A 57671-nucleotide genomic window follows, 5' to 3' on the forward strand; every position below is an offset into this window, starting at 1 on the left:
TACCGATTCGCGGCTGACGGCACCGGGTACGGGCAACAAAATCAAGAACCTGAGCATGATGCTCCTGCCGTTTATTACATCTTGTATTGTACTGGTACCACGCCTGTCTGCTGTGCCCCAGGAACTGGCATGCACGCGTAACTGTTATTTTGGGGGCCTGACTTTGCGTGAGGACTTGCCGGGCCGCTTTTTTACAACACTTACCCCGTAATCATTTTTCAGGACGTTGATAACGGACTCAAAAAACTCAGCTTTCTGGTTTGCCAGCTCAAGCTGCTCTTCAAGTTCCCTGATTCTTTGCTCGGGTGTCAGCGGGATAGTTGTCTGAGCCACAGGCAGTTTCCTCTTCACCAGGTCAGGAAGTCCGGGTCTCCAGTCAAGCCGGCCATATTTACGCAGCCAGACAAGTACGGTGGAGCGCCCCTGAATGCCATATCGCTGCTGGGCCTGTTTATAGGTCATCTCGCCTTTTTCGACCTGCTCAACGACGGCTATTTTAAAGGATAGAGGATAATCGCGTTGGGTGCGTTTGAACTCAGTCATCATCACGTTCTCCGGATTTAAGTCTGGAACGTGTCAACGCTATTCAGGACGGGTCATATGTGAAAAAAAAGCCCGTACTTTCGTACGAGCTCTTTCTTAAATATGGCGGTGAGGGGGGGATTCGAACCCCCGATACGTTGCCGTATACACACTTTCCAGGCGTGCTCCTTCAGCCACTCGGACACCTCACCATATTGTATTGCTGCCTGACCACTTGGGGGGCAACGGGGCGCTACTATAGGGAGTTGCGCTAAAACGGTCAAGCAGAATTTACAGATTCACTGTCGTTTGCTCATGCAATAGACATAATCCCCGCCCAAACTGGCGCGGGGAGGCAAATTAGCGCTGTGAATCCAACATTTCGTTGTTTTTCACCACATCCTGCGCTTTGCTGTAGCTTTCGATCAGCAGTTGATAGGCCGGGAATACCTGAGTATAAACGTCGGCCCACGCGGCGGCGTCTTCACGGTTCCAGGTGCCTTGCAGCTCAGAGGCGACTGCGGCAGTATCCATCGGTACGACGCCAGCCTGTACGATACGCGCCAGGGTGATCTCCTGCGCCATCTTACTGTAGGTACCGGATGCGTCGATCACGGCAAATACCTTATAACCTTCCGCTACCGCGCTAATGGCCGGAAATGCCATGCACACGCTGGTAATCGTCCCGGCAATGATCAGCGTCTTACGACCCGTCGCTTTTACCGCCTTAACGAAATCTTCGTTATCCCAGGCGTTAATTTCACCTTTGCGCGCAATGTACTGCGCATGTGGCGCATTAGCGTGGATCTCCGGGATCAGCGGGCCGTTCGGACCTTGCGGTACGGATGCCGTGGTAATGACCGGCATTTTCGCTAACGTCGCCATCTTCGCCAACGCCGCGGCGCGAGCGCGTAATTCCGGCATTGGCATATCGCCTACGGTCTGGAAAAGACCGCTTTGATGATCGATTAAAAGCATCACGGAATCGTTAACATCAATTACCGGGCGCAAACCATTAAAATTAGCAGGACTTGACATCGTGTTCTCCTTCATGTTTTCAGATTTGGCCAAAACGGCCGGAGTTGAAATCGCGGACTGCTTCTGCGATCTCTTGTTTCGTGTTCATAACAAATGGGCCGTAACCCACAATCGGTTCATTCAGCGGCTCGCCTGATAACAGCAATACGCTGGCGTCGCTGCTGGCCTCAAGGTGCAGCGTTTTCCCTTGCTGGCTCAATACCACCAGTTGCGCTTCGTTGACCGGCGTCGTGCCGTTCACCGTGATATTGCCTTTCAGTACCACCAGCGCGGTGCTCCATCCTTCCGGCTGTGCCAATGTAAGCTGGCGATTGCGTTGCAGGCGCATATCCCAGACATTGAGCGGCGAGAAAGTGTGCGCTGGGCCTTTTGTCTCTTCATAACGCCCTGCGATGACCCGCACGACTCCGGCGTCATCCGGCAACGTAACGGTCGGGATAACATCGTGGGTAATGCTTTGATAACCCGGGGTGGTCATTTTGTCCTTCATGGGAAGGTTAACCCACAACTGCACCATTTCCAGTTCGCCGCCCCGACGGGTAAACGCGTCGGAATGGAACTCTTCATGCAAAATGCCTGCGCCTGCGGTCATCCACTGAACGTCGCCCGGGCCGATAACGCCGCCGCGACCGGTAGAGTCCCGATGCTCGACTTCGCCACTATAAACAATCGTCACGGTCTCGAAACCGCGGTGTGGATGCTCCCCAACGCCGCGTTTTTCATTACCCGGCGTAAATGTGTGCGGCCCGGCATAATCCAGCAGCAGGAAGGGACTCAACTGCTGCGCATGTGACTGATAAGAAAAGAGTGAACGAACCGGAAATCCATCGCCAACCCAGTGCGGGCGAGGTGCGGTATAGACGCCTGTAATCTGTTTCATGGTGTTCTCCTCAGTGGCGTTGTCTTGATGTGAATAAGCTTATATTCATGACAAAAGGTTCGGTAGTGGCTAAAATGGCTCATACCGTTCCATTAATAGGACAATGTAATGATAAAAACGGATCTCAATGATTTTGCGTGGTTTGTGCATGTGGTCGAAGAGGGTGGGTTTGCCGCGGCGGGGCGTGCGCTTGATGAACCAAAATCAAAACTGAGCCGGCGTATTGCGCAACTGGAGGAACGGCTGGGCGTGCGATTGATTCAGCGAACTACCCGGCAGTTTAACGTTACCGAAGTGGGACAAACATTCTATGAGCACTGTAAAGCGATGCTGGTGGAAGCTCAGGCGGCGCAGGATGCCATTGCCGCATTGCAGGTAGAGCCTCGCGGTATCGTGAAGCTGACCTGCCCGGTGACGCTGCTGCATGTACACATCGGCCCAATGCTGGCGAAATTTATGGCGCGTTATCCTGATGTTTCGCTACAGCTTGAAGCGACCAATCGTCGGGTGGACGTCGTAGGGGAGGGGGTGGATGTGGCGATTCGCGTCAGGCCGCGCCCGTTTGAAGATAGCGACTTGGTGATGCGCGTCCTGGCTGACAGAGGGCATCGCCTGTTTGCCAGCCCGGATCTTATCGCACGGATGGGAATCCCTTCCGCGCCGGCGGAGTTGAGTCATTGGCCAGGGCTAAGTCTTGCATCCGGCAAGCATATCCACCGCTGGGAACTTTATGGCCCGCAGGGCGCACGTGCGGAAGTCCATTTTACCCCGCGTATGATTACTACAGACATGTTGGCGCTACGCGAGGCGGCGATGGCGGGCGTGGGGCTTGTGCAGTTACCTGTCTTAATGGTGAAAGAACAACTGGCCGCCGGTGAACTGGTCGCGGTGCTGGAAGAGTGGGAGCCCCGGCGGGAGGTTATTCATGCTGTGTTCCCATCCCGGCGAGGATTATTACCTTCCGTACGCGCGTTGGTCGATTTTTTGACGGAAGAGTATGCGCGGATGGTGGAAGAGTAACGTGCTCGTCATTCATCGACTTAATGGACGCAAAAAAGGCCGGTTAAACCGACCTTTTATCCAGCCGCCCTTCAGGGCGTGAGGAGACAATTAGCGACTACGGAAGACAATGCGGCCTTTGCTCAGGTCGTACGGGGTCAGCTCAACGGTCACTTTGTCGCCCGTCAGGATGCGGATGTAGTTCTTACGCATTTTACCGGAGATGTGTGCAGTAACCACGTGACCGTTTTCTAACTCTACGCGGAACATGGTATTAGGTAACGTTTCGAGAACGGTACCTTGCATTTCAATATTGTCTTCTTTGGCCATCTAATCCTCTGGGGTATCACTACCATAATTTGAACCGGCAAGATAATGCCGAACTTCTTTTGATAAGTAAAGATTTGTGCGTTTAAAACACAGCAAACCAGGTTTAGCACATGATTCCGCGACACACGACAACGCCGCGTTATACACCCTTTCCCTGATACTACCGCCTGATGTATCGACATAAGCGCAACATATAAGGGAACGGTGAAATAAACGATGGGCGTTACCTGACAACGGGCTGCGGGATAATATGCTAAACCAATTCTGCGGCAGCAATTATAACACCCCAATAAAAAATGTGCCGAAAACATTCACTTCCGGGGCAAAAATAATGTCCGCGGCACCCAAAAACGGGAGGCCAGCGGCTGTTGGCGTAAGGCCGCGAGGTGATCGAGGTAGTCACGACGTGGAATTTCAATGGCGCCGAGCGAGGCGGTATGACTATTAAGTACCTGACAATCAATAAGTTTACCGCCGTGACGGGTAAATTCAGCGCAAAAAACCAGCAGTGCGGTTTTGGAGGCATTCTCCTGGCGGCTAAACATCGATTCGCCGCAAAACAGCGCCCCCTGCGAGACGCCATACATCCCGCCGACCAGTTCCCGATCGCGCCACACTTCAATGGAGTGCGCGTGGCCCAATTCATGTAATCGGCGATAGGCTTCCTCAATACCACGCGTTATCCAGGTGCCTTCGTCACGGTGATTGGCGCATCCATCAATGACCTGATCGAAAGCGTAATTGAGCGTCACGCGGTAAGGGGATGCGTTGTGAAAGCGCTTCATGCTGCGACTGAGGTGAAACTTTTCAGGCCACAGCACGGCGCGCGGATCGGGCGACCACCACAGAATCGGGTCGCCCGGCGAAAACCACGGGAAAATCCCGTGCTGGTAGGCCATTAACAACCGGGCAGGGCTGAGATCGCCGCCCAGCGCCAGTAAACCGTTAGGCTCGCGTAAAGCGCCTTCCGGCGAAGGGAAGGCGATAGAATGTCGGGAAAGCTGAACCAGACGCATGACGGCGAAACTCCAGTACGCAAGTCGGATCGTTCAATAATAGCTTACAGACGTTGTTTAAACTGATAATAGCGCCCTTGTCCGGCTAACAATTCTGCATGAGTGCCTCGCTCAATGATGCGCCCGTCGTCCATTACGATGATTTGATCAAAACGGGCCAGGCCGCGCAAACGGTGAGTCACCATCAGGACGGTTTTCTCGCGCATCACATCGGCAAGTAATTCCAGCATTTCGCTCTCGGTGGTCGCATCCAGCCCCTCAGTGGGCTCATCCAACAGCATTAACGGGGCATCGTGCAACAGCGCGCGGGCGATGGCCAGGCGACGAAGTTCGCCGCCGGATAGCAGACGACCGCCTTCGCCAAGCCAGCTATTAAGCCCACTATCTTCGAGCAGATTTTCGAGGCCGACGCGACGCAGCATGTCGGAAAGGGCTTCGTCGCTGGCATTGGGTGCCGCCAGTAATAAATTATCACGCAGCGTGGCGCTGAACAGGTGGACACGCTGCGGCACCACGCTGATAGTCCGGCGTAAGGCGGATTCGCTCAGCGAGGATAGCGGAAGATCGTTGAGCAGAATTTCGCCTTGTTGCGGGTCCCAGGCGCGGGTGAGTAGCTGCAACAGCGTTGATTTTCCGCAGCCGGTACGCCCCAGAATAGCGACATGCTCGCCAGGATTAGCCTGTAATGAGAGGGCATTGAGCGCATTAATCGGCTGGTCGGGATAACGAAACGAAACGTCCCGCAGGGTGAGTGTGACCTTTTCCGGCGCGGGAGTTTCTGCCTGCGGAAAGGTCACCTCCGGTTTTTGCTCCGTTAATTCAGTGATACGAAGCGCAGAGGCGATAACCTGCCCCAGATGCTGGAATGCGCCGGTAACGGGCGCAAGCGCCTCGAAAGCCGCCAGCGCGCAGAAGACAAACAGCGCGATGAGCGCGCCGGGCTGCGTATTGCCGCCAACGCCGCCGGAGGCCATCCACAACATTAACATCACCGCCAGCGCGCCAATCAGCAGCATTAACGCCTGCGATAAGGCGGTTAGTTCAGACTGTCGGCGTTGGGCCTCATGCCATTGTAATTCGGTGGCTTCCATTTGCGCCCGATAGCGTTTGCTGGCGCCAAAAATGGTGAGTTCCGCCTGGCCCTGTAACCATGACGTGAGCTGTTGGCGATACTGACCTCGTAGATGCGTCAGATTTTGGCCGGTATTTTTGCCGGCGCGATAAAACACCGGCGGCATAATAAACAGCGTCAACAGCATAATGCCGCCCATCGTGATCGCCAGCGTCACGTCGAGAACGCTAAGCCCCAGGGTGACAATCATAATCACTACAAAAGCGCCGACCAGCGGGGAGATGACGCGCAAATAGAGATGATCCAGCGTGTCGACGTCGGCAACGATGCGATTCAGCAGTTCACCTTGCTGATATCGCGCCAGACCCGCGGGGGAGAGCGGTAGAAGTTTGCTGAAGGTGTAAATACGCAGATGTTGCAGCACGCGGAACGTGGCGTCATGACTTACCAGACGTTCAAAATAACGACCGGCGGTACGGGTAATGGCCGCGCCGCGCACGCCGGCTGCCGGGAGCATATAGTTAAAACTGTAAATTCCCGCGAAGCCTGCGATAGCGGACGCGGACAGGAACCAGCCGGAAAGCGTCAGCAGCCCGATACTGGCAAGCAGGGTCAGGATTGCCAGCGCAATTCCCAGCGTTAGCATCCATTTGTGGCGTTTATAAAGCGTCAGATAAGGGAGTAGCGCGCGCATTTAAATATCCTCCTGACGGTGAGCCAATAACGTCGCAAAAGCGCCGTTGGCGGCGCTGAGTTCAGCATAACTGCCTTGTTCGACAATCGCGCCATCTTGCATAACCCAGATAGCGTCCCAGTCGGCGAGATCTTCCAACTGATGCGTCACCATTAATGTGGTCTGGCGTTTTGACGCCGCTTTTAACGCCTGCATGACGCGTTGCTCGCTGTGAGCGTCCAGGCTTGCCGCCGGTTCATCCAGCAGTAGCAGTTGACAGGGATTAAGTAGCGCACGGGCGACCGCTACACGCTGTGCCTGGCCGACGGAAAGTCTGCTGGCATGATTGCCGAGCGGGGTGTCTACTCCCTGCGGCAGCAGCGGTAAAAACTCGCTTACCCATGCGGCGTCAAGCGCGGCATAAAGTTCCTGCTCGCTGGCGTCCGGGCGCGCCAGTAATATATTTTCGCGTAGCGTCGCCGCAGGTAATTGCGGGTTTTGTCCAACCCAGGAGAGATGCTGGCGCCAGGATTCCGGCGAGAGATCGCGAAGCTCGACACCGTTAATACGCAAAGAGCCCTGATAGGAGAGAAAACCGGATAATACATTCAACAGGGAGCTTTTACCGGAACCGCTGCGTCCTACCAGGACGGCGCGTTCTCCTGCCGCTAATGAGAAATTCAGCGGCCCGGCAAGCGTTTTGCCTTCTGGCGAGGTGATAATAAGATTGACTGCGTCAATGGTTACAGGTTCGTTTTCCGCCAGCTCAACTTCGCCGCGCGCCGGGTGGGCGAGGGGCGTTTCCAGAAACGTCTTCAGACTATCCGCCGCGCCAACCGCCTGCGCCTTAGCATGATAAAACGTGCCGAGGTCGCGTAATGGCTGGAAAAACTCCGGCGCGAGGATCAAGGCGAGGAACCCGGCGGCGAGCGTCACACCGGTACCGTAATGACCAAAGTTCAGCTCGCCCAGGTAAGAGAAGCCAAAATAAACGGCGACCAGCGCAATAGAAAGCGAGGTGAAAAACTCCAGCACGCCGGAAGATAAAAAGGCGAGGCGCAGAACTTCCATCGTGCGCTGACGAAAATCCTGCGATGCTGCGCGAATGTTCTCGGTTTCCGCTTCTCCACGACCGAAAATTCGCAGCGTTTCCATCCCGCGCAGACGGTCAAGAAAATGGCCGCTTAGCCGGGCAAGCGCCAGGAAATTGCGGCGGTTGGCGTCAGCCGCGCCCATCCCCACCATCGCCATAAATAGGGGAATGAGCGGGGCAGTGCCCAGCAGAATCAGCGCCGCCGCCCAATTTGACGGGAAAATCGCCGCCACGATTAAGAGCGGTACGCAAACGGCAAGCGCCATTTGCGGCAGATAGCGCGCATAATAGTCATGCATATCGTCAATCTGTTCCAACACCAGCGTCGCCCAGCTACCGGCGGGCTTGCCCTGAATCCAGGCTGGGCCGGCTTGCTGCAGACGATCCAACACCTGACGGCGGATCTCAAAGCGAATATGTTGTCCGGCATGAAAACCGACGCGCTCACGCAACCACACCACCCAGGCGCGGAGGACAAAGATCAGTATCAGCAGGATAAAAGGGAGCAACAGCGCTTCCCGTGGAATGTTCTCCATGATCATATGTTGCAGGATACGCGCCATGATCCAGGCCTGAGCGACAATTAATACGCCACTCATGAATCCCAACAGGCGGGAAATATTCAACCACCGTTGGGAGATTACGCTTTGCTGTTTTAACCAGCGGGTCAGCTCTTTTTGACGGGTTTTATTCATTGCACGCTTAGCAGGTGAGTTATTAGAATTTCAGGCAGGGGCAATGTTACAACGACGCAAAAATAAAGGCGACTTATAGTCGCCTTTTTTACTTTTGTTACTGATTTGTAAAAACTATTTGCTCGCGTCGGCCAGACCATCGAGATAGCGTTCAGCATCCAGCGCCGCCATACAGCCCGTACCTGCAGAGGTGATCGCCTGACGGTAAATATGATCCATAACGTCACCCGCCGCGAATACGCCAGGGATGCTGGTTTGTGTGGCGTTGCCATGGGTGCCGGACTGAACTTTGATATAACCATTTTCCAGCTCAAGCTGGCCTTCGAAGAGCGCCGTGTTTGGGCTATGACCGATGGCTACGAAAAGTCCGGCGATATCCAGCGTCTCGATATTATCGCTCTGCTGCGTGTCGCGAAGACGCAGACCGGTGACGCCCATCTGATCGCCGGTCACTTCTTCCAGCGTCCGGTTGGTGTGCAGAATGATATTGCCATTTTCAACTTTATCCATCAGGCGCTTAATGAGGATTTTTTCAGCGCGGAAACCGTCACGGCGATGGACAAGGTGTACTTCCGAAGCGATGTTGGACAGATAAAGCGCTTCTTCAACTGCGGTGTTGCCGCCGCCGATCACCGCCACTTTCTGGTTGCGGTAGAAGAAACCGTCGCAGGTTGCGCAGGCGGAAACGCCGCGCCCTTTAAAGGCTTCTTCCGATGGCAGCCCCAGATAGCGCGCGGAAGCGCCGGTCGCAATGATCAACGCATCGCAAGTGTACTCTGCGCTGTCACCTGTCAGACGGAACGGACGATTTTGCAGATCCACTTTGTTGATGTGATCAAAAATTATCTCGGTTTCAAATTTTGCCGCATGTTCATGCATGCGTTCCATCAGCAGCGGGCCGGTCAAATCGTTTGGATCGCCGGGCCAGTTTTCCACTTCCGTCGTGGTAGTCAGTTGACCGCCTTTTTCCATACCGGTAATAAGTACTGGCTGTAAATTTGCGCGCGCGGCATACACCGCCGCGGTATATCCCGCCGGTCCTGAGCCCAGAATAAGCAGCTTACTGTGTTTGGTCGTGCCCATGAGATCCCCATAGTTGTTGGCAGACAATGAGCAGAATTGTAGGGAATTTACAGACGTAAAAAAAGAGCATAACGATTTTGTTAACAATATGTGTAATAGCATGAACCGATGAACGACCGGGACAGCGACGTTATCATCACAAATTTTACTTGAAATCGGTAACTTATAAGGTGACGAAATGACAGTTTACCGCCCTCTCTAATGAATAACTGGCATGTTGTACTAAAAATCGATGTTTTGCTTTGACAATCACCTGCTGTTTTGCGAAAACATTCGAGGAAGAAAAAAACTGTGTTATGTATGTGCTGCATAATCATGCATGTAAATACCATGTTTACCGGGCTAGTGAAATCTACGCATGGCGTGGACAGACGCCATTCGTGATGTCGATAGCTGCCGCGAGGCAACGGTCTTCTCACCATAGACCAGGCATTGCGCGCCGTTAATCCCTCTGGGTTTCGGTCTATTGTGATGGGCAGCGACTCTGAACAGTGATGTGAGTAGAGTCAGGCAGGAGTAGGGAAGGAATACAGAGAGACAATAATAATGGTAGATAGCAAGAAGCGCCCTGGCAAAGATCTCGACCGTATCGATCGTAACATTCTTAATGAACTGCAAAAGGATGGGCGTATTTCCAACGTCGAGCTTTCTAAACGAGTAGGGCTTTCGCCGACACCTTGCCTTGAGCGTGTGCGTCGGCTGGAGCGACAGGGGTTTATCCAGGGCTATACGGCGCTGTTGAACCCGCATTATCTGGATGCGTCACTTCTGGTATTCGTTGAGATTACCTTAAATCGCGGCGCGCCGGATGTGTTTGAACAGTTTAATGCTGCCGTGCAAAAGCTTGAAGAGATTCAGGAGTGTCATTTGGTTTCCGGCGATTTCGACTACCTGTTGAAAACCCGTGTACCGGATATGTCAGCGTATCGAAAACTATTGGGAGAGACGTTGCTGCGCTTGCCAGGTGTGAACGACACCCGAACTTACGTAGTGATGGAAGAGGTAAAACAGAGTAATCGTCTGGTTATTAAGACACGCTAACACGGAACAGGTGCAAAATCGCCGTAGTTTGATTACACTCCTGTTAATCCATACAGCAACAGTGCCGGGGTAACCCGGTGCTGTTGTCCGTTTTAGCATCGGGCGGGAAAAGCCTGGAACCTGGAGAGCCTTTTTTGAGCCAGGAATATACTGAAGACAAAGACGTCACATTGACGAAGTTAAGCAGCGGGCGCCGACTTCTGGAAGCGTTGTTGATACTTATTGCCCTTTTTGCCGTCTGGCTGATGGCGGCCTTGTTGAGCTTTAACCCTTCGGACCCCAGTTGGTCGCAAACCGCCTGGCATGAACCCATCCATAATTTAGGCGGCGCGCCGGGCGCGTGGCTGGCCGATACACTGTTCTTTATTTTTGGCGTAATGGCCTACACCATCCCTGTCATTATTGTCGGCGGGTGTTGGTTTGCGTGGCGTCATCAGTCTACGGATGATTACATCGACTATTTTGCTGTGTCGCTACGCCTTATCGGCGTGCTGGCGCTGATTCTCACTTCCTGCGGTCTGGCGGCCATTAATGCCGACGATATCTGGTATTTCGCCTCCGGCGGCGTAATTGGCAGCCTGTTAAGCACCACGCTGCAGCCGTTGTTGCATAGTAGCGGCGGAACGATAATGCTTCTCTGTATTTGGGCTGCCGGGCTGACGCTCTTTACCGGTTGGTCCTGGGTTAGTATCGCCGAAAAATTAGGCGGCTGGTTGCTTAATATACTGACCTTCGCCAGCAACCGTACCCGGCGTGATGATACGTGGGTTGACGACGAAGAGTATGATGACGAATACGATGAAGAAACCGACGGCGTGCAGCGTGAATCTCGCCGGGCGCGTATTTTGCGCGGCGCGTTGGCGCGTCGTAAGCGACTGGCTGAAAAATTCAGCAATCCACGGGGCCGTCAGACCGATGCCGCGCTCTTTTCCGGCAAACGGATGGATGATGACGAGGACATTCAGTATAGCGCGCGCGGCGTCGCTGCCGATCCCGACGACGTTCTGTTTTCGGGCAACCGTGCGACGCAGCCGGAATATGATGAATATGATCCGCTGTTAAACGGCCATTCTGTCACCGAACCGGTTGCCGCCGCTGCGGCCGCAACTGCCGTCACCCAGACGTGGGCAGCGTCCGCCGATCCCATAATGCAAACGCCGCCCATGCCGGGGGCTGAGCCGGTTGTCGCGCAACCGACCGTGGAGTGGCAGCCCGTACCGGGGCCGCAAACCGGCGAGCCGGTTATCGCGCCTGCGCCGGAGGGGTATCAGCCGCATCCGCAATATGCTCAACCGCAGGAGGCGCAAAGTGCGCCGTGGCAGCAACCTGTGCCTGTCGCTTCCGCGCCGCAATACGCCGCGACGCCAGCGACCGCAGCAGAGTATGACTCTCTTGCGCCGCAGGAAACACAGCCGCAATGGCAGGCGCCGGATGCCGAACAACACTGGCAGCCGGAGCCGACCCATCAGCCGACGCCGGTTTATCAGCCGGAGCCGATAGCGGCTGAACCTTCCCACATGCCGCCGCCGGTTATCGAACAGCCGGTTGCCACCGAGCCTGAACCTGTCATAGAAGAGACCAGACCCGCCCGTCCTCCGCTTTACTATTTTGAAGAGGTGGAAGAGAAACGCGCCCGTGAGCGCGAACAACTGGCGGCATGGTATCAACCGATTCCGGAGCCGGTAAAAGAGAACGTGCCGGTCAAACCTACGGTATCTGTCGCGCCATCCATACCGCCAGTGGAAGCGGTAGCCGCCGCCGCGTCGCTTGACGCAGGTATTAAGAGTGGCGCTCTGGCAGCAGGCGCCGCGGCCGCTGCGCCTGCATTTGGTCTGGCTACCGGCGGCGCGCCGCGTCCGCAGGTGAAAGAGGGGATTGGTCCGCAACTGCCGCGTCCGAACCGCGTTCGCGTGCCGACCCGACGGGAACTGGCGTCGTACGGTATTAAGCTGCCGTCACAGAGGATTGCAGAAGAAAAAGCCCGCGAGGCGGAGCGCAATCAGTACGAGACGGGCGCGCAGCTAACCGATGAAGAAATAGATGCAATGCATCAGGACGAGTTAGCCCGTCAGTTTGCGCAGTCGCAGCAGCATCGTTATGGTGAGACGTATCAGCATGATACTCAACAGGCAGAAGATGACGATACCGCTGCGGAAGCTGAATTAGCCCGCCAGTTTGCCGCTTCGCAACAGCAGCGATATTCCGGCGAGCAACCCGCTGGCGCGCAGCCGTTCTCACTGGACGATCTGGATTTCTCGCCAATGAAAGTATTGGTTGATGAAGGTCCGCACGAACCGCTGTTCACGCCGAGTGTCATGCCCGAATCAACGCCTGTTCAGCAGCCGGTAGCACCGCAGCCGCAGTATCAACAGCCGCAACAGCCGGTAGCGCCGCAGCCGCAGTATCAGCAGCCGCAACAGCCGGTAGCGCCGCAGCCACAGTACCAGCAGCCGCAGCAGCCGATAGCACCGCAACCGCAGTATCAGCAGCCGCAACAGCCGGTAGCGCCGCAGCCACAGTATCAGCAGCCGCAGCAGCCGGTAGCGCCGCAGCCACAGTATCAGCAGCCGCAGCAACCGACAGCGCCGCAGCCGCAGTATCAGCAGCCGCAACAGCCGGTAGCGCCGCAACCGCAGTATCAGCAGCCGCAACAGCCGACAGCGCCGCAAGACAGCCTGATTCACCCGCTGTTGATGCGTAACGGCGACAGTCGTCCATTACAGCGTCCGACGACGCCGCTGCCTTCGTTAGATCTTCTGACGCCGCCGCCGAGCGAAGTTGAACCGGTAGATACCTTTGCGCTGGAGCAAATGGCGCGTCTGGTTGAAGCGCGTCTGGCGGATTTCCGCATTAAAGCTGATGTGGTGAACTATTCGCCAGGCCCGGTCATTACTCGCTTTGAACTGAATCTGGCCCCGGGCGTTAAAGCGGCGCGTATCTCCAACCTTTCCCGGGATCTGGCGCGCTCATTGTCAACGGTAGCCGTACGCGTTGTGGAGGTCATTCCAGGCAAACCTTACGTAGGGTTGGAATTGCCGAACAAGAAACGGCAAACCGTTTATCTGCGCGAAGTGTTGGATAACGCCAAATTCCGCGAGAATCCGTCGCCGCTTACCGTGGTGTTAGGTAAGGATATCGCGGGCGATCCGGTAGTGGCGGATCTGGCGAAAATGCCTCACCTGCTGGTGGCCGGTACGACCGGTTCCGGTAAGTCGGTCGGAGTTAACGCCATGATCCTCAGTATGCTGTATAAAGCGCAGCCGGAAGACGTTCGCTTTATCATGATCGACCCGAAAATGTTAGAACTCTCGGTCTATGAGGGTATACCGCATCTGCTGACAGAAGTTGTTACCGACATGAAAGACGCGGCTAACGCGTTACGCTGGAGCGTCAATGAGATGGAGCGTCGCTATAAGCTGATGTCCGCGCTCGGCGTGCGTAATCTGGCTGGGTATAACGAGAAAATCGCCGAAGCGGCCCGCATGGGGCGTCCGATTCCGGACCCGTACTGGAAGCCGGGCGACAGTATGGATGTTCAGCATCCGGTTCTGGAAAAACTGCCGTATATCGTGGTACTGGTTGATGAATTTGCCGACCTGATGATGACCGTCGGTAAAAAAGTTGAAGAGCTGATCGCGCGTCTGGCGCAGAAAGCGCGCGCCGCGGGGATTCACCTGGTACTGGCGACGCAGCGTCCGTCGGTCGATGTGATTACTGGTTTAATTAAAGCCAACATTCCAACCCGTATTGCTTTTACCGTATCCAGCAAGATCGACTCCCGCACCATTCTTGATCAGGGTGGCGCTGAGTCGTTATTGGGAATGGGGGACATGCTCTACTCCGGACCAAACTCCACCATGCCGGTACGTGTCCATGGGGCGTTTGTGCGTGACCAGGAAGTCCATGCGGTGGTGCAGGACTGGAAAGCGCGCGGTCGTCCGCAATATGTGGATGGCATTACCTCCGACAGCGAAAGCGAAGGTGGCGGTGGCGGTTTTGACGGCGGCGAAGAATTAGATGCGCTATTCGATCAGGCCGTTAATTTCGTCACCCAGAAGCGTAAAGCGTCCATTTCCGGCGTTCAGCGTCAGTTCCGCATCGGCTATAACCGTGCGGCGCGTATTATCGAACAGATGGAAGCGCAGGGTATTGTCAGCGCTCAGGGGCATAACGGTAATCGTGAAGTGCTGGCTCCGCCGCCTTTTGAGTAAACCTGTAAGCCGGATGGCGCTGTGCAGGCTGCCATCCGGCAACAAAATTCAGTATTTTCTTCTTTCCTCATGCTGATTTTTGGCCTGGAATAGAAAGCAAAAGGAGCTCCTGGTCGGGAGTGTCGAAACCTGAGGAATAATGATGAAAAAAATGGCAATCGCCTGTGCATTACTTTCAAGCGTTGTAGCCAGCAGCGTATGGGCTGACGCCGCCAGCTCTCTGAAAAGCCGTCTGGATAAAGTGAGCAGCTTTCATGCCACCTTTACTCAAAAAGTCACCGATGGCAGCGGTGCCGCGGTGCAGGAGGGACAGGGTGATTTATGGGTTAAGCGGCCAAATCTATTCAACTGGCATATGACGCAACCTGACGAGAGTATTCTGGTTTCTGACGGCAAAACGTTATGGTTCTATAACCCGTTTGTAGAACAGGCTACCGCCACGTGGTTGAAAGATGCCACCGGAAATACACCGTTTATGCTGATTGCCCGCAACCAGGCCAGCGACTGGCAGCAGTATAATATTAAGCAGGATGGCGATAATTTTGTGCTGACGCCGAAAGCCAGCAACGGCAATCTGAAACAGTTCACCATCAATGTGGGACGCGACGGGACTATCCACCAGTTTAGCGCCGTAGAACAAGACGATCAGCGTAGCGCCTATCAGCTAAAATCCCAGCAAAACGGCGCTGTTGATCCGTCAAAATTTACGTTTACTCCGCCGCAAGGGGTAACGATAGACGACCAACGTAAGTAGAGGCGATGAGTGAGCAATCTGTCGCTCGATTTTTCTGATAATACGTTTCAACCGCTGGCCGCGCGGATGCGGCCGGAAAATTTAGCGCAGTATATCGGCCAGCAGCATTTGCTGGCCGCAGGTAAGCCGTTGCCTCGCGCTATTGAGGCCGGGCATCTGCACTCCATGATTTTATGGGGGCCGCCAGGGACGGGGAAAACCACGCTCGCTGAAGTGATCGCCCGCTACGCCAGCGCCGATGTCGAGCGTATTTCCGCCGTCACTTCTGGGGTAAAAGAGATTCGCGAAGCTATCGAGCGCGCCCGCCAGAATCGTAATGCCGGTCGCCGTACCATCCTGTTTGTCGATGAAGTGCATCGCTTTAACAAAAGCCAGCAGGACGCCTTTTTACCGCATATCGAAGATGGCACTATCACCTTTATCGGCGCGACCACGGAAAATCCCTCTTTTGAGCTGAACTCGGCGCTATTGTCGCGAGCGCGGGTCTATCTGCTGAAATCGTTGACCACTGACGATATTGAGCAAGTACTGGACCAGGCGATGCAGGACAAAACGCGTGGTTACGGCGATCAGGATATCGTGTTACCGGATGAGACACGGCGAGCGATTGCTGAGCTGGTCAATGGCGACGCGCGGCGCGCCTTAAATACGCTGGAAATGATGGCCGATATGGCGGAGGCGGATGATAGCGGCAAACGCGTTTTATTGCCCTCCTTGTTGACCGAGATCGCCGGCGAGCGCAGCGCGCGTTTTGATAACAAAGGCGATCGCTTCTACGATCTTATTTCCGCCTTACATAAATCAGTGCGCGGCAGCGCGCCGGATGCCGCCCTCTATTGGTATGCCCGTATCATTACCGCGGGAGGCGATCCGCTGTACGTGGCGCGTCGCTGCCTGGCGATTGCCTCGGAAGATGTGGGTAATGCCGATCCGCGCGCGATGCAGGTCGCTATTGCCGCGTGGGATTGTTTCACCCGCGTTGGTCCGGCTGAAGGCGAAAGGGCGATCGCGCAGGCTATCGTTTATCTCGCCTGCGCGCCGAAGAGCAACGCCGTCTATACCGCCTTTAAGGCTGCGCTGGCCGACGCGCGCGAACGTCCTGATTATGACGTTCCTGTCCATCTGCGTAATGCGCCAACCAAACTGATGAAAGAGATGGGTTATGGCCAGGAGTACCGCTATGCCCACGATGAGCCCAATGCCTATGCTGCGGGTGAAGTGTACTTCCCGCCGGAAATCGCGCAAACGCGCTATTATCATCCGACAAATCGTGGTCTGGAAGGCAAGATTGGCGAAAAGCTCGCCTGGCTGGCTGAACAGGATCAAAATAGCCCCACAAAACGCTACCGCTAGTGTAAACGTTGCGGTAAGGTTATCTCTAAATATGATGCTCCAGGTATCATGGCGTTGATGATGAATCTCGTTATGCCTGATAGCACGTTGCTTATGAGGTCCGCAGGTATAGCGCAATGGATGCGTTGTTGCTGTCGTCGGTCAGGTAAGGCGAAAACGTCGCTATTACGTAAACGTGGTTTACGTTCATCAATACAATCAGAGGCGATCATCAATTGATCGCGTTTCCTTTTATTATTCGATAAGCACAGGATAAGCATGCTCGATCCCAATCTGCTGCGTAATGAGCCAGACGCAGTCGCTGAAAAACTGGCACGCCGGGGCTTTAAGCTGGATGTAGATAAGCTGCGCGCTCTTGAAGAGCGTCGTAAAGTTTTGCAGGTCAACACGGAAAACCTGCAGGCGGAGCGTAATTCTCGATCGAAATCCATCGGCCAGGCGAAAGCGCGCGGGGAAGATATCGAGCCTTTACGCCTGGAAGTGAATAAACTGGGCGAAGAGCTGGATGCGGCGAAAGCCGAGCTGGATACCTTGCTGGCGGAGATCCGCAATATCGCGCTGACCATCCCAAACCTGCCTGCGGATGAAGTGCCGGTAGGTAAAGATGAAAACGACAACGTTGAAGTCAGCCGCTGGGGTACCCCGCGTGAGTTTGATTTTGAAATCCGCGATCACGTCACCTTAGGGGAAATGCACTCCGGCCTCGACTTTGCCGCCGCGGTTAAGCTGACCGGCTCCCGTTTTGTAGTGATGAAAGGACAGATTGCGCGTATGCATCGCGCATTGTCGCAGTTCATGTTGGATCTGCATACGGAACAGCACGGCTATAGCGAAAACTACGTGCCGTATCTGGTTAACCACGACACGCTGTATGGCACCGGTCAACTGCCGAAATTCGCAGGCGACTTGTTCCATACCCGTCCGCTGGAAGAAGAAGCAGACAGCAGCAACTATGCTTTGATCCCGACGGCGGAGGTTCCGCTGACCAATCTGGTACGCGATGAAATCATCGACGAAGATCAGCTGCCAATTAAAATGACGGCGCATACGCCTTGTTTCCGTTCTGAAGCAGGTTCTTATGGTCGTGATACCCGTGGCCTGATTCGTATGCATCAGTTTGACAAAGTGGAAATGGTGCAGATCGTTCGCCCGGAAGATTCTATGGCTGCGTTGGAAGAGATGACCGGTCACGCGGAAAAAGTGCTCCAGCTACTGGGACTGCCGTACCGTAAAATTATTCTGTGCACTGGTGATATGGGCTTCGGCGCCTGCAAAACCTATGACCTCGAAGTCTGGGTTCCGGCGCAGAATACCTACCGCGAGATCTCTTCCTGCTCTAACGTCTGGGACTTCCAGGCGCGTCGTATGCAGGCACGCTGTCGCAGCAAGTCCGACAAAAAGACCCGTCTGGTCCATACCCTGAATGGTTCTGGTCTGGCGGTAGGTCGTACCCTGGTGGCCGTGATGGAAAACTATCAGCAGGCTGATGGTCGCATTGAAGTGCCGGAAGTATTACGTCCGTACATGAACGGACTGGAATATATCGGCTAATCCTCGCTTTCTCTTCTTCTAAAAAGCGCCTTCGGGCGCTTTTTTTATGCCAGTTTGATACCGGACAATAATCCCTACCCTATTAGGGGTAATACTGATTTCGAATGAAGGTCAGTTTTTAACGCTATTTTTCTATTTTTTCGATATATATCAGACTTTATAGCGACGTTATCGCTATATAAAATTCTATACATCGTTTTATTGTTTTTTTTATTGTGAGCAGCAGAGTGAGCCCTTATGAAAACTAAGATCCCTGATGCCGTGCTGGCAGCCGAGGTGAGCCGTCGTGGTTTAGTCAAAACCACCGCGATAGGCGGCCTGGCGATGGCCAGTAGCGCATTTACCCTGCCATTTACCCGCATCGCTAACGCCGCAGAGGCGATAAGCCCGGCGAAAACCGGCGAGAAAGTCGTCTGGAGCGCCTGTACGGTAAACTGTGGCAGCCGTTGTCCGCTACGTATGCATGTTGTGGATGGCGAAATCAAATATGTAGAAACGGATAATACCGGAAACGATGATTACGATGGCCTGCACCAGGTTCGCGCCTGCCTGCGCGGTCGTTCTATGCGTCGTCGCGTCTATAACCCGGATCGGCTCAAGTATCCGATGAAGCGCGTCGGCACGCGCGGCGAAGGTAAATTTGAGCGTATTAGCTGGGACGAAGCCTACGATATCATTGCTACCAATATGCAGCGTCTTATCAAAGAGTATGGCAACGAGTCCATTTATCTGAACTATGGCACGGGTACGCTGGGCGGCACTTTGACACGTTCATGGCCGCCAGGAAAAACGCTGGTCGCCCGTCTGATGAACTGCTGCGGCGGTTATCTTAATCACTACGGTGATTACTCTTCCGCGCAAATCGCAGCGGGTCTGAATTACACCTATGGCGGCTGGGCGGATGGCAATAGTCCATCCGACATTGAAAACAGTAAGCTGGTGGTGTTGTTTGGTAATAACCCTGGCGAAACCCGCATGAGCGGGGGCGGTGTAACGTATTATCTTGAACAGGCGCGGCAGAAATCAAACGCGCGGATGATCATTATCGATCCTCGTTACACCGACACCGGCGCCGGTCGCGAAGATGAGTGGATTCCGATTCGTCCAGGTACCGATGCGGCGCTGGTCAATGGTCTGGCATATGTCTTAATCACCGAGAACATGGTCGATCAGCCGTTCCTGGATAAATATTGCGTCGGTTATGACGAAAAAACCTTGCCTGCCAGCGCGCCGAAAAACGGTCACTACAAAGCCTATATTCTGGGCCAGGGTAAAGACGGTATTGCGAAGACGCCGGAGTGGGCGGCGCAAATTACCGGTATTCCGGCGGATCGCATTATTAAGCTGGCGCGAGAAATCGGCAGTGCTAAACCCGCCTATATTTGCCAGGGGTGGGGGCCACAGCGTCATGCTAATGGAGAAATCGCCACGCGCGCCATCTCAATGCTGGCGATCCTGACGGGTAATGTTGGGATTAACGGCGGTAACAGCGGCGCGCGCGAAGGGTCTTATGCCCTGCCATTTGAACGTATGCCCACGTTAGAAAACCCGGTTGAAACCAGCATCTCCATGTTTATGTGGACCGATGCCATTGAACGCGGCCCGGAAATGACGGCGCTGCGTGATGGCGTGCGGGGGAAAGATAAGCTGGACGTGCCGATCAAAATGATCTGGAACTATGCTGGCAACTGTTTGATTAACCAGCACTCTGAGATTAACCGCACCCACGAAATCCTGCAGGATGACAAGAAATGCGAAATGATCGTCGTTATCGACTGTCATATGACATCGTCGGCAAAATACGCCGATATTCTGTTGCCTGATTGCACTGCTTCTGAGCAGATGGACTTTGCGCTGGATGCCTCCTGCGGAAACATGTCTTACGTTATCTTCACTGACCAGGCGATTAAACCACGCTTCGAGTGTAAGACGATTTATGAGATGACCAGCGAACTGGCGAAACGTCTTGGCGTGGAACAACAGTTTACCGAAGGACGGACGCAAGAAGAGTGGATGCGTCATCTGTACGAACAGTCGCGTAAATCCATTCCGAATCTGCCCAACTTTGAGGAGTTCCGTAAGCAAGGCATCTTCAAACAGCGTGACCCCGAAGGCCACCATGTCGCCTATAAAGACTTCCGCGAAGATCCGCAAGCGAATCCACTTACAACGCCATCGGGCAAGATTGAAATCTATTCACAGGCGTTGGCGGATATCGCCGCCACCTGGGAGCTGCCGGAAGGCGACGTGATCGATCCATTACCGATCTACACGCCAGGTTTTGAAAACTATAACGATCCGCTAACGGATAAATTCCCGCTGCAGTTGACGGGTTTCCACTATAAAGCGCGTGTACATTCCACTTATGGCAACGTAGACGTACTGAAAGCCGCCTGTCGCCAGGAAATGTGGATTAACCCAATGGATGCGCAGAAACGCGGTATCAACAATGGCGATAAAGTCCGCATCTTCAACGATCGCGGCGAAGTACATATCGAGGCTAAAGTGACGCCGCGCATGATGCCGGGCGTGGTCGCCCTGGGAGAAGGCGCATGGTATGACCCGGATGCAAAACGCGTGGATCAGGGCGGATGTATTAACGTACTGACGACCCAACGTCCTTCTCCGCTGGCGAAGGGGAACCCGTCACATACGAACCTCGTTCAGGTTGAAAAGGCGTAAGGAGTAACCGATGACAACCCAGTATGGATTTTTTATTGATTCCAGCCGTTGCACCGGTTGCAAAACCTGCGAACTGGCCTGCAAGGACTACAAAGATTTGACCCCGGATGTCAGCTTCCGCCGCATTTATGAGTATGCAGGCGGTGACTGGCAGGAAGATAACGGCGTCTGGCACCAGAACGTCTTTGCCTATTATCTCTCTATTTCATGCAACCACTGCGAAGACCCGGCCTGTACCAAAGTCTGCCCGAGCGGCGCGATGCACAAGCGCGATGACGGTTTTGTGGTGGTGAACGAAGAGGTCTGTATCGGTTGCCGCTACTGCCACATGGCCTGCCCGTACGGCGCGCCGCAATACAACGCGGCCAAAGGTCATATGACCAAGTGCGACGGCTGTTATGACCGGGTGGCGGAAGGCAAGAAACCGATCTGCGTCGAATCCTGTCCGCTGCGGGCGCTGGATTTCGGCCCGATAGACGAACTGCGCAAAAAACACGGTGAGCTGGCTGCCGTCGCGCCGTTGCCGCGCGCGCATTTCACGAAGCCGAATATTGTGATTAAACCCAACGCCAACAGCCGCCCGACCGGGGACATCACCGGTTATCTGGCCAATCCGAAGGAGGTATAAGATGGGAAGTGGATGGCATGAATGGCCGTTGATGATCTTCACGGTCTTTGGTCAGTGCGTGGCCGGTGGTTTTATTGTTCTGGCTCTGGCGCTGATGAAGGGCGACCTGCGCGCGGAAACGCAGCAGCGGGTGATCGCCTGTATGTTTGGTCTGTGGGTGCTGATGGGGATTGGCTTTATCGCCTCGATGCTGCATCTGGGCTCGCCGATGCGCGCGTTTAACTCGCTTAACCGCGTAGGTGCTTCCGCACTGAGCAATGAAATTGCCAGCGGCTCGGTGTTTTTTGCGGTCGGCGGGATTGGCTGGCTGCTGGCGGTACTGAAAAAGCTGCCGCCGGCACTGCGCACACTCTGGCTGATTATCACGATGGTACTGGGCGTCGTCTTCGTCTGGATGATGGTACGCGTCTATAACAGCATCGATACAGTACCGACCTGGTATAGCGTCTGGACGCCGCTGGGCTTCTTCCTGACGCTCTTTATGGGGGGGCCGCTACTGGGTTATCTGCTGCTGCGCATCGCGGGCGTGAACGGTTGGGCGATGCGTTTGTTACCTGCGGTGTCGGTGCTGGCGCTGGTGGTTATTGCCATTATGGTGGCCATGCAGGGCGCGGAACTGGCGACGATTCACAGTTCCATTCAGCAGGCGTCTGCTCTGGTACCGGATTATGGTTCGCTGATGGCCTGGCGTATGGTGCTGCTTGCGGCGGCGTTGTGCTGCTGGATTGTGCCACAGTTAAAAGGGTATCAACCTGCGGTACCGTTGCTCTCTGTCGCCTTCATTCTGATGCTGGCGGGGGAATTGATTGGCCGCGGCGTATTCTATGGGCTGCATATGACCGTGGGCATGGCGGTAGCCAGCTAACGCGTTGACGCGTATTCGGCCTGCAGAACGTGCAGGCCGAATACGCCTTTAGCCGCCATCAATTTAAGGGATATAACCGGGGCGGAGAAGGTGCATATAAATCCATAGAGAAGAAAACGAAGCTAAAGGAACCATGAAATTTTTCGACTGAACAAAACGCCGATTTTGCGGGTTAGATCAATAAAAACAAGGGGATGAATTTTTAGCCTTTTAATATATTCACGTACAGAATAAGTAAATCAAATCGATAGTCTCAAAACTTGCGGATCGCCCATGCGGAGCCGATTGACAATGTTTTTGGCGATGGCATGATGCGCATGAAATTTGAACTTCCTCACGGTTTTTATTCATGTCCACCTATACCCGTCCCGTCATGCTTTTGCTGTGCGGGCTACTTTTGTTGACCCTGGCCATTGCGGTACTGAATACGCTTGTGCCGCTGTGGCTTGCTCAGGCAAACCTTCCGACCTGGCAGGTGGGGATGGTCAGCTCGTCTTATTTTACCGGCAATCTGGTCGGGACGTTATTTACCGGGTATTTAATTAAACGCATTGGGTTTAACCGTAGCTATTATCTTGCCTCGCTGATCTTCGCCGCGGGTTGTGTCGGGTTGGGGGTGATGGTGGGGTTCTGGAGCTGGATGAGCTGGCGTTTTATTGCCGGTATCGGCTGCGCTATGATTTGGGTGGTTGTCGAAAGCGCGTTGATGTGCAGCGGAACCTCGCATAATCGCGGGCGCCTGCTGGCTGCCTATATGATGGTCTATTACATGGGGACCTTCCTTGGACAATTATTGGTCAGTAAAGTGTCTGGTGAATTGCTGCACGTCCTTCCCTGGGTGACCGGAATGATTCTGGCGGGAATTCTGCCGCTACTCTTTACCCGGATTGTAAATCAGCAAACACAGGCACGTCATTCCTCTTCTATTAGCGCCATGCTGAAGCTACGCCAGGCGCGTCTTGGCGTGAATGGTTGTATTATTTCCGGCATTGTTCTTGGTTCATTATATGGTCTGATGCCGTTATATCTGAAGCATCAGGGGATGGCTAACGCCAGCATCGGTTTCTGGATGGCGGTACTGGTGAGCGCCGGTATTTTGGGGCAATGGCCAATGGGACGTCTGGCGGACAAATTTGGTCGCTTGCTGGTATTACGCGTACAGGTATTCGTTGTCATACTCGGTAGTATTGCCATGTTAACCCAGGCGGCGATGGCGCCAGCTCTGTTTATTCTGGGGGCGGCGGGTTTTACGCTTTATCCCGTCGCAATGGCCTGGGCCTGTGAAAAAGTCGAACATCACCAGCTTGTGGCAATGAACCAGGCGCTGTTGTTAAGTTATACAGTAGGGAGCCTGTTGGGGCCGTCTTTTGCTGCGATGTTAATGCAGAATTATTCAGATAATCTGCTGTTTATTATGATCGCCAGCGTATCGTTTATTTATCTGCTGATGCTGTTACGTAACGCCGGCCAGACGCCTAATCCTGTCGCCCACATCTAACTGTTCTCTGAATCGTATGCAGGACGTGAGTCTTGCATACTCTTTGTTTATGTTTTACGTAAAATAATTGACCTGCATAATTTTCTTGCTTTACTGAAAAATAAAATGTGCCGAAGGTTATAATTTTGCGCTCCTCTATTTTCTCTCTTCGTCTTTACCGCGCATAATTCCCCGCTTCATTTATAGTAATAGCATTGTGTTCACGAAGGATCACGTTATGCCGAATGTGCAGGAAAAACAGTTGCGATGGTACAACATCGCCCTGATGTCGTTTATTACCGTTTGGGGATTCGGCAATGTTGTCAATAATTATGCTAACCAGGGGTTAGTGGTTGTCTTCTCCTGGGTGTTTATTTTTGCGCTCTATTTTATTCCTTATGCCTTAATCGTGGGGCAACTGGGCTCAACCTTCAAAGAGGGAAAAGGGGGCGTCAGTACCTGGATTAAGCATACGATGGGGCCGGGGTTGGCTTACCTTGCGGCATGGACTTATTGGGTCGTGCATATTCCCTACCTGGCGCAAAAGCCGCAGGCGATACTCATTGCATTGGGATGGGCTTTAAAAGGCGACGGCTCGTTGATAAAAGAATATACCGTCGTTGCCTTGCAGGGGCTGACGCTGGCATTGTTTGTTTTCTTTATGTGGGTTGCTTCCAGGGGGATGAAATCGCTAAAGGTTGTTGGGTCTGTGGCCGGGATTGCCATGTTTATCATGTCAATTTTATATGTTGTGATGGCAGTGACCGCGCCAGCAATTACAAACGTTGAAATTGCGACCACTAACATCACCTGGCAGTCATTTATTCCTCATATCGATTTTACCTATATCACCACCATCTCTATGTTGGTTTTTGCGGTTGGTGGGGCAGAGAAGATCTCGCCTTACGTTAACCAGACGCGGAATCCAGGAAAAGAATTTCCGAAGGGGATGCTCTTTTTAGCCGTCATGGTTGCGGTCTGCGCTATCCTCGGTTCGTTGGCGATGGGAATGATGTTTGATTCCCGGCATATACCTGACGATTTAATGACCAATGGGCAATATTATGCATTCCAGAAATTGGGTGAGTATTACCATATGGGTAATTCATTAATGGTGATTTATGCCATTGCCAATACTCTGGGGCAAATCGCCGCGCTGGTGTTTTCTATTGATGCGCCACTAAAAGTATTGCTGGGTGATGCAGACAGTAAATATATCCCGCAGCGCTTATGTCGTACTAACGCTTCAGGTACGCCAGTTAACGGTTATTTGCTGACATTGGTGTTGGTCGCTATCTTGATTATGTTGCCAACGCTTGGCATCGGCGATATGAACAACCTGTACAAATGGCTGCTTAATCTCAACTCAGTTGTTATGCCGCTGCGCTATCTGTGGGTATTTGTCGCCTTTATTGCTGTCATTCGACTGGCGCAAAAGTACAAACCCGAATATGTGTTTATTCGCAACCGGGCGTTGGCGTTAACTGTGGGAATATGGTGTTTTGCCTTCACCGCGTTTGCCTGCCTTACCGGTATTTTCCCCAAAATGGAGGCGTTCACACCGGAGTGGACATTCCAGCTGACGTTGAACATCGTGACGCCTTTTGTCCTGGTCGGGTTGGGATTAATTTTCCCACTGCTGGCGCGTAGAAACACATAACGACGCTCTTTTCCACGGCGCTCCTGTCAGGCGAGCGCCTTTTAAGGTCACAGGTGCCTGGGTTCCAGGCGGAGACCATGGTATTAACAGGCACCGGGTCAGCAATAGTTGTCAGACCTTCAACCCAGCAGCAGATAAGCGACTCTGTATTTAATACCTGGTAAGCGCAATATTGTTAACCAGGCCTGTCTGACGGCGGAGTCGGGTATTTTAGCGGTAAGAGCGTTATCCAGACAGCAAAACGGCTACCGTCACGGGTAGCCGTTTAAAAGCGGATAAGATAGCAGGCGATTAATACATCACTTTATGACCATACTGCTCAAGAATGCCCTTCACACGCTCCATGGTCTCTTTTTTAGGCGGCTTCACGCCATCCAGTTTATATTCTTCGCCCATTGCCACCCATTTATGTTTGCCCAGCTCATGATAGGGCAGCAGTTCGATTTTTTCGACATTCCCCATATCGCGGGTAAACTCACCCAGGCGATGCGCGGAATCATCGTCGTCAGACCAGCCGGGAACGACAACGTAACGGATCCAGACCTTCACATTTTTCTTTGATAAATACTGAGCGAATTCCAGCGTCCGGTGATTAGAGACACCGACCAGATTCTGGTGGATCTCATCATTCATCTGCTTGAGATCGAGCATCACCAGATCGGTAACGTCCAGCAGTTCATCAATCACTGGGTCATAACGGCGCACAAAGCCGTTGGTGTCGAGACAGGTGTGGATACCTTCTTTTTTACAGGCGCGAAACCAGTCGCGTACAAATTCTGCCTGCAAAATGGCCTCGCCGCCGGATGCCGTCACGCCGCCGCCAGAAGCATTCATAAAATGCCGATAGGTCACCACCTCTTTCATTAAGTCTTCAACGGTGATTTCTTTACCGCCATGCGTATCCCATGTGTCGCGGTTATGGCAATACAGGCAGCGCATCAGGCAGCCCTGGAAAAAGGTAATAAAGCGGATGCCTGGGCCATCAACGGTGCCACAGGATTCAAAGGAGTGAATGCGACCAATAACCGGCTTTTTATCAGCAGTTACTGCAACACTTTCATTTGTAATACAATCGGTTAAGTTACTCATATCGCTTCGGCTAGCTCTAAATAACATGGGGTTTATGGACACATTCCGGGCATGTTGAGCACCCTGGTAAGGGGGTTGCATCCTGTAAAAAAGCGGTACTGCGAGCGTAAATTTTGGACTACAGAATGTGTGGCTGTTCCAGAATGTGCTGCAATGGAGCTATTTTACCTCTATTCAGTATAAAATATACGGCAAATCTATGCTGTATAACTTGCACCACCAGAAATTCTGGCTCATTCATCAGCTCGTAACGCCCGAACCGCAATACATACTGCAAGTGTATCATCCATAGCGCCCTGGTTTTGCTGTTTATGATCCGCCTCTTTTTTCAAATGGTTGGCGCCGTTTTGTTGTGGTCAGAACGAAAATAATTCTCAACATAATTCAGATGTGTCCAAAGAACGTTATGCGCTGTCCAGCGCCTGGCGCCGCATTCAACATGCAATCAGGTCTAAATCTGATGTTATTTCTAAAGCCGGACTGATTCAATCTCTTAAATAGAGTGTGGCTTTAATCAAAAAATGAGAGCAACGGATTGAATTTTGCTTTCGCGGTAAATAATCAAAGGAGTTATTATGCCAGTTACGTTAAGTTTTGGTAATCGTCATAACTATGAAGTTAATGCTTCACGGCTAGTCCGTTTGATGAGTTCTGACAAAGAAGAAGCGCTATACATGGGGGTATGGGATAGATTTAAGGACTGCTTCAGAACACACAAAAAAAGAGAGGTGCTGGAGGTATTATATACACTCATCCATGGATGTGAACGTGAAAATCAAGCTGACCTTAATGTTGATACAGTCGGCATGGAGAAGATATATGCCTTTGCACAATTAAAACAATATGCTAATCCATCTCAACAAGACCGCTTTGTTATGCGTTTTGATGTGAGTCAGACACAAGTTTCATTTGAGATTGATGGCAAGGTTATTGATAAATGTAATTTGCATCGTATCCTCAATGTTTCAGAAAACTGTATTTTTAAAGTGATGGAAGAAGATGAAGAAGAGTTGTTTTTTAAAGTATGTATTAAGTATGGAGAAAAAATTGCTTGCTATCCAGAATTATTAGAAAACTTTGCTTTTAAACTTAGGCAGGAAGTTAATGAAGATGATGAAATTAAGGATGAAGTTTATAAGCTTATGCGATCTGGAGAAGATCGAAAAATGGCATGTGTTGAATGGAATGGTACGCTTACTGAGGATGAGATGGATAAACTACGCTGTCTCCAAATGGGGTCTTTTGAGATTTCTACCCAATTTTGTAAAATAGGTTACTGGGAATTAGAGGGAGAAGTCCTGTTTGATATGTTTCATCCAACACTTATCTATCTGCTACATGGATATATGCCGTCATTGTCATGTGATTTTACAGAAGCTAACACCATGCTGTTTTCTGATGTATTAAATAAGGATTATGATGATTATCAAAATAATAAAAGAGAAATTGATGCTATTCTGAGAAGAATATATAGATCACATAATAACACTTTATTTATAAGTAAAAATTCTGGTTGTCGAAATATGCTTTTATAAAAATTAAAAAGGCCCCACTGACATGGAGCCTTTTTTGTACGCTTTTTATAGCGTAATTTCAGTCAAACCCATTACATGGTCTGCGTGAAGGTACGAGTAATAACGTCCTGCTGCTGTTCTTTCGTCAGGGAGTTAAAACGTACTGCGTAACCAGATACACGGATGGTCAGCTGCGGATATTTTTCCGGATGTTCCATCGCGTCCAGCAGCATTTCACGGTTCATGACGTTGACGTTCAGGTGCTGACCGCCTTCGATGGACGCTTCGTGGTGGAAGTAACCATCCATCAGACCTGCCAGGTTAGTCTTACGAACTTCGTCGTCTTTACCCAGTGCGTTCGGAACGATAGAGAAGGTATAAGAAATACCATCTTTCGCGTAAGCAAACGGCAGTTTAGCAACGGAGGTCAGAGAAGCGACAGCGCCTTTCTGGTCACGACCGTGCATCGGGTTAGCACCTGGTCCGAACGGCGCGCCAGCACGACGACCATCCGGGGTGTTACCAGTTTTCTTACCATACACAACGTTAGAAGTGATGGTCAGAACAGACTGCGTCGGGATAGCGCCACGGTAGGTGGTCAGTTTCTGAATTTTCTTCATGAAACGTTCTACCAGGTCAACCGCCATGTCATCTACACGAGCGTCGTTGTTACCAAACTGCGGGTATTCGCCTTCGATTTCGAAGTCGATAGCCAGACCATCTTCGTCACGAATCGGTTTAACTTTCGCATATTTGATGGCAGACAGGGAGTCAGCCGCAACGGACAGGCCTGCGATACCACACGCCATGGTGCGGATAACGTCACGGTCGTGCAACGCCATCAGAGAGGCTTCGTAGCTGTACTTGTCGTGCATGTAGTGGATAACGTTCAGCGCGGTGACATACTGTTTAGCCAGCCAGTCCATGAAGTGATCCATGCGATCCATCACTTCGTCGAAGTTCAGAACATCGCCTTTGATCGGTTCGGATTTCGGACCAACCTGCATTTTCAGTTTTTCATCAACGCCGCCGTTGATTGCGTACAGCATGGTTTTCGCCAGGTTTGCACGCGCACCGAAGAACTGCATTTGTTTACCAACGATCATCGGGCTTACGCAGCATGCGATAGCGTAGTCATCGTTGTTGAAGTCCGGACGCATCAGGTCATCGTTCTCGTACTGCAGAGAAGAGGTGTCGATGGAGACTTTAGCGGCGAATTTCTTGAAGTTCAGCGGCAGTTTTTCAGACCACAGAACGGTGATGTTCGGTTCCGGAGACGGCCCCATGGTGTACAGGGTGTTCAGGAAGCGGAAGCTGTTTTTGGTAACCAGAGTACGGCCATCAACGCCCATACCACCGATAGATTCAGTTGCCCAAATCGGGTCGCCGGAGAACAGTTCATCATATTCAGGAGTACGCAGGAAGCGAACCATACGCAGTTTCATGACCAGGTGGTCAATCATTTCCTGTGCGTCTTGCTCGGTGATTTTGCCTGCTTTCAGGTCACGTTCGATGTACGCATCCAGGAAGGTGGATACACGACCGAAGGACATTGCTGCGCCGTTCTGAGATTTAACCGCAGCCAGGTAACCGAAGTAAGTCCACTGGATTGCTTCCTGAGCGTTAGTCGCCGGGCCAGAGATATCGCAGCCGTATTTAGCCGCCATTTCTTTGATCTGACCCAGAGCGCGGTGCTGTTCAGCGATTTCTTCACGCAGACGGATAGTCGCTTCCAGATTTACGCCGTTTTCCAGATCGGATTGCAGAGACGTAAACTGCGCGAATTTGTCTTTCATCAGGTAGTCGATACCGTACAGCGCTACGCGACGGTAGTCACCGATGATACGGCCACGGCCATACGCATCCGGCAGACCGGTCAGAACGCCAGATTTACGGCAACGCAGGATGTCCGGAGTATAAACGTCGAATACGCCCTGGTTGTGGGTCTTACGGTATTCGGTGAAGATTTTTTTGAGCATTGGGTCCAGCTCGCGATTGTACGCTTTGCAGGAACCTTCAACCATTTTGATGCCGCCGAACGGGATAATCGCACGCTTCAGCGGAGCTTCAGTCTGCAGACCAACAATTTTCTCAAGCGCTTTGTTGATGTAGCCAGCGTCGTGAGAAGTGATGGTGGAAGCAACGGAGGTGTCAAAGTCAACAGGCGCGTGAGTGCGGTTTTCCTGTTTAACGCCTTCCATTACGCTGTCCCACAGCTTGGTGGTCGCGTCAGTAGCGCCAGCCAGGAAGGACTCGTCACCCTCATACGGAGTGTAGTTTTTCTGAATGAAGTCACGGACGTTTACTTCATTCTGCCAGTCACCTTTGGTAAAACCTTCCCAGGCTGTGGCTAACTTTTCATTAAGCTCGGACATGTAACACCTACCTTCTTAAGTGGATTTTTTATTTACTGCGTGTAATGGGCATCAACAGATTAATGATGCTCGTTACCACGCAGGTAAATGACCCAGTATGTCAACCCGACCAACAAACCACCGCCGATAATATTACCGATCGTGACCGGAATCAGGTTATCAGTGATGAAGCTCATCACGGTCAGGTGAGAAAAACTTTCCGGAGACGAACCGACTGCGGTCCAAAACTCCGGTGTAGCGAAATCGCGTATTACAATACCCATAGGAATCATAAACATGTTTGCGATACTGTGCTCAAAACCGCTGGCGACAAACATGGCGACGGGCAGTACCATGATGAACGCTTTGTCCATCAGGCTACGACCTGAATAGCTCATCCACACGGCCAGACAAACCATCAGGTTCGCCAGAATACCGAGGCAGACAGCTTCAATAAAAGTGTGGTGCATTTTGTGGTCGGCGGTTTGCAGGACGTTAAGTCCCCATTGACCGTTGGCAGTCATATACTCGCCGGAAAGCCACATCAGTAACACGAAAAGCAGAGCGCCAATCAGGTTACCAAAATAGACGTTTAACCAGTTTTTAGCCAGTTGCCCCCAGGTGATGCGACCGCTAGCTTTAGCTACAACGATCAGAACAGTAGAGGTGAAAAGATCAGCGCCGCAAATAACACAGAGAATCAGTCCCAAAGAGAAACAGATACCCCCGATAAGTTTCGCCATGCCATAAGGCATCGCGCCAGTACCGGTTGTCGCAGTAATATAAAAAACAAAGGCAATTGAAATGAATACGCCGGCGGTAATCGCCAGATAGAAAGTCTTAAGCGGATGTTTCGTTGCTTTATAGACGCCTGCTTCTTCAGCCACTTTGGCCATTGCTGCAGGGAGTAAAAGGTCAAAAGGGTTGTCAGCTTTCACACTAACTCTCTCTTTATTAAGTCGGCGACGAGATACTAACAAAGCATTATAGATGAGAATTTGATATAGATCATATCTCGCCTGGCTTATAGGCCCGTAAGTCGCATGGCTTTTATGCAATTACGGTGTAACTTTTTGATTATCCTAATAAAAATAAATTTTAAAAATTATAAATAGAGTTGAATTTTTTCCTGACTCCTCCTGCTGCACGGTTAATTAATATGGAGTAATCAACAAATAAAGTAACATCACTATGTCAATTAATTTAATATCAACAACCAATATTTAACCTTGTTATTACATTTTTCGCCGTTTAGTGAAAATAAATAAAACGGGGCCGCAAAGGCGCCCCGTAATATAACGCAGCCGAGAGGGTAAACCTACCCTAAGTCACTCATATGGCCTTATTTTGACCAGTATGCCGCTTTCGCGCGCTGTAATTTATCATACGCTTTTAACAAGGACTGATGCGCCGGGAACGCTTGTAGATCGTGGTCGACAGCCGGTAGTCCATAAAAAGCCGCTTCACCGCTAAGCGCGGCGCTGGCGGCTTCTACAGCCTCTGCGCCATACATTTTTATAAAAGCATTGAGATATTGCAGCGGCTGACGCGCATCTTCTTGCGACAGGAGCAGCAGCGTTTGCAGGCAACGGTAATAGTTTGCGCGTGCCGGACTAAAGACCGACGAATTGAACTCCATCGTCCATTCTGTCCAGATTAGCGCCTGCTCCAAATCGCCGCCCGCTAACGCTAGCATTGCTTTTAATTCGCCGACGCGCAGTGTATACCAACCATTGTCCGCTCCGGTCGCCAGACCCAACAGTTCACGCACGCGGGTGAAATCGTCAAAACCTTCTTCATCCAATTGTTCAATCAGATTGAGATAGTCTTCTTTATTCCAGGCGCTACCGGGCAGCGAAAGCAGAGTCTCACGAAGATGGCTACCCATATTGTTGTTGGCCAGCCACAGATCTTCGGCAGGATAAATATCAGACATTCCCGGTACGATAATACGACAGGCGTATACGCCGAGATGCTCGTAATCGGCAATGTAAACTTCTTTATCTTCAGCAGCAAAGATGGCCATCAGCGTGGCGAATTCTTCTTCGGTAGTGCCGGAGAAACTCCAGTCCGTGAACGGGTAATCGGCGTCCTGTTTGAACAGATCCCAGGAAATCAGGCCGCTGGAGTCGATGAAGTGGGTCTCCAGATTAGTATGCTCCGCGACTTCTTCATCATCGAACGTTGGCGGGGTGAAGACATCAAGATCTTTCAGACCGCGTCCCTGGAGTAGTTCGGTCACTGTACGTTCCAACGCAACGCCAAAGTCAGGATGGGCGCCAAAAGAAGCAAAGCAGGTACCGTTAGCCGGGTTGAACAGCACGACGCAGATAACCGGATACTTACCGCCCAGCGAGCCGTCATAGGCGAAAATCGGGAAACCCTCGGCTTCCAGCGTGGCGATTGACTCCATTACCGCCGGATAACGCGCCATCACCTCTGCGGGAATCTCCGGCAGACTAATACTTTCCGCAATGATGCGATTTTTCACATAACGCTCGAAGACTTCCGACAGTCCCTGAACGCGGGCTTCATTACGCGTATTGCCGGCGGACATTCCGTTAGAGACGTACAGGTTGCCAATGATATTCATCGGAATATACACGGTCTGGTTATCGGACTGGCGGGTAAATGGCAGGCCGCAGACGCCGCGTGCTTCATTGCCGGACTGAAGATCAATTAACTGGCTTCCGGTGAGTTCATTTTCCGGATCGTAAAACGCGCGCAGACGGGCATCAAGCAAGCCTTCCGGTACGTCGTCGTCTTCCGTCAGCGGGAACCATTTTTCGTTCGGATAATGCACGAACGGGCTGTTGGCGATGGTTTCACCCAGCCAGAAATCAGCAAAAAAGTAGTTGGTTGACAGACGCTCGAAGTATTCGCCCAGCGCCGAGGCCAGCGCCGCTTTTTTGGTCGCGCCTTTTCCGTTGGTAAAGCATAACGCGCACTCTTTATCGCGAATATGCACTGACCAGACGTTTGGCACCGGGTTCAGCCAGGAGGCCTCTTCGATGTGAAAGCCGAGGTCGAGTAACTTTTGCTGGAAGCGGGCGATGGAGTCTTCCAGCGCGGCGTCTTTGCCGGGAATAAATGTTTGCGTCATGAAAATCACTTTTGTCGTACGGAAAGCGCGCAATGATACGGGTTTTATGTGACGGGCGCTATCTCGCCGGGACGTCGGCGGAAATAAAAGTATTGGCTATGCTTTTACACTGGAATTCACAGGAAGAGCATAAAAAATGAAAGCATTTGATTTGCAACGAATGGCGCTGGATAACGTGCCGGTAGCGTTTTTGGGGGAAGTGGCGCTGCGTAGCTTTTACACCTTTGTTCTGGTGTTTCTTTTCTTAAAGGTGACAGGACGACGCGGCGTACGGCAAATGTCGCTTTTTGAAGTGCTGATCATTTTGACATTGGGGTCGGCGGCAGGCGACGTCGCGTTTTATGATGACGTTCCGATGCTCCCTGTTCTGGTGGTATTCATCACCCTGGCGCTGCTCTATCGCCTGGTCATGTGGCTGATGGCGCATAGTGAAAAGTTGGAAGATCTGCTGGAAGGCAAGTCGGTGGTCATTGTTGAAGACGGCGAACTGGCGTGGGAAAAACTGCAGCGCTCAAACATGACGGAGTTTGAGTTTTTTATGGAGCTTCGCTTGAATGGCGTTGAGCAACTGGGGCAGGTCAGACTGGCCATCCTGGAGACAAACGGACAAATCAGCGTCTATTTCTTTGAAAATAAAGACGTTAAGCCGGGGTTAAGCATTCTTCCTGAGCACTGTACGCCACGCTTTATCGTGGCGCCGGAGGCTGGCGACTATGCCTGCGTACGTTGCAGTGAAGTGATACGCATGAACGTCGGGGAAAAGCAATTATGTCCGCGCTGCGCAAATCCAGAATGGACGAAGGCAAGCCGGGCTAAACGCGTTGTTTAACAGCGAAAATATCGGATTTATACGGTTAATCCGGAAGATTCTGTTGCGTGACGCATGCCGCATTTTCTCCTCGCATTGTTTTACCCATTGCGGCGCGTGTCACTGAATGATAAAACCGATATTCACATGAATAACGTTTGCCTGATGTCTGTCAGGCAGGAAACAATGCAGCGTGGTGAGGGGAAATGGCTCAGGTCTTTAATTTTAGTTCAGGTCCGGCGATGCTACCGGCGGAAGTACTTAAACTGGCGCAACAGGAACTGCGTGACTGGCACGGTCTTGGTACGTCGGTAATGGAAATTAGCCATCGAGGCAAAGAGTTTATCCAGGTCGCTGAAGAGGCGGAGCAGGATTTTCGCGATCTCCTTAATATCCCCTCCAACTATAAAGTCTTATTTTGTCACGGCGGCGGTCGCGGGCAGTTTGCTGGCGTGCCGCTCAATCTGCTGGGCGATAAAACCACGGCGGATTATGTCGATGCTGGTTACTGGGCGGCGAGCGCCATCAAAGAAGCCAAAAAATACTGTGCGCCGCAGATTATCGACGCCAAAATCACCGTTGACGGCAAACGTGCCGTAAAACCGATGCGCGAGTGGCAGCTTTCCGATAACGCCGCTTATTTACACTATTGCCCGAATGAGACCATTGACGGCATCGCCATCGATGAAATGCCGGATTTTGGCCCGGAGGTGGTCGTCACGGCGGACTTTTCTTCTACCATCCTGTCTGCGCCGCTGGATGTCTCTCGCTATGGCGTAATTTATGCTGGCGCGCAGAAGAATATCGGTCCGGCAGGACTGACGCTGGTTATCGTCCGGGAAGATCTGTTAGGCAAGGCGCATGAGAGCTGCCCGTCCATTCTCGACTACACCGTCCTGAATGATAACGACTCGATGTTTAATACGCCGCCGACTTTCGCCTGGTATCTTTCCGGCCTGGTGTTCAAATGGTTGAAAGCGCAGGGCGGCGTGGCGGCGATGCACAAAATCAATCAGCAAAAAGCGGAGTTGCTGTACGGTGTGATTGATAACAGCGATTTCTACCGTAACGATGTCGCACAGGCCAACCGTTCGCGGATGAACGTTCCGTTCCAGTTAGCGGACAATGCGCTGGACAAGGTCTTTCTGGAAGAGTCTTTCGCCGCCGGTCTGCACGCCTTAAAAGGGCACCGTGTTGTTGGCGGTATGCGCGCCTCTATCTATAACGCCATGCCGATTGAAGGGGTGAAAGCGCTGACCGATTTCATGATCGATTTTGAGCGTCGCCACGGCTAATACGTTTCTTTTTTCATCCCCACGGCCAGTCTGTGGGGTTTTTATTTCTGTTTTTTGAGAGTTGAGTTTCATGGAATCCCTGACGTTACAACCTATCGCGCGGGTCGATGGCGCCATTAATTTACCTGGCTCCAAAAGTGTTTCAAACCGTGCTTTGCTCCTGGCGGCTTTAGCTTGTGGTAAAACCGTTCTGACGAATCTGCTGGATAGCGATGACGTCCGCCATATGCTCAATGCCCTGAGCGCGTTGGGGATCAATTACACCCTTTCTGCCGATCGCACCCGCTGTGATATCACGGGTAATGGCGGCCCATTACGCGCGTCAGGCGCTCTGGAACTGTTTCTCGGTAATGCCGGAACCGCGATGCGTCCGTTAGCGGCAGCGCTATGTCTGGGGCAAAATGAGATAGTGTTAACCGGCGAACCGCGTATGAAAGAGCGTCCGATAGGCCATCTGGTCGATTCGCTGCGTCAGGGTGGGGCGAATATTGATTACCTGGAGCAGGAAAACTATCCGCCCCTGCGTCTGCGCGGCGGTTTTACCGGCGGCGACATTGAGGTTGATGGTAGCGTTTCCAGCCAGTTCCTGACCGCTCTGCTGATGACGGCGCCGCTGGCGCCTGAAGACACAATTATTCGCGTTAAAGGCGAACTGGTATCAAAACCTTACATCGATATCACGCTAAATTTAATGAAAACCTTTGGCGTGGAGATAGCGAACCACCACTACCAACAATTTGTCGTGAAGGGCGGTCAACAGTATCACTCTCCGGGTCGCTATCTGGTCGAGGGCGATGCCTCGTCAGCGTCCTATTTTCTCGCCGCCGGGGCGATAAAAGGCGGCACGGTAAAAGTGACCGGAATTGGTCGCAAAAGTATGCAGGGCGATATTCGTTTTGCCGATGTGCTGGAGAAAATGGGCGCGACCATTACCTGGGGCGATGATTTTATTGCCTGCACGCGCGGCGAATTGCACGCCATAGATATGGATATGAACCATATTCCGGATGCGGCGATGACGATTGCCACCACGGCGCTGTTTGCGAAAGGAACCACGACGTTGCGCAATATTTATAACTGGCGAGTGAAAGAAACCGATCGCCTGTTCGCGATGGCGACCGAGCTACGTAAAGTGGGCGCTGAAGTCGAAGAAGGGCACGACTATATTCGTATCACGCCGCCGGCGAAGCTCCAACACGCGGATATTGGCACGTACAACGACCACCGTATGGCGATGTGTTTCTCACTGGTCGCACTGTCCGATACGCCAGTCACGATCCTGGACCCTAAATGTACCGCAAAAACGTTCCCTGATTATTTCGAACAACTGGCGCGAATGAGTACGCCTGCCTAAGTCTTCTGTTGCGCCAGTCGACGGGCTGGCGCGCCGAGTCCGTATTCGCACTATTTTTATAATTATGACTAATGCTAATTTGTTGATGATTTAACACATTGATTTATGTGTTTTTTATAATAGTTATCAACGGAAGATTAGTATGAAAAATAAATCATTATTACTGGCGGTGGCGATTTCCGCTACGCTACTGGCAGGATGTAAAAATGGCGTGAATGGCAATTTAATCGCCAGTTCCGGCATGTCAGCCTACAAAGCCGCCACACTGTCCGATGCGGATGTTAAGGCATTATCTAATAATGCCTGTAAACAAATGGACAGCGAGAATCAACTGGCAGGTTCGAAAAGCAAATACACCAAACGTCTGAGCAAAATCGCCAAAGCGCTGGGTAACAACATTGACGGTACGCCGGTTAGCTATAAAGTCTATATGACCAGCGATATCAACGCATGGGCGATGGCGAACGGTTGCGTTCGCGTATACTCCGGCCTGATGGATCTGATGACCGATAATGAAATTGAAGGCGTACTGGGCCATGAACTGGGCCATGTCTCTTTAGGACACTCCCGCAAGGCAATGCAGACCGCCTATGCCACGCTGGCGGCTCGCGATGCGATTTCCGCCACCAGCGGTGTCGCAGCGCAGCTTTCCCAGTCTCAATTGGGCGATCTGGCGGAAGGCGTCATCAATTCGGCGTTTTCTCGCAGTCAGGAGTCGGATGCGGATGATTTCTCTTACGATCTGCTGAAAAAACGCGGGATTAACACCCAGGGCTTAGTCACGGCATTCGATAAATTCGCCACAATGGACGCAGGTCATGCAAAATCATTGATGGACTCCCACCCGGCTTCAGCCGATCGCGCGCAGCATATGCGCGACAGAATTGCCGAAGATAAAAAGTAAATCATTGTCATCTTTCGGGCTGGTTTCTCGCCGGCCCGCTATAATTGCGCAATTATTCCGCATCTGATTACAGACAAAACTGGTTTTTGCACGCAACGTTAACGGTCGCGAGCGTTGGCGCGTATAATGCGCGGCGTTTACGTTAACGGTACGCCTGTTTAAGGAGATAAAGATGACGGCAATTGCCCCGGTAATAACCATTGATGGCCCAAGCGGTGCAGGTAAAGGCACCTTGTGCAAAGCAATGGCGGAAGCATTGCAATGGCATCTGCTGGATTCCGGCGCGATATACCGCGTACTGGCGCTGGCGGCATTGCATCACCATGTCGATCTCGCCTCTGAAGATGCGCTGGTGCCGCTGGCGTCCCATCTGGACGTGCGTTTCGTCTCAACGGACGGCAACCTGGAAGTTATCCTGGAAGGCGAGGACGTTAGCGGCGAAATCCGTACGCAGGAAGTCGCGAACGCGGCATCCCAGGTGGCGGCATTCCCACGCGTGCGTGAAGCGCTTCTTCGCCGCCAACGTGCATTCCGCGAAGCGCCTGGTTTAATCGCCGATGGACGCGATATGGGGACCGTGGTCTTCCCGGATGCGCCGGTAAAAATTTTCCTTGACGCCTCCTCGGAGGAACGTGCGCATCGACGTATGCTACAGTTGCAGGAGAATGGCTTTAGTGTTAACTTTGAACGCCTTTTGGCCGAGATAAAGGAACGCGACGATCGCGATCGTAATCGCGCTGTAGCGCCGTTAGTTCCTGCTGCTGATGCATTAGTTTTGGATTCTACCCGATTAAGCATTGAGCAAGTGATTGAAAAAGCGTTACAATATGCGCGCCAAAAATTGGCTCTCGCTTAAATGCGACCGAATTTGTAGTACCCCCGTTGCAAAGGATTGACAGCGGGTATGTTAAACAACCCCATCCGGCACGGAGCCAGGTGGACGTTAAATATGAAACCTGAAGATTAAACATGACTGAATCTTTTGCTCAACTCTTTGAAGAATCCTTAAAAGAAATCGAAACCCGCCCGGGTTCCATCGTTCGTGGTGTTGTTGTTGCTATCGACAAAGACGTAGTACTGGTTGACGCCGGTCTGAAATCTGAGTCTGCCATTCCGGCTGAGCAGTTCAAAAACGCCCAGGGCGAACTGGAAATCCAGGTTGGTGACGAAGTTGACGTTGCTCTGGATGCAGTAGAAGACGGCTTCGGTGAAACTCTGCTCTCTCGTGAGAAAGCTAAACGTCACGAAGCATGGATCACGCTGGAAAAAGCTTACGAAGATGCTGAAACTGTTACCGGTGTTATCAACGGCAAAGTTAAGGGTGGCTTCACTGTTGAGCTGAACGGTATTCGCGCGTTCCTGCCGGGTTCTCTGGTAGACGTTCGTCCGGTGCGTGACACTCTGCACCTGGAAGGCAAAGAGCTTGAATTCAAAGTAATCAAGCTGGACCAGAAACGTAACAACGTTGTGGTTTCTCGTCGTGCCGTTATCGAATCCGAAAACAGCGCAGAACGCGATCAGCTGCTGGAAAACCTGCAGGAAGGCATGGAAGTTAAAGGTATCGTTAAGAACCTCACTGACTACGGTGCATTCGTTGATCTGGGCGGCGTTGACGGCCTGCTGCACATCACTGATATGGCCTGGAAACGCGTTAAGCATCCGAGCGAAATCGTGAACGTTGGCGACGAAATCAACGTGAAAGTGCTGAAATTCGACCGCGAGCGTACCCGTGTATCCCTGGGCCTGAAACAGCTGGGCGAAGATCCGTGGGTAGCTATCGCTAAACGTTATCCGGAAGGTACCAAACTGACCGGTCGCGTGACCAACCTGACCGACTACGGCTGCTTCGTTGAAATCGAAGAAGGCGTTGAAGGCCTGGTTCACGTTTCCGAAATGGACTGGACCAACAAAAACATCCACCCGTCCAAAGTGGTTAACGTTGGCGACGTAGTGGAAGTGATGGTTCTGGATATCGACGAAGAACGTCGTCGTATCTCCTTGGGTCTGAAGCAGTGCAAATCTAACCCGTGGCAGCAGTTCGCAGAAACCCACAACAAGGGCGACCGCGTTGAAGGTAAAATCAAGTCTATCACTGACTTCGGTATCTTCATCGGCCTGGACGGCGGCATCGACGGCCTGGTTCACCTGTCTGACATCTCCTGGAACGTTGCAGGCGAAGAAGCAGTTCGTGAATACAAAAAAGGCGACGAAATCGCTGCAGTTGTTCTGCAGGTTGACGCAGAACGTGAACGTATCTCCCTGGGCGTTAAACAGCTCGCAGAAGATCCGTTCAACAACTGGGTTGCTCTGAACAAGAAAGGCGCTATCGTAACCGGTAAAGTCACTGCAGTTGACGCGAAAGGCGCAACCGTAGAACTGGCTGACGGCGTTGAAGGTTACCTGCGTGCTTCTGAAGCATCCCGTGACCGCGTTGAAGATGCGACTCTGGTTCTGAGCGTTGGCGACGACGTTGAAGCTAAATTCACCGGCGTTGATCGTAAAAACCGCGCAATCAGCCTGTCTGTTCGTGCGAAAGACGAAGCTGACGAGAAAGATGCCATCGCAACTGTTAACAAACAGGAAGATGCAAACTTCTCTAACAACGCAATGGCTGAAGCATTCAAAGCAGCTAAAGGCGAGTAATCCTCTGAAACTTCGGGCCTTTTAGTCCGAAGTATAACGAGATTACTTGACAGATTGCAGGTTTCGGCCTGTAATCAAGCACTAAGGGCGGCTACGGCCGCCCTTAATCAATCTCACGGCTGCAGCCAATTTGCCTTTAAGGAACCGGAGGAATCATGACCAAGTCAGAATTGATTGAAAGACTTGCAACCCAGCAATCTCACATTCCCGCTAAGGCGGTTGAAGATGCGGTAAAAGAGATGCTGGAGCATATGGCCTCGACTCTTGCGCAGGGCGAGCGTATTGAAATCCGCGGTTTCGGCAGTTTTTCTTTGCATTACCGCGCGCCTCGTACCGGACGTAACCCCAAGACCGGCGATAAAGTGGAACTGGAAGGAAAATACGTTCCTCACTTTAAACCGGGTAAAGAACTGCGCGATCGCGCCAATATTTACGGTTAAGTTTTAACGCAAAACTTGAACCCGAAAAAAGCACCTCCAGGGTGCTTTTTTCATTTATACGCCGTCAGGCGCAAACGCTATTCGACCGAAAACTGGAAAACGTTTCGCATTTTTTGCTGCGTCTTACATTTATCAGGTAAAAAACCTGGAATCCGCGCCGTATAGTACAAAATCCCCTCCAGACAATGGCGTCCTGAACCTGCACACTTTCCCGCACAGGGAGGTGTCTATGAAGATAACGACGGTCAGCGTATGCGTAGTATGCGGCATACTTCCGCTCATGATATTGCCAGTATTACCTGACACGTGGATTCTCGCGGTGCTGTTTTGTCTGGCATGTTTGCTTTGCCTCATACCCCATCACTATGCGCGCTACGCGGCATTAACTTTGCTCTTTTTCATGTGGGGGATATTTGCCGCCAGGCAGGCCATCTGGGCGGGAAACGTCCTGCCCGCCGCGACGCAGGAGGCGACAGTCGTCATTACTGCCACCGATCATATGACCACTCATTATGGGCGAATCACCCATTTGCGCGGAAAGCCGCTCTTTCCTGCTGTAGGGATTGTCCTGCATGGCCAGTACTTACCCACGGAAGTGTGTGCCGGGCAACAGTGGGCGATGACGCTGAAGGTCAGAGCGGTACACGGACAGCTTAACGAAGGCGGTTTTGATAGCCAACGTTACGCGCTGGCGCAGCACCAACCATTGACCGGGCGTTTTCTACAGGCTAAAGCGATTAACCCTGAGTGTAGCTTGCGTGGGCGCTATCTTGCTTCGCTTCGCGCTACGCTTGCGCCTTATCCGTGGCAACAGGTTATTCTGGCGTTGGGAATGGGGGAGCGGGGAGAGGTGTCGCAGGAGGTGAAGGCCGTTATGCGCGATACGGGGACTGCCCATTTGATGGCGATTTCCGGCCTGCATATCGCTTTTGCCGCGTTATTGGCTGCCGGATTAATCCGTGGCGGACAATTCTTTTTGCCGGTCAGATGGATTCGTTGGCAGACGCCATTGCTGGGCGGCATTCTTTGCGCGATATGTTATGCCTGGCTTACCGGCTTACAACCGCCTGCGCTGCGCACGGTGGCGGCACTGAGCGTCTGGGGAGGATTAAAATTAAGCGGACGACAGTGGAGCGGCTGGCAAGTCTGGTGCTGCTGTCTGGCCGCGATTATTTTCGCCGATCCTGTGGCGGTTATATCACAAAGTCTTTGGCTGTCAGCATTTGCGGTTGCCGGCCTGTTATTCTGGTATCAGTGGTTTCCTGCGCCAAACGGGAATTTTCCACGGGGCTTACGCTGGTTGCTTAACCTGCTTCACCTACAGGCAGGCATTACACTTCTGCTTTTGCCTCTCCAGGTGGCGCTTTTTCATGGCATAAGCGTTACCGCAATGCTGGCGAATCTTTTTGCCGTACCCTGGGTCACATTTGTGACGGTTCCGCTCATCCTGGCGGGAATGATTCTGCATTTAACCGGGCCGTTTTTTCTTGAAGAGTGGGTATGGTACCTGACCGATCGCGCGTTAGCCGCGCTATTTTACCTGTTGAATGCTTTACCGCAGGGCTGGGTGAATATTGATAACCGTTGGCAGTGGCTGACGTTTTTGCCCTGGCTAACGCTTATCGCGTGGCGATTAAACGTCTGGCGTACCTGGCCGGCGGTCTGTTTATGCGGGTTATTGTTGATGAGCTGGCCACTCTGGCGGCCAATAAACGCCAGCGGATGGCAGGTGCATATGCTGGATGTCGGTCAGGGGCTGGCGATAGCGATCGTCAGGGGCGATAAAGTAATACTCTACGATACCGGTCGGGCATGGCCGGAGGGCGACAGCGGGCAACAGGTTATTATTCCCTGGTTGCGCTGGCATAATCTGACGCCGGAGGGCGTTATTTTGAGTCATGAGCATCTGGATCATCGGGGCGGGCTGCGTTCGCTACAGCAGGTCTGGCCGTCAATGTGGATTCGCAGCCCGTTAGGCTGGCAGGGACATTTGCCCTGTTTTCGCGGCGAGCAGTGGCAATGGCAGGGGCTAACGTTTCAGGCGCACTGGCCGTTACGCGAAAGTGCCGATCGAGGAAATAACCGTTCTTGTGTGGTCAAAGTGGATGACGGTGTACATAGCATCCTGCTCACGGGCGATATCGAAGCGGGCGCTGAACAAAAAATGCTAAGTCGTTACTGGCGACATCTTGCGGCGACGTTTATCCAGGTGCCGCATCATGGTAGTAATACGTCGTCGTCGCTACCATTTATTCAGCGCGCACATGGTGAAGCGGCGCTGGCGTCCGCATCGCGCTATAACGCATGGCGGCTGCCGTCCCGCAAGGTAAAACAGCGCTACCGACAACAGGCGTATCAGTGGTTTGATACACCCCACCAGGGGCAAATTTCGCTGCGGTTTTCTCCGCAGGGCTGGCGCATACAAGGCTTGCGGGATCAAATTTTACCTCGCTGGTATCATCAGTGGTTTGGCGTGTCCGAGGATAACGGGTAGAATATGCGGCTATTTCAACAAATGCTGGTTTTTTGAATGCATAACGATAAAGATCTCTCTACGTGGCAGACCTTCCGCCGACTGTGGCCAACCATAGCGCCTTTTAAAGCAGGTCTGATCGTGGCGGGCATAGCGTTAATTCTCAACGCAGCCAGCGATACCTTCATGCTATCGCTCCTCAAGCCATTACTGGATGATGGTTTCGGTAAAACGGATCGCTCAGTGTTGCTGTGGATGCCGCTGGTGGTTATTGGGCTGATGATATTACGAGGCATCACTAGCTATATCTCCAGCTACTGTATTTCATGGGTGTCAGGCAAGGTGGTAATGACCATGCGCCGTCGCCTGTTTGGCCATATGATGGGAATGCCCGTCGCCTTCTTTGATAAACAGTCTACTGGTACGCTGCTGTCGCGTATTACATACGATTCAGAACAGGTTGCCTCTTCTTCATCTGGCGCGCTGATTACCGTGGTGCGTGAAGGGGCATCGATCATCGGATTGTTTATCATGATGTTCTATTACAGCTGGCAGCTGTCGATCATCCTGGTTGTTTTAGCGCCGATTGTGTCGATTGCGATTCGCGTTGTCTCAAAGCGGTTCCGCAGCATCAGTAAAAATATGCAGAACACGATGGGACAAGTGACTACCAGCGCTGAACAAATGCTAAAAGGACACAAAGAGGTACTGATTTTCGGCGGTCAGGAAGTCGAAACTAAACGCTTTGATAAAGTCAGCAATAAGATGCGACTGCAAGGTATGAAAATGGTCTCTGCCTCGTCAATTTCCGATCCTATCATTCAGCTCATTGCCTCGCTGGCGCTGGCGTTTGTTCTCTATGCTGCGAGCTTCCCAAGTGTAATGGATAGCCTGACGGCAGGGACCATCACCGTGGTGTTCTCCTCCATGATCGCGCTGATGCGTCCATTAAAATCGCTGACAAACGTTAACGCGCAGTTCCAGCGTGGGATGGCGGCTTGTCAGACGTTGTTTGCGATTCTGGACAGCGAACAGGAGAAAGATGAAGGTAAACGTGTCATTGACCGCGCGACCGGCGATCTCGAATTCCGCAATGTGACGTTTACTTACCCGGGCCGTGAAGTGCCGGCATTGCGTAACATCAATTTGAAAATTCCTGCCGGGAAAACCGTGGCGCTGGTGGGGCGTTCCGGATCGGGTAAATCAACTATCGCCAGTCTGATCACCCGTTTCTACGATATTGATGAAGGACACATCCTCATGGATGGTCACGATCTACGCGAATACACTCTGGCCTCTCTACGTAATCAGGTGGCGCTGGTTTCGCAAAACGTGCATCTGTTTAACGACACGGTCGCCAATAACATTGCTTATGCCCGGACGGAAGAATATAGCCGCGAGCAGATTGAAGAGGCGGCGCGCATGGCCTATGCCATGGACTTTATCAACAAGATGGATAATGGCCTGGATACCATCATCGGCGAAAACGGCGTACTGCTTTCCGGCGGTCAACGCCAGCGTATCGCGATTGCCCGCGCCTTACTGCGCGACAGTCCGATTCTGATCCTTGATGAAGCTACGTCTGCGCTGGATACCGAATCTGAACGTGCGATTCAGGCAGCGTTGGATGAGCTGCAGAAAAACCGTACCTCTCTGGTGATTGCGCATCGTCTCTCCACCATCGAACAGGCGGATGAGATCGTTGTGGTCGAAGACGGCATTATCGTTGAGCGCGGCACTCATAGCGAGCTGCTGGCGCAACACGGCGTTTACGCCCAGCTACATAAGATGCAATTTGGCCAATGATTGCGCGTATCTGGTCTGGTGAATCCCCGCTATGGCGGTTACTGCTGCCGCTCTCCTGGCTGTATGGCCTGGTGAGCGGGGCGATTCGTCTGAGCTATAAGCTTGGTTTTAAACGCGCCTGGCGAGCGCCGGTACCGGTGGTTGTAGTAGGGAATCTTACGGCTGGCGGTAACGGTAAAACACCCGTAGTCATTTGGCTGGTGGAAAAGCTGCAACAGCGTGGCGTGCGCGTGGGGGTCGTTTCCCGCGGCTACGGCGGGAAAGCTGCCGCTTATCCGCTGCTCCTGACGCCGGAGACGACAACCGCAGAAGCGGGAGATGAACCGGTATTGATTTATCAACGGACCGGCGCGCCTGTCGCGGTGGCGCCTGAACGCGCCGCGGCGGTGAAAGCGATTCTGGCGGCGCATAATGTGCAGATTATTATCACCGACGATGGGTTGCAGCATTACCGACTAGCGCGAGATATTGAAATTGTGGTGATTGACGGCGTGCGCCGTTTTGGCAACGGCTGGTGGCTTCCTGCCGGTCCTATGCGCGAACGCGCCAGTCGCCTGAAAACCGTGGATGCCGCTATCGTGAATGGCGGCGTCGCCCGGGCGGGCGAAATCCCCATGCAGCTAACGCCTGGACTGGCGGTGAACTTACGTACGGGAGCGCGTTGCGATGTGGCGCAACTGAGCAATATTGTGGCGATGGCGGGCATCGGTCATCCGCCGCGATTTTTCGCGACGCTGGAAGCCTGTGGCGCGCATCCGCAAAAGTGCGTCCCGCTGGCCGATCATCAAACGCTCGCCCCTGCTGACGTTCAGGCGTTGGTCGGTGAAGGGCAGACCCTGGTTATGACGGAAAAAGACGCGGTGAAATGCCGTGCTTTTGCCGAAGATAACTGGTGGTTCTTACCGGTTGATGCGCGTTTGTCCGGTGAGCAGCCTGATAAGTTGCTTGAACATATCACCTCGCTGGTTCGCTAGCGTACCCCAATGCTGCGGCAGTGATGAATTTATGGAGTCATGAATGTCATTGTCGTACCTTTCTCTTTCCCAGGCCCGTTGTCTTCACCTTGCTGCGCAGGGGCTATTGAAAAAGCCGCGCCGTAACGCGCTGCCTGGCGATGTTCTTGCCGCCATCTCACGCATGGCGTTGCTGCAAATTGATACCATCAATGTTGTCGCACGTAGCCCCTATCTGGTGCTGTTTAGCCGTCTCGGTTCGTACCCGCAGGCCTGGCTGGATGAGGCGCTGCGACGCGGCGAGTTAATGGAATACTGGGCGCATGAGGCCTGTTTCTTACCACGCCGCGACTTTAAACTTATCCGCCATCGTATGCTGTCGCCGGAAAAGATGGGCTGGAAATATCGCGCGGCATGGATGCATGAGCACGCGGAAGAAATAGAACAGCTAGTGCGGCATATTCAGGAGCACGGTCCGGTGCGTTCTGCCGATTTTGAACATGCGCGGAAAGGCGTCAGCGGCTGGTGGGAATGGAAACCACATAAACGCCACCTTGAGGGTTTATTTACCGCCGGAAAAGTCATGGTTGTTGAGCGGCGTAATTTTCAACGTGTATATGATTTAACGCCCCGTGTGATGCCGCACTGGGATGATGAACGCGATGGACTGTCACAGCCGCAGGCGGAAAGCCTGATGCTGGATAATAGCGCGCGCAGTCTGGGGATTTTCCGTGAACAGTGGCTGGCGGATTACTACCGCCTGAAACGTCCTGACCTGAAGGGATGGCGGGAGAGCCGGGCGGAACAGCAGCAGATTATTCCGGTCGAGGTGGAAACGTTGGGGCGGATGTGGCTTCATGCCGATCTTCTTTCGCAGCTGGAACCGGCGCTAAATAACGCCTTAAAGGCGACCCATAGCGCAGTACTGTCGCCTTTCGATCCTGTGGTATGGGATCGCAAGCGGGCAGCGCAGCTTTTCGGATTTAACTATCGGCTGGAATGTTATACGCCTGCGGCGAAGCGCCAGTACGGTTATTTTGTGCTGCCGCTATTATACCAGGGCCGTTTAGTCGGGCGAATGGATGCCAAAATGCACCGTAAAACGGGGGTGCTTGAGGTTATCTCGCTGTATCTGGAGGACGATATCCGCCCTGGCGTTAGTCTGCAAAAAGGAATCTGGCAGGCTATTAGCGCGTTTGCTGCCTGGCAACGGGCATCGCGCGTGACGCTGGGACAATGTCCGCCAGGCCTGTTTAGCGCCATGCGTCATGGCTGGGAAATAGACCCTGCATCATAACCGATTATGTTAATATTGAAGGATTCACAATCCGGTCCATCTGGAGGAACTATGGATCATCGTCTGCTTGAAATCATCGCCTGCCCGGTATGTAACGGCAAACTCTGGTATAACCAGGAAAAGCAAGAATTAATTTGCAAACTGGATAATCTCGCTTTCCCGTTACGCGACGGCATTCCTGTATTGCTGGAAAATGAAGCTCGCTCCCTGACATCTGATGAGAGTAAATCATGAGTTTCGTCGTCATCATTCCGGCCCGTTTTTCATCTACTCGACTGCCAGGCAAACCATTAGTGGATATTAATGGTAAGCCCATGATTGTTCATGTCCTGGAGCGGGCGCGCGAATCTGGCGCGGAACGCATTATTGTCGCCACCGATCATGAAGACGTGGCTCGTGCGGTAGAAGCGGCTGGCGGCGAAGTGTGCATGACGCGCGCCGATCACCAGTCCGGCACCGAACGGTTGGCGGAAGTGGTAGAGAAGTGCGGATTCAGCGACGATACCGTTATTGTGAACGTTCAGGGCGATGAGCCGATGATCCCGGCGGTTATTATTCGCCAGGTTGCGGAAAATCTGGCGCAGCGCCAGGTTGGTATGGCGACGCTGGCGGTGCCGATTCACAGCGCCGAAGAAGCGTTTAACCCGAATGCGGTAAAAGTTGTGCTGGATGCCGAAGGCTATGCGCTTTACTTTTCTCGGGCGACGATTCCCTGGGATCGCGACCGCTTTGCAAAAAGCCTGGAAACGGTAGGGGATACTTGCCTTCGTCACCTGGGCATTTATGGCTATCGCGCGGGTTTTATCCGCCGTTACGTGAGCTGGCAACCCAGCCCGCTGGAACATATTGAAATGCTGGAGCAACTCCGTGTGCTGTGGTACGGCGAAAAAATTCATGTCGCCGTCGCCAAAGCGGTGCCCGGCACGGGCGTAGACACCGCCGACGACCTGGAGCGCGTGCGCGCTGAAATGCGTTAACATGATCCTGTTCATGATCGTCTTAGACGGTCATGAACAGCGCGGTATGATAGCGCAAAGATGAATACTCACGTTTGCTCATCAGTGGCGGTTTTCTCGTACCGTTACGATTTTCCTCATTTTTCTTTTCTTCCCTTGATCTGATACGGGTGACATCTGTCCATACGACGCTCATTATTAAAGCAGTAGCACTAATGGGGGTAATCTGGAATGGAACAGTTGCGGGCCGAACTCAGTCATTTGTTGGGTGAAAAACTTAGCCGTATAGAGTGCGTGAATGAGAAAGCGGATTCCGCATTGTGGTCATTATATGACAGCCAGGGAAATCCGATGCCGCTGATGGCGCGAAGCTTTACTACTCCCGGCGTTGCGCAGCAACTGGCATGGAAAACCTCAATGCTGGCGCGTAGCGGTACGGTGAGGATGCCGGTAATCTATGGCGTATTGACGCATGAAGAGCATCCTGGTCCGGATGTGCTGCTACTGGAACGACTGCGCGGTGTGCCGGTCGAGGCGCCGGCGCGCACTCCGGAACGCTGGGAACAGCTAAAAGATCAGATTGTCGAAGGGCTGTTAGCCTGGCATCGGCAGGATAGCCGCGGTTGCGTTGGCGCCGTAGACCATACTCAGGAGAATATCTGGCCTTCCTGGTATCGTCAGCGTGTGGAGGTGCTGTGGACGACGCTAAATCAGTTCAGCAATACTGGCCTGACGATGCAGGACAAACGCATTCTGTTTCGTACCAGAGAATGTCTTCCTTCGTTATTTGAAGGGTTTAACGACAACTGCGTACTGGTGCATGGCAACTTCTGCCTGCGCAGTATGCTTAAAGACGCCCGTAGCGATCAGCTTCTGGCGATGGTCGGCCCCGGGCTGATGCTGTGGGCGCCGAGAGAGTTCGAACTGTTTCGCCTGATGGATAATCCATTGGCGGAGGGATTGCTTTGGCATTATCTGCAACGCGCGCCAGTGGCGGAGTCATTCATCTGGCGGCGTTGGCTCTATGTGCTGTGGGACGAGGTTGCGCAATTGGTCAATACCGGACGTTTTAACCGTACCAATTTTGATCTGGCGGCGAAATCATTACTCCCCTGGCTTGCCTGATATGCCTTTCAGCCATTGCCAAAGTCGCCCTAATGTTTCATACCCAGCGCGATCGCTGTGCATCAGCCAGACCGGGGACGGAATTGCCCGCTCCCAGGGATTGAGCGGCGAATCGATCGCCAACTGATTCGCCGGTGCGGGAAGCGGATTCAGCCCGGCATGCTGAAAGAAAATCATCGCACGCGGCAAATGCGAGGCGGAGGTTACCAACAGGAAAGGGGCGTCGCCGATGGCCTGCTTAACGGCGGCGGCTTCTTCTTCCGTATCTTTTGGCTTATCCAGCGTAATAATATCGTTACGCGGTACGCCCAGCGACTGCGCCACCCGCGCACCGACTTCCGCCGTGCTTACCGTATTGGTTTTTGCTACGCCGCCGGTAAAAATCAGCTTTGCTCCCGGATTCGCACGCCACAGCCGAATGCCTTCCGCCAGCCGCGGTAAGCTATTGTTAATTAAATTGGAGCTCGGCGCCCACTGCGGGTTCCAGGTATAGCCGCCGCCGAGAACCACAATATATTCCACCTTTTGCGGACCCTGCCAGGTAGGGTAGCGGTTTTCTATTGGGCGCAGCAAATGGTCAGAGACGGGTTGCAGGCTTAATAGCAATAGCGCCAGCCAACCTACGCTGATAAATACTTTTCCGGTCTTCTGAAAGCGGCTAAACCAGACCAGCGCCAGGCCGACGCCAATCATCAGCAACATCAGCGGAAGCGGCAATAACATACCGCCAATCACTTTCTTTAGCGTAAAAAGCATCCTTTTTGGTTCCTTTTTTAACCATATAGCGGAGGATTAACGATGATATTACACCAGACAGGTTCATTCTCGCCGTGGCTGTGACAAAATAGCGGTTTTATCAGATAACGCCTAAGCCAGCCTGTGGAGAGTCCGATGCAGGATCGCAATTTTGATGACATTGCTGAAAAGTTTTCCCGTAACATTTACGGCACGACCAAAGGACAACTACGGCAAGCCATTCTGTGGCAAGACCTGGATCGCGTGCTGGAGGAGATTGGCGGGCGAAAACTGCGGGTACTGGATGCCGGCGGCGGCGAAGGGCAAACGGCGATTAAGATGGCGGAACGCGGCCATCAGGTGACGTTATGCGATCTGTCTGGCGAAATGATCGCCCGCGCGCGGCAGGCGGCCGAGGCAAAAGGTGTGAGCAAAGACATGCATTTTATACAATGCCCGGCTCAGGACGTCGCTTCGCATTTGGAAAGCCCGGTTGATCTGATATTGTTTCATGCTGTGCTGGAGTGGGTAGCCGATCCTGTCGGCGTATTAGAAACGCTCTGGTCAGTATTGCGCCCTGGCGGCGCGCTGTCGTTGATGTTCTATAACGCTAACGGTTTGCTGATGCACAATATGGTGGCGGGTAATTTTGACTACGTGCAGGCGGGGATGCCTAAACGCAAGAAGCGCACGCTGTCGCCTGACTACCCGCGCGATCCCGCGCAGGTGTACCAGTGGCTGGAGGCGATTGGCTGGCAGATTACCGGTAAAACCGGCGTGCGTGTGTTTCATGATTATCTGCGTGAAAAACACCAGCAGCGTGACTGTTATGAGACCCTGGTCGAACTGGAAACGCGTTATTGCCGCCAGGAGCCGTATATTAGCCTTGGGCGCTACATTCATGTCACCGCGATTAAAAGCCCGGCGCTAGCCGCAGATGCAAGGATAACCTATGAGTGAATTTTCCCAGACAGTCCCCGAACTGGTTGCCTGGGCCAGAAAAAACGACTTTTCCATCTCGCTGCCGGTAGACAGACTTTCCTTTCTGCTGGCGGTCGCCACGTTGAACGGCGAACGCCTTGACGGCGAGATGAGTGAAGGTGAGCTGGTGGATGCATTCCGCCATGTGAGTGATGCGTTTGAGCAAACCAGCGAAACCATCGGCGTGCGCGCTAATAACGCGATTAACGATATGGTGCGTCAACGTCTGCTGAACCGCTTTACCAGCGAGCAGGCGGAAGGCAATGCGATTTACCGATTAACCCCGCTCGGGATTGGCATCACCGATTACTACATTCGTCAACGCGAATTCTCTACGCTGCGTCTTTCTATGCAGTTGTCGATTGTGGCCGGCGAATTGAAGCGCGCGGCGGATGCGGCAGCGGAGGGTGGCGATGAGTTCCACTGGCATCGCAACGTTTACGCGCCATTGAAATATTCGGTGGCGGAGATTTTCGACAGTATCGATCTGACCCAGCGCATCATGGATGAACAGCAGCAGCAGGTGAAAGACGATATCGCACAACTGCTGAATAAAGACTGGCGGGCGGCGATTTCCAGCTGTGAACTGCTGCTTTCCGAAACGTCTGGTACGCTGCGCGAGTTGCAGGATACGCTGGAGGCGGCGGGCGATAAGCTGCAGGCTAACCTGCTGCGCATTCAGGATGCCACGATGACGCACGATGATCTGCATTTTGTCGACAGGCTGGTGTTTGACTTACAAAGTAAACTTGACCGCATTATCAGTTGGGGTCAGCAGTCTATTGATTTATGGATCGGCTACGATCGTCACGTGCATAAATTTATCCGTACCGCGATCGATATGGATAAAAACCGTGTCTTCGCCCAGCGGTTGCGCCAGTCCGTACAGACTTATTTTGACGATCCATGGGCGCTAACCTACGCGAATGCCGATCGTCTGCTGGATATGCGCGATGAAGAGATGGCGTTGCGTGACGATGAAGTCACCGGGGAGTTGCCGCCGGATCTGGAATATGAAGAGTTTAACGAGATCCGCGAGCAGTTAGCGGCCATCATTGAAGAACAGCTGGCTATCTACAAAACCAGACAAACGCCACTGGATCTTGGGCTGGTGGTGCGCGAGTATCTGGCGCAATACCCGCGCGCGCGTCATTTCGACGTGGCGCGTATTGTTATCGATCAAGCGGTACGTCTTGGCGTAGCGCAAGCAGATTTCACCGGACTGCCAGCCAAATGGCAGCCGATTAATGATTACGGAGCCAAGGTACAGGCGCATGTCATTGACAAATATTGAACAAGTGATGCCGGTTAAGCTGGCGCAGGCGCTGGCGAATCCGTTATTTCCGGCGCTGGATAGCGCATTACGTTCGGGCCGCCACATCGGGCTGGACGAACTGGATAATCATGCCTTTCTGATGGATTTTCAGGAATACCTGGAAGAGTTTTACGCGCGTTATAACGTGGAGCTGATTCGCGCGCCGGAGGGGTTCTTCTACCTGCGTCCGCGTTCTACCACGCTTATCCCGCGCTCGGTGTTATCCGAACTGGATATGATGGTCGGTAAAATTCTCTGCTACCTCTATCTTAGCCCGGAGCGTCTGGCCAACGAAGGGATCTTTACTCAGCAAGAGTTGTACGACGAGCTGCTTACCCTTGCGGACGAAGCCAAACTGCTAAAGCTGGTGAATAACCGCTCGACGGGATCTGACGTTGATCGTCAGAAACTGCAGGAAAAGGTGCGTTCTTCTTTGAACCGCCTGCGTCGTTTGGGCATGGTATGGTTTATGGGCCACGACAGCAGCAAATTCCGCATTACCGAATCGGTCTTCCGCTTTGGCGCGGATGTCCGCGCCGGCGACGATCCTCGCGAGGCGCAGCGTCGTCTCATCCGCGACGGGGAAGCGATGCCCATTGAAAACCATCTGCAACTTAATGATGAGACCGAAGAGAGTCAGCCGGACAGTGGAGAGGAAGAATAATGATTGAACGCGGTAAATTTCGCTCGCTAACGCTGATTAACTGGAACGGTTTTTTTGCCCGCACTTTTGACCTGGATGAACTGGTCACGACGTTATCCGGGGGCAACGGCGCCGGGAAATCCACGACGATGGCGGCGTTCGTCACGGCGCTGATCCCGGATCTCACATTACTGCACTTTCGTAACACCACGGAAGCCGGCGCCACCAGCGGTTCGCGCGATAAAGGTCTGCACGGTAAGCTGAAGGCGGGCGTCTGTTACTCCATGCTCGACACCATTAATTCCCGCCATCAGCGGGTGGTGGTCGGCGTGCGTCTGCAGCAGGTCGCTGGGCGCGATCGCAAAGTGGACATCAAACCGTTCGCTATCCAGGGGCTGCCGATGTCGGTACAGCCGACACAACTGGTGACGGAGACATTAAACGAACGTCAGGCGCGCGTACTGTCGCTTGCTGAGCTGAAAGACAAGCTTGACGAGATGGAAGGCGTGCAGTTTAAGCAGTTTAACTCCATCACCGATTATCATTCGCTGATGTTTGACTTAGGGATTATCGCCCGTCGTCTGCGTTCCGCTTCCGATCGTAGTAAATTCTATCGTTTGATAGAGGCCTCGCTGTACGGCGGGATCTCCAGCGCCATTACCCGGTCGCTACGCGATTATTTATTGCCGGAAAACAGCGGCGTGCGCAAGGCGTTCCAGGATATGGAGGCGGCGCTGCGCGAGAACCGACTCACGCTGGAAGCGATTCGTGTTACCCAATCCGATCGCGATCTGTTTAAGCATTTGATCAGCGAAGCCACCGATTATGTGGCGGCGGATTATATGCGCCACGCCAATGAGCGTCGGGTTCACCTTGATCAGGCGTTGGCGTTTCGACGCGAACTGTACACATCGCGCAAACAACTGGCGGCGGAGCAGTACAAGCACGTCGATATGGCCCGTGAGTTGGGCGAACATAACGGCGCCGAAGGTTCTCTTGAAGCGGATTACCAGGCGGCGAGCGATCACCTGAATCTGGTGCAAACCGCGCTGCGCCAGCAGGAAAAAATTGAACGCTACGAAGCGGATCTTGAAGAGCTGCAGATTCGACTCGAAGAGCAAAATGAAGTGGTGGCGGAAGCCGCCGAAATGCAGGACGAAAATGAAGCGCGTGCCGAAGCCGCCGAGCTGGAAGTCGATGAACTCAAAAGCCAGCTTGCGGATTACCAGCAGGCGCTGGATGTACAGCAAACGCGCGCGATTCAGTATAACCAGGCGATATCAGCGCTTGCCCGCGCTAAAGAACTTTGTCATCTGCCGGATCTAACGCCGGAAAGCGCCGCCGAATGGCTGGATACTTTCCAGGCAAAAGAGCAGGAAGCTACGGAAAAACTGCTGTCGTTGGAACAAAAAATGAGCGTGGCGCAAACCGCGCACAGCCAGTTTGAGCAGGCTTACCAGCTGGTGGCGGCGATCAACGGCCCGCTGGCGCGTAGCGAAGCCTGGGACGTGGCGCGCGAGCTGTTACGGGACGGCGTGAACCAGCGTCATCTGGCGGAACAGGTACAGCCGCTGCGGATGCGTCTGAGCGAACTGGAACAGCGGCTGCGCGAGCAGCAAGAGGCGGAACGTCTGCTGGCGGAGTTCTGTAAGCGACAGGGCAAAAATTTTGATATTGACGAACTGGAAGCGCTGCATCAGGAGCTGGAAGCCCGCATCGCGTCCTTGTCTGAGAGCGTGTCGTCAGCCAGCGAACAGCGTATGGCCTTGCGTCAGGAGCAGGAGCAGCTTCAGTCGCGTATTCAACATCTGATGCGGCGTGCGCCCGTCTGGCTGGCGGCGCAAAACAGCCTGAACCAGCTTAGCGAACAGTGCGGCGAGGAGTTTACGTCCAGCCAGGAAGTGACCGAATACCTGCAACAGCTACTGGAGCGTGAGCGCGAAGCCATTGTCGAACGCGACGAAGTGGGCGCGCGTAAAAATGCGGTTGATGAAGAGATCGAACGTTTAAGCCAGCCGGGCGGCGCGGAAGACCAGCGTTTGAATGCGCTGGCGGAGCGTTTTGGCGGGGTACTGCTGTCGGAAATCTACGATGATGTCAGCCTTGAAGATGCGCCGTACTTTTCCGCACTGTATGGCCCGTCGCGCCATGCGATCGTCGTACCGGATTTATCGCAAATAGCCGAACAGCTTGAAGGTCTGACCGACTGCCCGGAAGATCTGTACCTGATCGAAGGCGATCCGCAGTCTTTTGATGACAGCGTATTCAGCGTTGACGAGCTGGAAAAGGCGGTGGTCGTGAAAATTGCCGACCGTCAGTGGCGTTATTCGCGTTTCCCGTCGCTGCCTATTTTTGGCCGCGCGGCGCGCGAGAACCGTATTGAAAGTCTCCATGCGGAACGGGAAGTGCTTTCCGAGCGCTTTGCCACGCTCTCGTTTGACGTGCAGAAAACCCAGCGTTTGCACCAGGCGTTCAGCCGTTTTATCGGTAGCCACCTTTCCGTCGCCTTTGAGGACGATCCGGAAGCGGAAATTCGCCGACTGAACGGGCGTCGCGTCGAGCTGGAGCGCGCGCTGGCGACGCATGAAAGCGACAACCAGCAGCAGCGCCTTCAGTTTGAGCAGGCGAAAGAGGGCGTTTCCGCGCTTAACCGTTTGCTGCCGCGGCTGAATTTATTGGCCGATGAAACGCTGGCCGATCGGGTCGATGAAATTCAGGAACGGTTGGATGAGGCGCAGGAAGCGGCGCGATTTGTGCAGCAATATGGCAACCAGTTAGCCAAACTGGAGCCGGTGGTTTCCGTTCTGCAAAGCGATCCGGAACAGTTTGAGCAGTTAAAAGAAGACTATGCATGGTCGCAGCAAATGCAGCGCGACGCGCGCCAGCAGGCTTTTGCGCTGGCTGAAGTCGTCGAACGTCGGGCGCATTTCAGCTATTCCGACTCGGCGGAAATGCTGAGCGGCAACAGCGATCTCAACGAAAAGCTGCGCCAGCGGCTGGAGCAGGCGGAAGCCGAGCGTACCCGCGCCCGCGAAGCGCTGCGCAGCCATGCCACGCAGTTAAGTCAGTACAGCCAGGTTCTGGCCTCGCTAAAAAGCTCTTACGACACGAAAAAAGAGCTGCTTAACGATTTGCAGCGCGAATTACAGGATATTGGCGTTCGCGCCGATAGCGGGGCGGAAGAGCGCGCTCGCCAGCGTCGCGATGAACTGCACGCTCAGTTGAGCAATAACCGTTCGCGTCGCAATCAGCTTGAGAAAGCGCTCACCTTCTGCGAAGCGGAGATGGAGAACCTGACCCGTAAGCTGCGCAAGCTGGAGCGTGATTATCATGAAATGCGCGAGCAGGTCGTGACCGCGAAAGCCGGCTGGTGCGCAGTCATGCGGTTGGTGAAAGACAATGGCGTGGAACGCCGTCTGCACCGTCGTGAGCTGGCTTATCTGTCGGCGGATGAACTGCGCTCCATGTCGGATAAGGCGTTGGGCGCGCTGCGCCTGGCCGTCGCGGATAACGAACATCTGCGCGACGTATTGCGCCTGTCGGAAGATCCGAAACGCCCGGAGCGTAAAATCCAGTTCTTTGTGGCCGTTTACCAGCATCTGCGCGAGCGTATTCGTCAGGATATTATTCGTACCGACGATCCGGTTGAAGCCATTGAACAAATGGAGATTGAACTGAGCCGTCTGACGGAAGAGCTAACATCGCGTGAGCAAAAGCTGGCGATCAGTTCCCGCAGCGTGGCAAACATCATCCGCAAGACTATCCAGCGTGAGCAGAACCGTATTCGTATGCTGAACCAGGGTTTGCAAAGCGTCTCGTTTGGCCAGGTGAATAGCGTGCGGTTAAACGTCAACGTGCGTGAAACGCATGCCACCTTGCTGGATGTGCTTTCAGAACAGCAGGAGCAGCACCAGGATCTGTTTAACAGCAATCGTCTGACCTTCTCTGAAGCGTTGGCGAAACTGTACCAGCGCCTGAATCCGCAGATCGATATGGGGCAACGCACGCCGCAGACCATCGGCGAGGAGCTGCTGGATTACCGTAACTATCTGGAAATGGAAGTTGAAGTTAACCGTGGGTCCGACGGCTGGCTGCGTGCGGAATCCGGCGCGCTATCCACGGGTGAAGCTATCGGGACCGGGATGTCAATTCTGGTGATGGTGGTGCAAAGCTGGGAAGACGAAGCGCGCAGACTGCGCGGGAAAGATATTTCGCCATGTCGCCTGCTGTTCCTCGATGAAGCGGCGCGTCTGGATGCGC

Annotated in this window: 43 protein-coding genes, 1 tRNA gene and 2 pseudogenes (1 of these 46 running past the window's edge); 30 read left to right on the plus strand and 16 right to left on the minus strand. The window is 53.0% G+C overall.

The genetic code is table 11. The annotated features are described in order from the left end of the window. The 4 genes and pseudogenes from J4614_RS00005 to J4614_RS00020 form a co-directional block, all read right to left on the minus strand. Positions 1 to 546: pseudogene (locus J4614_RS00005) on the minus strand (IS3-like element ISSen1 family transposase); the annotation flags it as partial. Between the two features lie 100 nt (positions 547 to 646). Beyond that, positions 647 to 734, minus strand: a tRNA-Ser gene (locus J4614_RS00010). Positions 735 to 882: 148 nt separating this feature from the next. Continuing rightward, positions 883 to 1560, minus strand: coding sequence for a hydrolase (locus J4614_RS00015; RefSeq protein WP_000097893.1), 678 nt, complete (start codon positions 1558 to 1560; stop codon positions 883 to 885). 19 nt (positions 1561 to 1579) lie between these two features. Beyond that, complete coding sequence (locus J4614_RS00020) at positions 1580 to 2440, minus strand: pirin family protein (protein ID WP_000809969.1); 861 nt, start codon at positions 2438 to 2440, stop codon at positions 1580 to 1582. A gap of 108 nt (positions 2441 to 2548) precedes the next feature. Here J4614_RS00020 and J4614_RS00025 point away from each other — a divergent pair, with 108 nt between their 5' ends. Next, the gene (locus J4614_RS00025) at positions 2549 to 3460 is read left to right on the plus strand and encodes a LysR family transcriptional regulator (RefSeq protein WP_000597928.1); all 912 of its coding nucleotides are present in this window, start codon (positions 2549 to 2551) and stop codon (positions 3458 to 3460) included. 90 nt (positions 3461 to 3550) lie between these two features. Here J4614_RS00025 and infA read toward each other — a convergent pair whose 3' ends face one another. The 6 genes from infA to trxB form a co-directional block, all read right to left on the minus strand. Then, the gene (gene infA / locus J4614_RS00030) at positions 3551 to 3769 is read right to left on the minus strand and encodes a translation initiation factor IF-1 (protein WP_001040187.1); all 219 of its coding nucleotides are present in this window, start codon (positions 3767 to 3769) and stop codon (positions 3551 to 3553) included. Continuing rightward, entirely contained in the window at positions 3697 to 4080 is a 384-nt protein-coding gene (locus J4614_RS00035) for a hypothetical protein (RefSeq protein ID WP_001604059.1), read from the minus strand. Before J4614_RS00035 ends, infA begins: the two co-directional genes overlap by 73 nt. Next, a complete protein-coding gene (aat, locus tag J4614_RS00040; RefSeq protein WP_138020074.1) occupies positions 4081 to 4785 on the minus strand; it encodes a leucyl/phenylalanyl-tRNA--protein transferase in 705 nt (234 codons plus the stop codon). Positions 4786 to 4829: 44 nt separating this feature from the next. Further along, positions 4830 to 6551: a cysteine/glutathione ABC transporter ATP-binding protein/permease CydC gene (gene cydC, locus J4614_RS00045; RefSeq protein ID WP_086776540.1), complete on the minus strand. Its 1722-nt coding sequence runs from the start codon at positions 6549 to 6551 to the stop codon at positions 4830 to 4832. Beyond that, complete coding sequence (gene cydD / locus J4614_RS00050) at positions 6552 to 8318, minus strand: cysteine/glutathione ABC transporter permease/ATP-binding protein CydD (protein WP_208293016.1); 1767 nt, start codon at positions 8316 to 8318, stop codon at positions 6552 to 6554. It abuts the gene before it with no gap. Positions 8319 to 8432: 114 nt separating this feature from the next. Beyond that, complete coding sequence (gene trxB, locus J4614_RS00055) at positions 8433 to 9401, minus strand: thioredoxin-disulfide reductase (RefSeq protein ID WP_208293017.1); 969 nt, start codon at positions 9399 to 9401, stop codon at positions 8433 to 8435. A 546-nt stretch (positions 9402 to 9947) separates the two neighbouring features. Here trxB and lrp point away from each other — a divergent pair. The 10 genes from lrp to J4614_RS00105 all read left to right on the plus strand — a co-directional run bounded on the left by lrp (position 9948) and on the right by J4614_RS00105 (position 25623). Then, complete coding sequence (gene lrp / locus J4614_RS00060) at positions 9948 to 10442, plus strand: leucine-responsive transcriptional regulator Lrp (RefSeq protein ID WP_000228469.1); 495 nt, start codon at positions 9948 to 9950, stop codon at positions 10440 to 10442. A gap of 134 nt (positions 10443 to 10576) precedes the next feature. After that, the gene (gene ftsK / locus J4614_RS00065) at positions 10577 to 14653 is read left to right on the plus strand and encodes a DNA translocase FtsK (protein ID WP_001528816.1); all 4077 of its coding nucleotides are present in this window, start codon (positions 10577 to 10579) and stop codon (positions 14651 to 14653) included. Between the two features lie 142 nt (positions 14654 to 14795). After that, positions 14796 to 15407, plus strand: a complete 612-nt coding sequence (lolA, locus tag J4614_RS00070; RefSeq protein ID WP_001519746.1) for an outer membrane lipoprotein chaperone LolA — start codon at positions 14796 to 14798, stop codon at positions 15405 to 15407. A gap of 9 nt (positions 15408 to 15416) precedes the next feature. Beyond that, positions 15417 to 16760 (plus strand): replication-associated recombination protein RarA, encoded by a 1344-nt coding sequence (gene rarA, locus J4614_RS00075; protein ID WP_000067786.1) that lies wholly within the window; start codon positions 15417 to 15419, stop codon positions 16758 to 16760. 258 nt (positions 16761 to 17018) lie between these two features. After that, on the plus strand, positions 17019 to 18311 hold the full coding sequence (serS, locus tag J4614_RS00080; protein ID WP_000886699.1) for a serine--tRNA ligase: 1293 nt from the start codon (positions 17019 to 17021) through the stop codon (positions 18309 to 18311). 237 nt (positions 18312 to 18548) lie between these two features. Continuing rightward, positions 18549 to 20993 (plus strand): dimethylsulfoxide reductase subunit A, encoded by a 2445-nt coding sequence (dmsA, locus tag J4614_RS00085; RefSeq protein ID WP_208293018.1) that lies wholly within the window; start codon positions 18549 to 18551, stop codon positions 20991 to 20993. A gap of 10 nt (positions 20994 to 21003) precedes the next feature. Beyond that, entirely contained in the window at positions 21004 to 21621 is a 618-nt protein-coding gene (dmsB, locus tag J4614_RS00090) for a dimethylsulfoxide reductase iron-sulfur subunit DmsB (protein ID WP_000213068.1), read from the plus strand. Position 21622: 1 nt separating this feature from the next. After that, the gene (locus tag J4614_RS00095; RefSeq protein ID WP_000534681.1) at positions 21623 to 22486 is read left to right on the plus strand and encodes a dimethyl sulfoxide reductase anchor subunit family protein; all 864 of its coding nucleotides are present in this window, start codon (positions 21623 to 21625) and stop codon (positions 22484 to 22486) included. 349 nt (positions 22487 to 22835) lie between these two features. Then, positions 22836 to 23984, plus strand: coding sequence for an MFS transporter (locus J4614_RS00100; RefSeq protein ID WP_000109271.1), 1149 nt, complete (start codon positions 22836 to 22838; stop codon positions 23982 to 23984). Between the two features lie 217 nt (positions 23985 to 24201). Next, positions 24202 to 25623, plus strand: a complete 1422-nt coding sequence (locus J4614_RS00105) for an amino acid permease (RefSeq protein WP_001134264.1) — start codon at positions 24202 to 24204, stop codon at positions 25621 to 25623. Between the two features lie 291 nt (positions 25624 to 25914). On the opposite strand, the gene pflA is transcribed toward J4614_RS00105, so the two are convergent. Both pflA and J4614_RS21950 read right to left on the minus strand, forming a co-directional pair. Continuing rightward, complete coding sequence (gene pflA / locus J4614_RS00110) at positions 25915 to 26712, minus strand: pyruvate formate lyase 1-activating protein (protein WP_000067928.1); 798 nt, start codon at positions 26710 to 26712, stop codon at positions 25915 to 25917. A 118-nt stretch (positions 26713 to 26830) separates the two neighbouring features. Continuing rightward, a pseudogene (locus J4614_RS21950) lies at positions 26831 to 27157 on the minus strand (cytoplasmic protein). 130 nt (positions 27158 to 27287) lie between these two features. Here J4614_RS21950 and sopD2 point away from each other — a divergent pair. Beyond that, a complete protein-coding gene (sopD2, locus tag J4614_RS00115; protein ID WP_001145572.1) occupies positions 27288 to 28247 on the plus strand; it encodes a type III secretion system effector SopD2 in 960 nt (319 codons plus the stop codon). A gap of 71 nt (positions 28248 to 28318) precedes the next feature. On the opposite strand, the gene pflB is transcribed toward sopD2, so the two are convergent. The 3 genes from pflB to ycaO all read right to left on the minus strand — a co-directional run bounded on the left by pflB (position 28319) and on the right by ycaO (position 33683). Next, a complete protein-coding gene (gene pflB / locus J4614_RS00120) occupies positions 28319 to 30601 on the minus strand; it encodes a formate C-acetyltransferase (protein ID WP_001292803.1) in 2283 nt (760 codons plus the stop codon). Positions 30602 to 30660: 59 nt separating this feature from the next. Next, entirely contained in the window at positions 30661 to 31518 is an 858-nt protein-coding gene (gene focA / locus J4614_RS00125) for a formate transporter FocA (RefSeq protein ID WP_000642539.1), read from the minus strand. 404 nt (positions 31519 to 31922) lie between these two features. Further along, on the minus strand, positions 31923 to 33683 hold the full coding sequence (ycaO, locus tag J4614_RS00130; RefSeq protein WP_001604262.1) for a 30S ribosomal protein S12 methylthiotransferase accessory factor YcaO: 1761 nt from the start codon (positions 33681 to 33683) through the stop codon (positions 31923 to 31925). Between the two features lie 136 nt (positions 33684 to 33819). On the opposite strand from ycaO, the gene J4614_RS00135 reads away from it, so the two are divergent. The 14 genes from J4614_RS00135 (at position 33820) to J4614_RS00200 (ending at position 49737) form a co-directional block, all read left to right on the plus strand. Beyond that, on the plus strand, positions 33820 to 34512 hold the full coding sequence (locus J4614_RS00135; RefSeq protein WP_000642868.1) for a DUF421 domain-containing protein: 693 nt from the start codon (positions 33820 to 33822) through the stop codon (positions 34510 to 34512). 185 nt (positions 34513 to 34697) lie between these two features. Next, positions 34698 to 35786, plus strand: a complete 1089-nt coding sequence (gene serC / locus J4614_RS00140; RefSeq protein WP_001604263.1) for a 3-phosphoserine/phosphohydroxythreonine transaminase — start codon at positions 34698 to 34700, stop codon at positions 35784 to 35786. Between the two features lie 70 nt (positions 35787 to 35856). Beyond that, positions 35857 to 37140, plus strand: coding sequence for a 3-phosphoshikimate 1-carboxyvinyltransferase (gene aroA, locus J4614_RS00145; RefSeq protein WP_001528800.1), 1284 nt, complete (start codon positions 35857 to 35859; stop codon positions 37138 to 37140). 142 nt (positions 37141 to 37282) lie between these two features. After that, complete coding sequence (locus J4614_RS00150; protein WP_000792301.1) at positions 37283 to 38044, plus strand: M48 family metallopeptidase; 762 nt, start codon at positions 37283 to 37285, stop codon at positions 38042 to 38044. 172 nt (positions 38045 to 38216) lie between these two features. Next, positions 38217 to 38900, plus strand: coding sequence for a (d)CMP kinase (gene cmk / locus J4614_RS00155; protein ID WP_000125007.1), 684 nt, complete (start codon positions 38217 to 38219; stop codon positions 38898 to 38900). A 113-nt stretch (positions 38901 to 39013) separates the two neighbouring features. Then, a complete protein-coding gene (gene rpsA, locus J4614_RS00160; protein WP_000140324.1) occupies positions 39014 to 40687 on the plus strand; it encodes a 30S ribosomal protein S1 in 1674 nt (557 codons plus the stop codon). A gap of 155 nt (positions 40688 to 40842) precedes the next feature. Then, positions 40843 to 41127: an integration host factor subunit beta gene (gene ihfB, locus J4614_RS00165; protein ID WP_000167332.1), complete on the plus strand. Its 285-nt coding sequence runs from the start codon at positions 40843 to 40845 to the stop codon at positions 41125 to 41127. Between the two features lie 229 nt (positions 41128 to 41356). Further along, entirely contained in the window at positions 41357 to 43621 is a 2265-nt protein-coding gene (locus J4614_RS00170; RefSeq protein ID WP_208293019.1) for a ComEC family protein, read from the plus strand. Positions 43622 to 43657: 36 nt separating this feature from the next. Next, a complete protein-coding gene (gene msbA / locus J4614_RS00175) occupies positions 43658 to 45406 on the plus strand; it encodes a lipid A ABC transporter ATP-binding protein/permease MsbA (RefSeq protein WP_000551246.1) in 1749 nt (582 codons plus the stop codon). Next, the gene (lpxK, locus tag J4614_RS00180) at positions 45403 to 46380 is read left to right on the plus strand and encodes a tetraacyldisaccharide 4'-kinase (protein WP_023207985.1); all 978 of its coding nucleotides are present in this window, start codon (positions 45403 to 45405) and stop codon (positions 46378 to 46380) included. The genes msbA and lpxK overlap by 4 nt, the downstream gene beginning before the upstream one ends. Before the next feature lie 43 nt (positions 46381 to 46423). Beyond that, the gene (locus J4614_RS00185; RefSeq protein WP_208293020.1) at positions 46424 to 47656 is read left to right on the plus strand and encodes a winged helix-turn-helix domain-containing protein; all 1233 of its coding nucleotides are present in this window, start codon (positions 46424 to 46426) and stop codon (positions 47654 to 47656) included. Positions 47657 to 47707: 51 nt separating this feature from the next. Continuing rightward, positions 47708 to 47890: a protein YcaR gene (ycaR, locus tag J4614_RS00190; RefSeq protein ID WP_000350056.1), complete on the plus strand. Its 183-nt coding sequence runs from the start codon at positions 47708 to 47710 to the stop codon at positions 47888 to 47890. Then, a complete protein-coding gene (gene kdsB, locus J4614_RS00195) occupies positions 47887 to 48633 on the plus strand; it encodes a 3-deoxy-manno-octulosonate cytidylyltransferase (RefSeq protein ID WP_000011576.1) in 747 nt (248 codons plus the stop codon). Before ycaR ends, kdsB begins: the two co-directional genes overlap by 4 nt. A gap of 210 nt (positions 48634 to 48843) precedes the next feature. Further along, the gene (locus tag J4614_RS00200; protein WP_000436893.1) at positions 48844 to 49737 is read left to right on the plus strand and encodes a YcbJ family phosphotransferase; all 894 of its coding nucleotides are present in this window, start codon (positions 48844 to 48846) and stop codon (positions 49735 to 49737) included. On the opposite strand, the gene elyC is transcribed toward J4614_RS00200, so the two are convergent. Next, positions 49717 to 50493: an envelope biogenesis factor ElyC gene (gene elyC / locus J4614_RS00205; protein WP_000899567.1), complete on the minus strand. Its 777-nt coding sequence runs from the start codon at positions 50491 to 50493 to the stop codon at positions 49717 to 49719. The genes J4614_RS00200 and elyC overlap by 21 nt on opposite strands. 135 nt (positions 50494 to 50628) lie before the next feature. Between elyC and cmoM the strand changes: the two genes are divergently transcribed. The 4 genes in view from cmoM to mukB are tightly spaced (each overlapping or abutting the next) and all read left to right on the plus strand, a layout consistent with a single transcriptional unit that may run on beyond the window. Next, entirely contained in the window at positions 50629 to 51432 is an 804-nt protein-coding gene (cmoM, locus tag J4614_RS00210; protein WP_001154025.1) for a tRNA uridine 5-oxyacetic acid(34) methyltransferase CmoM, read from the plus strand. Further along, positions 51425 to 52747: a chromosome partition protein MukF gene (gene mukF, locus J4614_RS00215; RefSeq protein WP_001288828.1), complete on the plus strand. Its 1323-nt coding sequence runs from the start codon at positions 51425 to 51427 to the stop codon at positions 52745 to 52747. The genes cmoM and mukF overlap by 8 nt, the downstream gene beginning before the upstream one ends. After that, a complete protein-coding gene (gene mukE, locus J4614_RS00220; RefSeq protein WP_000060025.1) occupies positions 52728 to 53432 on the plus strand; it encodes a chromosome partition protein MukE in 705 nt (234 codons plus the stop codon). The genes mukF and mukE overlap by 20 nt, the downstream gene beginning before the upstream one ends. Then, positions 53432 to 57671 carry the 5' portion of a chromosome partition protein MukB gene (mukB, locus tag J4614_RS00225; RefSeq protein ID WP_023203506.1) on the plus strand. Its footprint extends 227 nt past the window's final position, so 4240 of the gene's 4467 nt are visible here — the first part of the coding sequence; it begins with the start codon at positions 53432 to 53434; its stop codon lies beyond the right edge, outside the window. Before mukE ends, mukB begins: the two co-directional genes overlap by 1 nt.

Origin of the sequence: Salmonella sp. 32031103-2018-00083-FB-01-SM-01, assembly GCF_017571995.1 — a bacterium.
GTDB lineage: Bacteria > Pseudomonadota > Gammaproteobacteria > Enterobacterales > Enterobacteriaceae > Salmonella > Salmonella enterica.

Bases quoted from the DNA above. Each gene is read 5' to 3' on its own strand.
- J4614_RS00015 (WP_000097893.1), bottom strand. From the start codon at position 1,560: ATGTCAAGTCCTGCTAATTTTAATGGTTTGCGCCCGGTAATTGATGTT.
- J4614_RS00020 (WP_000809969.1), bottom strand. From the start codon at position 2,440: ATGAAACAGATTACAGGCGTCTATACCGCACCTCGCCCGCACTGGGTT.
- J4614_RS00025 (WP_000597928.1), top strand. From the start codon at position 2,549: ATGATAAAAACGGATCTCAATGATTTTGCGTGGTTTGTGCATGTGGTC.
- infA (WP_001040187.1), bottom strand. From the start codon at position 3,769: ATGGCCAAAGAAGACAATATTGAAATGCAAGGTACCGTTCTCGAAACG.
- J4614_RS00035 (WP_001604059.1), bottom strand. From the start codon at position 4,080: ATGTTTTCGGCACATTTTTTATTGGGGTGTTATAATTGCTGCCGCAGA.
- aat (WP_138020074.1), bottom strand. From the start codon at position 4,785: ATGCGTCTGGTTCAGCTTTCCCGACATTCTATCGCCTTCCCTTCGCCG.
- cydC (WP_086776540.1), bottom strand. From the start codon at position 6,551: ATGCGCGCGCTACTCCCTTATCTGACGCTTTATAAACGCCACAAATGG.
- cydD (WP_208293016.1), bottom strand. From the start codon at position 8,318: ATGAATAAAACCCGTCAAAAAGAGCTGACCCGCTGGTTAAAACAGCAA.
- trxB (WP_208293017.1), bottom strand. From the start codon at position 9,401: ATGGGCACGACCAAACACAGTAAGCTGCTTATTCTGGGCTCAGGACCG.
- lrp (WP_000228469.1), top strand. From the start codon at position 9,948: ATGGTAGATAGCAAGAAGCGCCCTGGCAAAGATCTCGACCGTATCGAT.
- lolA (WP_001519746.1), top strand. From the start codon at position 14,796: ATGAAAAAAATGGCAATCGCCTGTGCATTACTTTCAAGCGTTGTAGCC.
- serS (WP_000886699.1), top strand. From the start codon at position 17,019: ATGCTCGATCCCAATCTGCTGCGTAATGAGCCAGACGCAGTCGCTGAA.
- dmsA (WP_208293018.1), top strand. From the start codon at position 18,549: ATGAAAACTAAGATCCCTGATGCCGTGCTGGCAGCCGAGGTGAGCCGT.
- dmsB (WP_000213068.1), top strand. From the start codon at position 21,004: ATGACAACCCAGTATGGATTTTTTATTGATTCCAGCCGTTGCACCGGT.
- J4614_RS00095 (WP_000534681.1), top strand. From the start codon at position 21,623: ATGGGAAGTGGATGGCATGAATGGCCGTTGATGATCTTCACGGTCTTT.
- J4614_RS00100 (WP_000109271.1), top strand. From the start codon at position 22,836: ATGTCCACCTATACCCGTCCCGTCATGCTTTTGCTGTGCGGGCTACTT.
- J4614_RS00105 (WP_001134264.1), top strand. From the start codon at position 24,202: ATGCCGAATGTGCAGGAAAAACAGTTGCGATGGTACAACATCGCCCTG.
- pflA (WP_000067928.1), bottom strand. From the start codon at position 26,712: ATGAGTAACTTAACCGATTGTATTACAAATGAAAGTGTTGCAGTAACT.
- sopD2 (WP_001145572.1), top strand. From the start codon at position 27,288: ATGCCAGTTACGTTAAGTTTTGGTAATCGTCATAACTATGAAGTTAAT.
- pflB (WP_001292803.1), bottom strand. From the start codon at position 30,601: ATGTCCGAGCTTAATGAAAAGTTAGCCACAGCCTGGGAAGGTTTTACC.
- ycaO (WP_001604262.1), bottom strand. From the start codon at position 33,683: ATGACGCAAACATTTATTCCCGGCAAAGACGCCGCGCTGGAAGACTCC.
- J4614_RS00135 (WP_000642868.1), top strand. From the start codon at position 33,820: ATGAAAGCATTTGATTTGCAACGAATGGCGCTGGATAACGTGCCGGTA.
- serC (WP_001604263.1), top strand. From the start codon at position 34,698: ATGGCTCAGGTCTTTAATTTTAGTTCAGGTCCGGCGATGCTACCGGCG.
- aroA (WP_001528800.1), top strand. From the start codon at position 35,857: ATGGAATCCCTGACGTTACAACCTATCGCGCGGGTCGATGGCGCCATT.
- J4614_RS00150 (WP_000792301.1), top strand. From the start codon at position 37,283: ATGAAAAATAAATCATTATTACTGGCGGTGGCGATTTCCGCTACGCTA.
- cmk (WP_000125007.1), top strand. From the start codon at position 38,217: ATGACGGCAATTGCCCCGGTAATAACCATTGATGGCCCAAGCGGTGCA.
- rpsA (WP_000140324.1), top strand. From the start codon at position 39,014: ATGACTGAATCTTTTGCTCAACTCTTTGAAGAATCCTTAAAAGAAATC.
- ihfB (WP_000167332.1), top strand. From the start codon at position 40,843: ATGACCAAGTCAGAATTGATTGAAAGACTTGCAACCCAGCAATCTCAC.
- J4614_RS00170 (WP_208293019.1), top strand. From the start codon at position 41,357: ATGAAGATAACGACGGTCAGCGTATGCGTAGTATGCGGCATACTTCCG.
- msbA (WP_000551246.1), top strand. From the start codon at position 43,658: ATGCATAACGATAAAGATCTCTCTACGTGGCAGACCTTCCGCCGACTG.
- lpxK (WP_023207985.1), top strand. From the start codon at position 45,403: ATGATTGCGCGTATCTGGTCTGGTGAATCCCCGCTATGGCGGTTACTG.
- J4614_RS00185 (WP_208293020.1), top strand. From the start codon at position 46,424: ATGTCATTGTCGTACCTTTCTCTTTCCCAGGCCCGTTGTCTTCACCTT.
- ycaR (WP_000350056.1), top strand. From the start codon at position 47,708: ATGGATCATCGTCTGCTTGAAATCATCGCCTGCCCGGTATGTAACGGC.
- kdsB (WP_000011576.1), top strand. From the start codon at position 47,887: ATGAGTTTCGTCGTCATCATTCCGGCCCGTTTTTCATCTACTCGACTG.
- J4614_RS00200 (WP_000436893.1), top strand. From the start codon at position 48,844: ATGGAACAGTTGCGGGCCGAACTCAGTCATTTGTTGGGTGAAAAACTT.
- elyC (WP_000899567.1), bottom strand. From the start codon at position 50,493: ATGCTTTTTACGCTAAAGAAAGTGATTGGCGGTATGTTATTGCCGCTT.
- cmoM (WP_001154025.1), top strand. From the start codon at position 50,629: ATGCAGGATCGCAATTTTGATGACATTGCTGAAAAGTTTTCCCGTAAC.
- mukF (WP_001288828.1), top strand. From the start codon at position 51,425: ATGAGTGAATTTTCCCAGACAGTCCCCGAACTGGTTGCCTGGGCCAGA.
- mukE (WP_000060025.1), top strand. From the start codon at position 52,728: ATGTCATTGACAAATATTGAACAAGTGATGCCGGTTAAGCTGGCGCAG.